The organism is Streptomyces sp. NPDC001339, assembly GCF_042895955.1.
GTDB lineage: Bacteria > Actinomycetota > Actinomycetes > Streptomycetales > Streptomycetaceae > Streptomyces.
In genome coordinates this window covers 173,014-228,440 of record NZ_JBIAWT010000010.1, presented here as the reverse complement: position 1 = coordinate 228,440, position 55,427 = coordinate 173,014, and the positions used below count along the sequence as shown (strand labels likewise).

At 70.3% G+C, this 55,427-nt stretch carries 55 protein-coding genes (2 of these 55 only partly in view); 20 read left to right on the top strand and 35 right to left on the bottom strand.

The genetic code is table 11. The annotated features are described in order from the left end of the window. Positions 1–23 carry the final stretch of a sodium/proline symporter PutP gene (gene putP, locus ACFY12_RS27845; RefSeq protein ID WP_390718651.1) on the top strand. Its footprint begins 1,495 nt before the window's first position, so only the last 23 of its 1,518 coding nucleotides appear in the window; its start codon lies beyond the left edge, outside the window; its stop codon occupies positions 21–23. A 30-nt stretch (positions 24–53) separates the two neighbouring features. On the opposite strand, the gene ACFY12_RS27840 is transcribed toward putP, so the two are convergent. Continuing rightward, positions 54–290: a hypothetical protein gene (locus ACFY12_RS27840; protein ID WP_390718650.1), complete on the bottom strand. Its 237-nt coding sequence runs from the start codon at positions 288–290 to the stop codon at positions 54–56. A gap of 238 nt (positions 291–528) precedes the next feature. On the opposite strand from ACFY12_RS27840, the gene ACFY12_RS27835 reads away from it, so the two are divergent. Beyond that, the gene (locus ACFY12_RS27835) at positions 529–1,239 is read left to right on the top strand and encodes a haloacid dehalogenase type II (RefSeq protein WP_390718649.1); all 711 of its coding nucleotides are present in this window, start codon (positions 529–531) and stop codon (positions 1,237–1,239) included. Positions 1,240–1,317: 78 nt separating this feature from the next. On the opposite strand, the gene ACFY12_RS27830 is transcribed toward ACFY12_RS27835, so the two are convergent. After that, positions 1,318–1,686 carry a hypothetical protein gene (locus tag ACFY12_RS27830; protein ID WP_390718648.1) on the bottom strand — a complete coding sequence of 123 codons (369 nt, stop codon included), beginning with the start codon at positions 1,684–1,686 and terminating at the stop codon, positions 1,318–1,320. 288 nt (positions 1,687–1,974) lie between these two features. Here ACFY12_RS27830 and ACFY12_RS27825 point away from each other — a divergent pair, with 288 nt between their 5' ends. After that, positions 1,975–2,472, top strand: coding sequence for a hypothetical protein (locus ACFY12_RS27825; protein WP_390718647.1), 498 nt, complete (start codon positions 1,975–1,977; stop codon positions 2,470–2,472). Between the two features lie 93 nt (positions 2,473–2,565). Here ACFY12_RS27825 and ACFY12_RS27820 read toward each other — a convergent pair whose 3' ends face one another. Continuing rightward, a complete protein-coding gene (locus tag ACFY12_RS27820; RefSeq protein ID WP_390718646.1) occupies positions 2,566–3,942 on the bottom strand; it encodes an alkaline phosphatase in 1,377 nt (458 codons plus the stop codon). A 401-nt stretch (positions 3,943–4,343) separates the two neighbouring features. Between ACFY12_RS27820 and ACFY12_RS27815 the strand changes: the two genes are divergently transcribed. Then, on the top strand, positions 4,344–4,952 hold the full coding sequence (locus tag ACFY12_RS27815; protein WP_390718645.1) for an AAA family ATPase: 609 nt from the start codon (positions 4,344–4,346) through the stop codon (positions 4,950–4,952). Positions 4,953–4,979: 27 nt separating this feature from the next. Here ACFY12_RS27815 and ACFY12_RS27810 read toward each other — a convergent pair whose 3' ends face one another. Both ACFY12_RS27810 and ACFY12_RS27805 read right to left on the bottom strand, forming a co-directional pair. Next, entirely contained in the window at positions 4,980–6,551 is a 1,572-nt protein-coding gene (locus tag ACFY12_RS27810) for a cellulase family glycosylhydrolase (protein ID WP_390718644.1), read from the bottom strand. 169 nt (positions 6,552–6,720) lie between these two features. Further along, positions 6,721–7,605, bottom strand: a complete 885-nt coding sequence (locus ACFY12_RS27805) for a LysR family transcriptional regulator (protein ID WP_390718725.1) — start codon at positions 7,603–7,605, stop codon at positions 6,721–6,723. A gap of 139 nt (positions 7,606–7,744) precedes the next feature. Between ACFY12_RS27805 and ACFY12_RS27800 the strand changes: the two genes are divergently transcribed. After that, positions 7,745–8,647 carry an alpha/beta fold hydrolase gene (locus ACFY12_RS27800; RefSeq protein WP_390718643.1) on the top strand — a complete coding sequence of 301 codons (903 nt, stop codon included), beginning with the start codon at positions 7,745–7,747 and terminating at the stop codon, positions 8,645–8,647. 130 nt (positions 8,648–8,777) lie between these two features. Here the strand turns inward: ACFY12_RS27800 and cpt are convergent, their stop codons facing one another. Next, entirely contained in the window at positions 8,778–9,299 is a 522-nt protein-coding gene (gene cpt / locus ACFY12_RS27795) for a chloramphenicol phosphotransferase CPT (protein ID WP_390718724.1), read from the bottom strand. 166 nt (positions 9,300–9,465) lie between these two features. Here cpt and ACFY12_RS27790 point away from each other — a divergent pair, with 166 nt between their 5' ends. Further along, a complete protein-coding gene (locus ACFY12_RS27790; protein ID WP_390718642.1) occupies positions 9,466–9,762 on the top strand; it encodes a GDSL-type esterase/lipase family protein in 297 nt (98 codons plus the stop codon). 58 nt (positions 9,763–9,820) lie between these two features. Here ACFY12_RS27790 and ACFY12_RS27785 read toward each other — a convergent pair whose 3' ends face one another. The 6 genes from ACFY12_RS27785 to ACFY12_RS27760 all read right to left on the bottom strand — a co-directional run bounded on the left by ACFY12_RS27785 (position 9,821) and on the right by ACFY12_RS27760 (position 15,798). Continuing rightward, positions 9,821–11,176: a tyrosine-type recombinase/integrase gene (locus tag ACFY12_RS27785; protein ID WP_390718641.1), complete on the bottom strand. Its 1,356-nt coding sequence runs from the start codon at positions 11,174–11,176 to the stop codon at positions 9,821–9,823. 104 nt (positions 11,177–11,280) lie between these two features. Next, positions 11,281–11,607: a helix-turn-helix domain-containing protein gene (locus ACFY12_RS27780; protein ID WP_390718640.1), complete on the bottom strand. Its 327-nt coding sequence runs from the start codon at positions 11,605–11,607 to the stop codon at positions 11,281–11,283. Continuing rightward, entirely contained in the window at positions 11,607–12,725 is a 1,119-nt protein-coding gene (locus ACFY12_RS27775; RefSeq protein WP_390718639.1) for a tyrosine-type recombinase/integrase, read from the bottom strand. Before ACFY12_RS27775 ends, ACFY12_RS27780 begins: the two co-directional genes overlap by 1 nt. Before the next feature lie 225 nt (positions 12,726–12,950). Further along, positions 12,951–13,658, bottom strand: coding sequence for a hypothetical protein (locus tag ACFY12_RS27770; protein ID WP_390718638.1), 708 nt, complete (start codon positions 13,656–13,658; stop codon positions 12,951–12,953). A gap of 250 nt (positions 13,659–13,908) precedes the next feature. Then, entirely contained in the window at positions 13,909–14,676 is a 768-nt protein-coding gene (locus ACFY12_RS27765) for a dienelactone hydrolase family protein (RefSeq protein ID WP_390718637.1), read from the bottom strand. Between the two features lie 243 nt (positions 14,677–14,919). After that, complete coding sequence (locus ACFY12_RS27760; protein WP_390718636.1) at positions 14,920–15,798, bottom strand: Tn3 family transposase; 879 nt, start codon at positions 15,796–15,798, stop codon at positions 14,920–14,922. A gap of 306 nt (positions 15,799–16,104) precedes the next feature. Here ACFY12_RS27760 and ACFY12_RS27755 point away from each other — a divergent pair, with 306 nt between their 5' ends. Then, the gene (locus ACFY12_RS27755) at positions 16,105–16,449 is read left to right on the top strand and encodes a hypothetical protein (RefSeq protein ID WP_390718635.1); all 345 of its coding nucleotides are present in this window, start codon (positions 16,105–16,107) and stop codon (positions 16,447–16,449) included. Positions 16,450–16,727: 278 nt separating this feature from the next. On the opposite strand, the gene ACFY12_RS27750 is transcribed toward ACFY12_RS27755, so the two are convergent. Next, positions 16,728–16,955, bottom strand: a complete 228-nt coding sequence (locus ACFY12_RS27750; protein WP_390718634.1) for a hypothetical protein — start codon at positions 16,953–16,955, stop codon at positions 16,728–16,730. Positions 16,956–17,026: 71 nt separating this feature from the next. Here ACFY12_RS27750 and ACFY12_RS27745 point away from each other — a divergent pair, with 71 nt between their 5' ends. Both ACFY12_RS27745 and ACFY12_RS27740 read left to right on the top strand, forming a co-directional pair. After that, on the top strand, positions 17,027–17,656 hold the full coding sequence (locus tag ACFY12_RS27745) for a TetR/AcrR family transcriptional regulator (RefSeq protein ID WP_390718633.1): 630 nt from the start codon (positions 17,027–17,029) through the stop codon (positions 17,654–17,656). 242 nt (positions 17,657–17,898) lie between these two features. Beyond that, the gene (locus ACFY12_RS27740) at positions 17,899–19,041 is read left to right on the top strand and encodes an LPXTG cell wall anchor domain-containing protein (RefSeq protein ID WP_390718632.1); all 1,143 of its coding nucleotides are present in this window, start codon (positions 17,899–17,901) and stop codon (positions 19,039–19,041) included. Between the two features lie 150 nt (positions 19,042–19,191). Here ACFY12_RS27740 and ACFY12_RS27735 read toward each other — a convergent pair whose 3' ends face one another. The 3 genes from ACFY12_RS27735 to ACFY12_RS27725 form a co-directional block, all read right to left on the bottom strand. Next, positions 19,192–19,944: a VOC family protein gene (locus ACFY12_RS27735; RefSeq protein ID WP_390718631.1), complete on the bottom strand. Its 753-nt coding sequence runs from the start codon at positions 19,942–19,944 to the stop codon at positions 19,192–19,194. Between the two features lie 113 nt (positions 19,945–20,057). Beyond that, the gene (locus ACFY12_RS27730; protein ID WP_390718630.1) at positions 20,058–20,717 is read right to left on the bottom strand and encodes a hypothetical protein; all 660 of its coding nucleotides are present in this window, start codon (positions 20,715–20,717) and stop codon (positions 20,058–20,060) included. A 20-nt stretch (positions 20,718–20,737) separates the two neighbouring features. Continuing rightward, a complete protein-coding gene (locus tag ACFY12_RS27725; RefSeq protein WP_390718629.1) occupies positions 20,738–21,133 on the bottom strand; it encodes a hypothetical protein in 396 nt (131 codons plus the stop codon). 406 nt (positions 21,134–21,539) lie between these two features. Here ACFY12_RS27725 and ACFY12_RS27720 point away from each other — a divergent pair, with 406 nt between their 5' ends. From ACFY12_RS27720 to ACFY12_RS27700, 5 genes are all read left to right on the top strand, one after another. Then, positions 21,540–22,775, top strand: a complete 1,236-nt coding sequence (locus ACFY12_RS27720) for an NAD(P)/FAD-dependent oxidoreductase (RefSeq protein ID WP_390718628.1) — start codon at positions 21,540–21,542, stop codon at positions 22,773–22,775. After that, complete coding sequence (locus tag ACFY12_RS27715; RefSeq protein WP_390718627.1) at positions 22,772–23,266, top strand: flavodoxin family protein; 495 nt, start codon at positions 22,772–22,774, stop codon at positions 23,264–23,266. Before ACFY12_RS27720 ends, ACFY12_RS27715 begins: the two co-directional genes overlap by 4 nt. 402 nt (positions 23,267–23,668) lie before the next feature. Next, complete coding sequence (locus ACFY12_RS27710; RefSeq protein WP_390718626.1) at positions 23,669–25,078, top strand: family 2B encapsulin nanocompartment shell protein; 1,410 nt, start codon at positions 23,669–23,671, stop codon at positions 25,076–25,078. Between the two features lie 13 nt (positions 25,079–25,091). After that, complete coding sequence (locus tag ACFY12_RS27705) at positions 25,092–26,366, top strand: family 2 encapsulin nanocompartment cargo protein terpene cyclase (protein WP_390718625.1); 1,275 nt, start codon at positions 25,092–25,094, stop codon at positions 26,364–26,366. A 43-nt stretch (positions 26,367–26,409) separates the two neighbouring features. After that, a complete protein-coding gene (locus tag ACFY12_RS27700; protein WP_390718624.1) occupies positions 26,410–27,279 on the top strand; it encodes a geranyl diphosphate 2-C-methyltransferase in 870 nt (289 codons plus the stop codon). A gap of 131 nt (positions 27,280–27,410) precedes the next feature. Here ACFY12_RS27700 and ACFY12_RS27695 read toward each other — a convergent pair whose 3' ends face one another. The 10 genes from ACFY12_RS27695 to ACFY12_RS27650 form a co-directional block, all read right to left on the bottom strand. Beyond that, a complete protein-coding gene (locus ACFY12_RS27695) occupies positions 27,411–28,331 on the bottom strand; it encodes a polysaccharide deacetylase family protein (RefSeq protein ID WP_390718623.1) in 921 nt (306 codons plus the stop codon). Positions 28,332–28,508: 177 nt separating this feature from the next. After that, on the bottom strand, positions 28,509–29,810 hold the full coding sequence (locus ACFY12_RS27690) for an ATP-binding protein (RefSeq protein ID WP_390718622.1): 1,302 nt from the start codon (positions 29,808–29,810) through the stop codon (positions 28,509–28,511). Between the two features lie 3 nt (positions 29,811–29,813). Then, on the bottom strand, positions 29,814–30,533 hold the full coding sequence (locus tag ACFY12_RS27685; protein ID WP_390718621.1) for a hypothetical protein: 720 nt from the start codon (positions 30,531–30,533) through the stop codon (positions 29,814–29,816). 236 nt (positions 30,534–30,769) lie between these two features. Next, positions 30,770–31,576, bottom strand: a complete 807-nt coding sequence (locus ACFY12_RS27680) for a S1 family peptidase (RefSeq protein ID WP_390718620.1) — start codon at positions 31,574–31,576, stop codon at positions 30,770–30,772. Positions 31,577–31,599: 23 nt separating this feature from the next. Next, positions 31,600–32,484 (bottom strand): S1 family serine peptidase, encoded by an 885-nt coding sequence (locus ACFY12_RS27675; protein WP_390718619.1) that lies wholly within the window; start codon positions 32,482–32,484, stop codon positions 31,600–31,602. 158 nt (positions 32,485–32,642) lie between these two features. Beyond that, positions 32,643–34,286 carry a DEAD/DEAH box helicase gene (locus tag ACFY12_RS27670; protein WP_390718618.1) on the bottom strand — a complete coding sequence of 548 codons (1,644 nt, stop codon included), beginning with the start codon at positions 34,284–34,286 and terminating at the stop codon, positions 32,643–32,645. Between the two features lie 86 nt (positions 34,287–34,372). Next, positions 34,373–34,576, bottom strand: a complete 204-nt coding sequence (locus ACFY12_RS27665) for a cold-shock protein (RefSeq protein ID WP_390718617.1) — start codon at positions 34,574–34,576, stop codon at positions 34,373–34,375. 244 nt (positions 34,577–34,820) lie between these two features. Beyond that, positions 34,821–34,976, bottom strand: coding sequence for a DUF6131 family protein (locus tag ACFY12_RS27660; RefSeq protein ID WP_390718616.1), 156 nt, complete (start codon positions 34,974–34,976; stop codon positions 34,821–34,823). A gap of 149 nt (positions 34,977–35,125) precedes the next feature. After that, positions 35,126–35,800 (bottom strand): DNA alkylation repair protein, encoded by a 675-nt coding sequence (locus ACFY12_RS27655; RefSeq protein WP_390718723.1) that lies wholly within the window; start codon positions 35,798–35,800, stop codon positions 35,126–35,128. A 443-nt stretch (positions 35,801–36,243) separates the two neighbouring features. Beyond that, entirely contained in the window at positions 36,244–36,786 is a 543-nt protein-coding gene (locus ACFY12_RS27650; protein ID WP_390718615.1) for a DUF488 family protein, read from the bottom strand. Between the two features lie 207 nt (positions 36,787–36,993). Between ACFY12_RS27650 and ACFY12_RS27645 the strand changes: the two genes are divergently transcribed. The 3 genes from ACFY12_RS27645 to ligD (ACFY12_RS27635) are packed head-to-tail and all read left to right on the top strand — an operon-like array spanning position 36,994 to position 39,562. After that, entirely contained in the window at positions 36,994–37,632 is a 639-nt protein-coding gene (locus ACFY12_RS27645) for a DNA polymerase ligase N-terminal domain-containing protein (RefSeq protein WP_390718614.1), read from the top strand. Further along, entirely contained in the window at positions 37,629–38,648 is a 1,020-nt protein-coding gene (gene ligD, locus ACFY12_RS27640) for a non-homologous end-joining DNA ligase (protein WP_390718613.1), read from the top strand. Before ACFY12_RS27645 ends, ligD (ACFY12_RS27640) begins: the two co-directional genes overlap by 4 nt. Next, complete coding sequence (gene ligD / locus ACFY12_RS27635; protein WP_390718612.1) at positions 38,645–39,562, top strand: non-homologous end-joining DNA ligase; 918 nt, start codon at positions 38,645–38,647, stop codon at positions 39,560–39,562. The genes ligD (ACFY12_RS27640) and ligD (ACFY12_RS27635) overlap by 4 nt, the downstream gene beginning before the upstream one ends. A 4-nt stretch (positions 39,563–39,566) precedes the next feature. Here the strand turns inward: ligD (ACFY12_RS27635) and ACFY12_RS27630 are convergent, their stop codons facing one another. Further along, positions 39,567–39,725, bottom strand: coding sequence for a hypothetical protein (locus ACFY12_RS27630; protein WP_390718611.1), 159 nt, complete (start codon positions 39,723–39,725; stop codon positions 39,567–39,569). A gap of 257 nt (positions 39,726–39,982) precedes the next feature. Here ACFY12_RS27630 and ACFY12_RS27625 point away from each other — a divergent pair, with 257 nt between their 5' ends. Then, positions 39,983–40,768, top strand: coding sequence for a Pr6Pr family membrane protein (locus ACFY12_RS27625; RefSeq protein ID WP_390718610.1), 786 nt, complete (start codon positions 39,983–39,985; stop codon positions 40,766–40,768). Here the strand turns inward: ACFY12_RS27625 and ACFY12_RS27620 are convergent. Further along, positions 40,765–41,736: an alpha/beta fold hydrolase gene (locus tag ACFY12_RS27620; RefSeq protein WP_390718609.1), complete on the bottom strand. Its 972-nt coding sequence runs from the start codon at positions 41,734–41,736 to the stop codon at positions 40,765–40,767. The genes ACFY12_RS27625 and ACFY12_RS27620 overlap by 4 nt on opposite strands. 920 nt (positions 41,737–42,656) lie before the next feature. Between ACFY12_RS27620 and ACFY12_RS27615 the strand changes: the two genes are divergently transcribed. Beyond that, the gene (locus tag ACFY12_RS27615) at positions 42,657–43,460 is read left to right on the top strand and encodes an MgtC/SapB family protein (RefSeq protein ID WP_390718608.1); all 804 of its coding nucleotides are present in this window, start codon (positions 42,657–42,659) and stop codon (positions 43,458–43,460) included. Positions 43,461–43,558: 98 nt separating this feature from the next. Here ACFY12_RS27615 and ACFY12_RS27610 read toward each other — a convergent pair whose 3' ends face one another. From ACFY12_RS27610 to ACFY12_RS27600, 3 genes are read right to left on the bottom strand one after another with little or no spacing between them, the layout of a single operon-like run. Further along, positions 43,559–44,761 (bottom strand): LCP family protein, encoded by a 1,203-nt coding sequence (locus tag ACFY12_RS27610; RefSeq protein ID WP_390718607.1) that lies wholly within the window; start codon positions 44,759–44,761, stop codon positions 43,559–43,561. Positions 44,762–44,816: 55 nt separating this feature from the next. Beyond that, entirely contained in the window at positions 44,817–46,391 is a 1,575-nt protein-coding gene (locus ACFY12_RS27605; RefSeq protein WP_390718606.1) for a sensor histidine kinase, read from the bottom strand. Positions 46,392–46,422: 31 nt separating this feature from the next. Then, positions 46,423–47,103 (bottom strand): response regulator transcription factor, encoded by a 681-nt coding sequence (locus ACFY12_RS27600; protein WP_390718605.1) that lies wholly within the window; start codon positions 47,101–47,103, stop codon positions 46,423–46,425. Positions 47,104–47,383: 280 nt separating this feature from the next. On the opposite strand from ACFY12_RS27600, the gene ACFY12_RS27595 reads away from it, so the two are divergent. Next, positions 47,384–51,112 (top strand): toll/interleukin-1 receptor domain-containing protein, encoded by a 3,729-nt coding sequence (locus tag ACFY12_RS27595; protein ID WP_390718604.1) that lies wholly within the window; start codon positions 47,384–47,386, stop codon positions 51,110–51,112. A 23-nt stretch (positions 51,113–51,135) separates the two neighbouring features. On the opposite strand, the gene ACFY12_RS27590 is transcribed toward ACFY12_RS27595, so the two are convergent. The 4 genes from ACFY12_RS27590 to ACFY12_RS27575 all read right to left on the bottom strand — a co-directional run. Next, positions 51,136–52,041 (bottom strand): DUF4231 domain-containing protein, encoded by a 906-nt coding sequence (locus tag ACFY12_RS27590; protein WP_390718603.1) that lies wholly within the window; start codon positions 52,039–52,041, stop codon positions 51,136–51,138. A gap of 168 nt (positions 52,042–52,209) precedes the next feature. After that, a complete protein-coding gene (locus tag ACFY12_RS27585; RefSeq protein ID WP_390718602.1) occupies positions 52,210–52,668 on the bottom strand; it encodes a hypothetical protein in 459 nt (152 codons plus the stop codon). A 143-nt stretch (positions 52,669–52,811) separates the two neighbouring features. Then, positions 52,812–53,108, bottom strand: a complete 297-nt coding sequence (locus ACFY12_RS27580) for an acyl carrier protein (RefSeq protein ID WP_390718601.1) — start codon at positions 53,106–53,108, stop codon at positions 52,812–52,814. Between the two features lie 447 nt (positions 53,109–53,555). After that, a protein-coding gene (locus tag ACFY12_RS27575; RefSeq protein WP_390718600.1) for a BTAD domain-containing putative transcriptional regulator crosses the window boundary here: on the bottom strand, positions 53,556–55,427 show its 3' portion. 1,041 nt of this gene lie beyond the right edge of the window; the window shows 1,872 of its 2,913 coding nt (coding positions 1,042–2,913); its start codon lies off the right edge, out of view; it ends in the stop codon at positions 53,556–53,558.

Below are 55,427 nucleotides of genomic sequence, written 5' to 3'. Positions count from 1 at the left end.
TGACCACACACGACATGGCCTGACGCACGGGATCGGGGCGGTCCCCCGGCACCTCAGCGATGGAGAACCCCGGCGAAGGGACCGAACAGCTCCAGCACGGGAGCGAAGGATGTCGCCGTCTGTCCCACCTTGCCCTGGGGGCCGAGGTCGTTGAGCTTGGCGAGTTCGTAGTCCACGCTGAACAGCAGCGGACGGTCGGTCTGGGTGGCGTTCGCGGTCGCGGGCGAGACGGTCCCCATGGCTCCGGAGGCCAGGACAAGAGCCGCAAAAGTCCGGTGCATTCTGGTCATGCCGTTCTCAACGACAGGTCACCCGGAAGGCAACGCGCCGACGCGGCACCGACGAAGCGCCGACGCAGCACCGACGGAGCGCCCGGCCGGTTGCACGGGAAAGACTCAGGAAGGCTACAGTCATGGGGCCTTGACCAGGCACCACACCGGCCCGCCGAGGTTCCGAGGCCTGTCAAGTCGGTCTCGGGACAACAGGCAGGCCTGCACGGCACACTGAACCAGGGGGAGGGCGAGCCGCATGGACATCGACGCCGCGGTGTTCGACGTTTTCGGGACCATGACGGACTGGCGGTCCAGCGTGGCCAGTGCGTTGGCCGACAGCGGCGGCCAGGCCGGTCTGCACGCCGACTGGCCCGCCGTTACCGATACTTGGCGCCGCCGCTACCGGCCTGCCTTGATCAAGGTCGTATCGGGAGAGCTGCCCTGGATGCCCCTCGACGACCTGCACCGGCTCACCCTCGACGAGGCACTCGCCGCCCACGGCCTCGAAGCCTTCGGCGAGGCGGACCGGGACGCGCTCGTCGGAGCCTGGCACCGGCTGCACGCCTGGCCGGACGCCGCAGCCGGTCTGGAACGGCTTCACGGCAGCCACGTGATCACCGCAACGCTGTCCAACGGCGGGGTCGGCCTCCTCACCCGCCTCACCAAGCGGGCCGGGCTCCGCTTCGACTGCATCCTCTCGGCCGAGCTGGTCGCGTCGTACAAGCCCGACCCACGGGTCTACCGGTCGGCCGCCGAACTGCTCGGCGTGGAGCCACGGCGACTCCTGATGGTCGCCTGTCACCCGGACGACCTCGAAGCCGCCGCCGGCGCCGGTCTGCGCACCGCCTACATCCCGCGCCCGCTGGAGTGGGGCCCGGAGGCCGACCCGGTTCCGGCACCCGCCGACGTCGATCTCACCGCCACGGACGTCATCGACCTGGCGCGCATTCTCACCGGAACTGACTGAGGCCGAGGCGGTGGAGCGCGCCCGTCCTCGCCGTGGACCGCTGTGGATCGCGGTGCCGACGGCCGGCCGGGAGGAGACTCAGCAGGTGACGACCTTGCCGTAGGAGCCCCTGCCCCAATGCCAGGTCCACTCCTCACCGTGCTGATAGGTCAGGCACCGCGAGTCGGGCCCCCAGTCGATGACCACCTTCAGATGCATGGCCTTGCCGCAGTCGTTCCCCACGGTCACCTTCTTCTCGTGCTTGATGACGTCCCGCCGGACGCAGGCCGGGGCGGTGCCCAGGACACTTGCGTCCTCCGTGGCCTCGCTGGTCCCGATGGCGGCGCGGTCGCCGGGGCCCACCTGGGCGGGCGCGGCCACCGCGGGCCCGGCCGACAGGGCCAGCCCACCGCCGAGCGCCGCCGCGGCGACGGCGAGTGTCAGACGCTTGCGTAGCGCGTTCCTCATGACACAGAGTCCCTTCCTCTGGTGCTCTGGTGTTCCCTGGCGTGCGGGAGGTGTTCCCTGGCGTGTGGGAGGGCGGCGGGCGACGCCGCCCGAGCTGTGCCATCGAGCATGCGGGGCGGACCACCGGGATGGCCATCCCCGCCGCCGAACTGCCGTACTCCTGGGATGTCCCACCCTCTGACCAGTGTGAACAGCCTTGGCCAGGACGCCAATGTGGGACGCCGCACGGCAACTGCGAGTTGCGGATCGAGACCGGCCGGCGGGCACTGCGTCGCGCCGTGCGCGCTCGTGCTGGCGGTCACTCTGATCGAACCCTGCTGGTGGCCGATCAACTCGGCGATCGGGCAATGCCTGACGTGGCTCGCGAACTTCGTGACCTTCGCCTACGTCCGCGCGGTCATCGCCCGTTCGCGCCGGCTCGGGCTCAGCACGGTCCCCGCCGACGACAGCAAGATCACTGGCCTGTCCTCGTTCGCCCGGTGGGTGCCGACCTCGCTGTTCTACGCCATGGCCGTGCTGACCATCGGCACCTGCCTCTACCTCCAGCTCCTCCAGGACGTCTACGTCTACGCGCTGGCCGTCACCTCGACCAACGTCTTCCTCTTCTACGTCATCAAGTGCGGCGTCGGCGGCCCGACGATACGGATGACGACGGTCCGCACCTGCCTGGCCGCCGAACGCGTGGGCAGATGCCGCCAGCCGCTTCCGCACAGCGGCCGTGATCCGCGCTTCCGCGAGCCGCCGGTAATGCGATGGCACGTACCGAAGGGTCCCCCCCCAGACTGATCACCTGAGCTGCACTGAAGACACACAGCTGAAGAGGGGAGACCGGTAGCGGCGTGGTGGCCGGTGGGCTCCCCCCCTTCTTCCTGCTGCCGGTCAGTGCAGACGCAGCGCCTTGCGGATCGTCGTGAACAGGTCGGTCTGGTTCGTCACGCCCAGCACCCGGTACGCCTGTGGGCCCTGGGCCGCGATCCGGACCTGGGTGCCGGTGTGCTCCTGGGGCTGGCCCGGTGTGTTCGTCGAGTAGTTGACCTTCAGCTGCTGGCCCTCGTTCGTGACCAGGGTGGAGGACAGGCCGGGCGGGGTGGCCTCCAGCGGGACGATCTGGCTGGAGTGGCCGTGGTCGGCGGTGGTCACCACGAGCGTGTCGGGGTGCTTGGCCGCGTACTCCCGGGCCACCTTGACCGCGCGGTCGAACGCCGCGGTCTCGCCGATCTGGCCGCACGGGTCGGCCGCGTGGTCCCGCTTGTCGATCGAAGCGCCCTCGATCTGCAGGAAGAAGCCCTTCTCGGACTGCTTCGCCTGCTGCTTGGCCTCCAGGAGCTGGAGCGCCTTGGTGGCGGAGTCGGCGAGGCTCGGTGTGGAGTGCGGCCGCTCCGGGTTGGCGGTCACGCACCGCTGCGGATCAGTGCCGCCGACCGCGGCCGCCTTGCCGGTCCACTCCACCGGCACATTGCCCGGGGCGAACAGGCCGAGCACCGGCTTGCCGGCGTTCGCCGCCTTGAGCGAGGCCCGGTCGGTGACGACCTGGTAGCCGAGCTTCCGCGCCTGCTCGGTGACCGTCAGCCCCTTGAACTTGCCGTTGGTGACCTTCTGGTCGAAACGCTGCTTGCCGCCGCCGAAGAGCACGTCCACCTTGTGGTTGACGGACTGCTCGGCGATCGAGCCCGGCCCGCCGGCCGCGATCGTGTCGCTGGGGCACTTGGCCATGTCGGCAGGGCCCTGGCACGTGCGGTCGGTGACGTGCGAGGCGAGCGCCGCCGGGGTCGCGTCGGTCACCTCGGCGGTGGTGACGCTGCCGGTGGCGTAACCGTTCTTCTGTGCCAGCTCCAGGACCGTGGGGACGGCCTTGTCGGTGCCGGGCGTCTTGGAGAGGCGGCCGTTCACCGTCTTGGTGCCGGTCGCCCAGCCGCTGGCGCTCGCCGCGGAGTCGGTCACGTAGTCCGGGCTGCCGTCGGCGTGCACCGCGTACGTCGTGTACGTACCGGTCAGCGGGAACTTGTCCATGTTCAGGCGGCCGTTGGCACCCACGGTGTAGTCACGGGCCAGGGTGATCTCCGAGTCGCCCATACCGTCGCCGATCAGCAGGATGACGTTCTTCGCCTTCCCGCCCTTGACCGCGTGCTCGGCCTGCGCCGTGGTGTCGGACGCGCCGGCGCCGGCGGCGGAGGCGGAGGCCACGGCCACGGCGGCCGTGGTGGCGGCGACCACAGCGCCGGCGATCGTGAGGTGGCGGCGGGACGGTATGTGCATGGTGGGAATTCCTCGATTCTCATGTGACCCACGGGGCAGACGAATGGCCCTCGGGGCAGACGAGCGCCAGCCCACCAGCCGTCGGTGAACCGAAGGTGACATCTCGGTGCTGCTGCCGCAGCGAGGACGTGACAGAAGTCGGCGAGGCCGCTGGGGGAGCGGCGAACCCAATGGTCGCGGTGCGCGTCATATACGGGGACGGCATGGCCGCCATGTGCCATGGTCGGTCGGCTGCGCGAGTGGTGGAGCATGGAGAGTGAGTCTGACCAAGGGGGCGGGTAGTGGGCGTGACGGGCGACCGGACCGGAGTGGCGGAGAGGCGTGCCGACTCCCACGGCGGGTGGGCGTTGACGCATCCTCGTGGGCTGGTGGATCTGCGGGGACCGGGCAGAGCTCCCGCCGTGCTGGCATACCCCGCGGGCGCCGTCGTGGTGGTCTCCGGATTGCCGGGCAGCGGTAAGAGCACCCTGTTGCGGCGTTGGGCCGGTGCCGCGTCCATCGTCGATCCTCGGGCGCTCCATGTCGCGTACGAGGCGGTGATGCCGGCCTTTCTGCCCTATGCGCTGTACCGGCCCTGGGTGCGGTTGGCGCACTTTCGCCGGCTTCGCGCCGGGGTACGGGGCGGCGGGCCGTTGCTGGTCCACGACTGCGGCGGCAGGCCGTGGATGCGCCGATGGCTGGCCAGGTGCGCCGGACGCCAGGGACGGGAACTGCACCTGGTCGTGCTCGACGTGGGAGCGACCGAGGCTCTGGCGGGCCAGGAAGCCCGAGGCCGATGGGCGTCACGACGTGCCTTCACCCGGCACCACCGAGGTCTCGACCGTCTGCTGCGCGCATTGTCCGCACAGGGCGCGGCGGACGCGCCTGTCCCTGACGCGGTACCCGAGGCGGCTTCCGTGGTCCTGCTCGACCGCAGGTCGCGAGAGCGGGTGGCGGCAGTGGAATTCGTTCCCGCGCCGGCCCCTCCGCGGTCCCGGCCACACCTGGCCGGGAGCGGACAGCAGCACTGACCCGCCACCCCGTCTGATGACGGGCCGTCAGCGCGCTACGGTGGACGGCGGTTGGCGCATGCCGGCAGTGCGTGGACAGTGACTCGGCGTCCCCTTTGCCGAAACCGCCCCCTTTGTCGAAACCGCCCCGTGTGTCGAAACCGCCCCCTGTGCCGAGACCGTCACCGTGACCCGCCCCGAGGATCCCGGCCGTGTCCACACCCGGACCGTGCCCCGTTCCCCCGCCGGTACAGAACGCGGCCAGGCCACTGCGGGGCCCTCCACCGACACCTGCCACCCCACCGCCGTGGGCGGCGTGGACAGCTCGCTGACGCCGGACCGCCCCGCGGGGCCGGCGGGGTCGTAAGCGAGGCGGAACGTCCGAGCCGCAGGCTCGTAGCGCTGCTCGCGCACCGTGCCGGCGACGGCTGGAGCATAGGGACGCGCGGTCTGTTCCTTGTTGGCCTGAAAGCGGCCGTCCTTGCCGACGGCGCAGTACCCGCAGCCGTAGCACCACACATAGCCCGCCCAGCCGGCGCTGTAACGGTCGAGCGAGGCGAGGGCATCGCCGTAGAAGCGCGGCATGTGGGGCAGCGAGCTGTCCCGGGGGCCCCACTCGCCGACCACGACCGGTATGCGCTGGGCACTCGGGTAGCGGATGACGGCGTTCTCGTAGGTCTCGATCCAGCGCGCCGACGGATCGTAGTCGCCGCCTGCCTCCATCGTGGCGTGGTAGAAGTGCGGTGCGTAGACGACCTTGGGGTCGTGGATGCGGCCGAGGCCGGTGGGCAGCCCCTCGCCGACGATCGGGGTCGGTTCGACGAACAGCCTGCTGCGCCGGTCGACCGTGCGGATCGCGTCCGCGATCCGGTTGTACATCGGCGTCAGCTGCTCGGACTCGATGCGGCGGGCGGCCGCCGGAAGGTCCTCGCCCGCGCGTAGTCGCCCCATGGGCTCGTTGATCAGGTCGTAGCCGAACACGGCGGGGTGGCCGGCGAAGCGCGCGGCGAGTATCCGCCACATACGGGCCTGTGCCCGCTGGAGGTTCCGGTCCTGGTAGAGGTGCTCGAAGGCGGCCTGTACGGCCGGTTCGAAGTACTCCGCGAACCAGTCCTCCGGGTGCGGGGAGAAGGGCAGCCCGTCGGTGCGGGTGGCCCACTCGGGGACGCCGCGATGGCCGAACCGCGGGCCGAAGACGTCCTGGTGGGCGTCGATGACGACCCGGATGCGCCAGCGGTGGGCCCAGTCCAGGATCCGTTCGATCTTCCGGAGGTAGCGCGGGCTGTAGTGGCCGGGACGCGGCTCCAGATCGTCCCAGAAGACCAGCAGCCGCGCGAAGTTGAACCCCTGGCCGTGCAGATCGCGGAAGTGCCGCTCGGTGACGGCGCTGAGCGCATCGGCGCCGCGGTGCGTCTTGTCCTCGACGTTCCAGCCGCGCAGCGTGAGCGCGCGCCCGCGGTCATCGGTGAGCGGCGGTGGAGACAGCGAGGACAACGATCGCGGTGACGTCGACGGTAATGGTGATGGCGGCGCGTCCGCCTGCGCTGCGCCGGGTGAGAGCAGCGCGACGACGGTGGCCAGAGCCGCTCCCGCCCTGCCGACGAATCCCCGAACGCCCATGATTCCCCCAGGTTTTCCGGCGACACCACCTTCCGAACAGATGGCCGCCCGCCCTTCCCCTGAAACCTGGGGCGTCCTCCCGGTGGTCTCCGAGACGTCCTGTCCCGCCGTTTCTTCCCGGCGCCGGTGCCGGTGCCGTGACGGTGCCGGCACCGCGCCCGTGCTCCCGTCAATCCTCTACGGTGCGGCAGACGTCGAGGAGAGGGGTCAGCCGGCGTGCGGGGGTGGCGGGGTGAACGGCCAGGAAGGTTTCGGCGGTCAGGCCGGGCGGGTCGACCGGGCGGAAGACGGTGCGGCCGGTCTGCAGGAATCCGGCCTGGGCGGCGTAGAAGACGGTCCAGCTGGGGCTGCCGGTCGCGATGGCGGCGAGGGTGTCCTGGTCGGTGGTGAAAGCGGGGCCGAGGACGGGCTCGAACCCGGCGTCCTGGCACGCTCCGATGACCAGGTCGACGAGCTGCGGGTTGGCCTCGCGGGAGACGAGGCGCAGCGGGATACCGGCGAGGCCGGCGAGGGGCACCGTGGCGCGGACGGCCAGTGGGTGCGTCGCGGGGAGTGCCACCACGAGCGGGTCCGTCCAGAGCGGTAGGAGATCCAGGCCGGGGCTGTGCGGAAGTCCGCGTACGAAGGCCGCGTCCAGTGTGCCGTCGCGTACCGCCTGCAACCGGACGGTGGACGGGGCGCTCACCAATTCCACGGTGAGCTCCGGGGAATGGTCTGCCAGGGACGTGAGGACGCGTTCGAGGCGTGCTCCGAGGCCGACGCTGGTGCCGATGCGCAGCATCGTGGCCTCCTTGGTCCGGATGTCGGCCATCGCGTGGAGTGCGGCGTGTTCCGAGGCCAGGATGGTGCGGGCGTGCGGCAGGAAGGCCGCACCGGCGGGGGTGAGGGTGACCTGGCGGGTGGTGCGGTGGAACAGGTCCAGCCGGAGTTCGCGTTCCAGGCGCCGGATGTGCTGGCTGACGGTCGGCTGGGCGATGTGCAGTCGCTCGGCGGCCCGGCCGAAGTGCAGTTCCTCGGCGACGGCCACGAAGTAGCGGATCTGGCGCAGCTCCATTCCCACGTTCCGCTCTTCTCCGCTTCTGTTGCATCTTCTGACGCATCGCGTCTGATCCGTTGCGCGTGATTCATCGCGTGAGGCATCACGTGACGAATCACGCTTTGATTCATTGCGCTGTGATTGATTGCGTTCCGCGATGAGTGTACGAGCGAACTGCGTCTTGGTCGGAACGCGTCAGCGCGGTGAACTGGCTCTGCTCAACACCGCGGCCGAACGGAGCGGTGCGGACGAGGACAGGAGCATGACCATGGCGTACGCCACTGTGAACGGGATCCGGATGCACTACACCGACGAGGGGACCGGAATGCCGGTGCTGCTCGTGCACGGCTGGGGCACCAACGGCCAGGTCTGGGACGCCCAGGTCGCCGATCTGGCCGCCGACCACCGGGTGGTGACCATGGACTGGCGGGGCTGCGGCCGCACCGACCATCCGGCCGACGGAAACACCTTCGCCGCCAACACCGCCGACCTGCTGGGGCTGATGGACGTACTGGCTCTGGACCGGGCCCTGTTGGTGGGCAACTCGATGGGTGCGGCCTTCTCCCTGGAGGTGGCTCTCGCCGCGCCGGAGCGGGTGGTCGGCGTGGTGTCGATCGACGGGCCCGGCTACTGGCCGAGCCAGAGCATGACCGACACTCTGCCCTTGCTGCGGAAGGCGCTCTCCGACGATCGCGCCGCGGCTCTGGCCGATTGGGTCCCGCAGTGGTTCGGCCCCGAGGCGGACCCGGACCTGGCGCGCCGGACGGTGCGACAGATCCTTCAATCCGGCCTGTTCATCGACGAGTTGTTCGCTGACATCGCGGTCTACGACCCGCGCGAGTCCGTCGGCCGGCTGGCGGTGCCCGCGGTCTTCGCACACGGCCGGCTCGATTCCCAGATCCCCCTGGAGGTGTCCCGGACGCTGGCCGAGCTGGCTCCGTACGGCGAGTTCCATGTGATCGAACAGGCGGGCCATCTGCCGCATCAGGAACAGCCCGCTGTGGTCAACGGCCTGATCCGCGCCGTGCTCACCCGCCTGGCAGGACTCCGTCAGGGCTGATGGCAGACCTCGGCCGGGTCCGAGCGGACCCGACCTGGGGTGTGCGTCCTGGATGTGCGTGTCCTGGATGTGCGCGTCGGTGGGACCGGGGCAGCGGGGTGGGCGCAGGCGGTGCACATGCCGGCGTCGATCACTCGATCCGAGCGGCGATGGCCCGCGCACATTCCCAGGACTCGGTACGGGTGGTGTCCACCTCCAGGTCGTAGCGCATGCCTTGGTGGACCACCTCCGCCTGCAAGGCCGCCATTCCCCGGACCCGGTCCCCGCGGGCGACCTCGCGGCCTGCGGCGACCGTGCTCTGGCACCTGACACCCACCCAGAGCACGTCCAGTCCGCCGAGAGCCTTCCGCCACCGCTGCTGGGACGTGGCGCCATCGAGGAATACCTCGTCGATGATGACCCGGGCGCCCGCACGGACCGTAGCGGCGACTCCTTCCGTCCAAGCTGCTTGAAGCATCCGGAACTCCGGGCCGACGTTCACCCCGCCGTCTGCGGTGATCTCGATTCCCGCGCCCGAAGCCTGCATGGACGCGGGCATGGCCTCGATCAGCGAATCGACCCCGACGGCAAGCCACGGATCCGGCAGGATCGCCTGCAGGCACCGGACAATCCCGGACTTGCCCGAGCTGGACCCGCCATTCAGCACGATCACCTGGGCTACCTGAGCTACCTGAGTTGTCACCGCACCACAGTGAGGCGCTCCGCACGACACCCGCAACGCATTTTCGGAGAGCCCGCCGTGTTGCCGCCCCGGCGAACCCGTGAGTTCACAGCACTGGCCGCCGCATACCGGCCCCGCCTCTCCGTAAGGTGGCCGGATGACCGGGGACTTGCGCATCTGCTTCATCGGCGACTCTTTCGTCCAGGGAATCGGTGACCCGGAGCACCGGGGGTGGGTCGGCCGGGTGCTGGCAGTGACCCGCGGCGACATCACGGCCTTCAACCTCGGCATCCGACGCGACACTTCCGAGGACGTTCTGCGTCGCTGCTGGCGAGAGGCCCTGCCCCGCACCCTGCCAGGTGCCGACAACCGGCTTGTCATCTCCTTCGGCAGCAACGACACCGTCCAGGAGGACGGCACGGTTCGCACGGACCTGGCACTCGCCGGGGTGTGAAACTGGCGACCTCGCGTAATCAGGAGTCGCGTATTCCTCAGTTGCTGAAGGCTCGTGGTCACCGTGAGTGGTCGCCGGGGGCGTAGTGGCGCCAGGTGCCTCCGGCCTCTTCGGCGAGACGGGTGGTGGTGTCGTCGTCGTAGCCGAGCATCCGGGCGATCACCGGCGCCGGGGCTTGGAGGACGAGGTGGCGGATTGCCGCGGCGCGTCCTCGTTGGGTGGGGAAGCCCAGGTGGCGGAGCCGGAGTTGCAGAGCTTCCGGGGTCATGGGCTGTCCGGCCCGGCGGCCGGGGAAGAGCCATCGGGCGTCGGGGTTGGTTGCGGTCATGGTGTTCGGTCGCTGGCCCAGGTAGTCCAGCAGCATCCCGGCGAACGGGGCTGGGACGGGCGACGGCGGGTCGCCGAGCCGCACGAGGACCTCGCCGTTCTCGCGTTGGACGTCGTCGGCGGTGAGCCGAGCGATCCGTGTGAGGGGCTGCGCATAGAGAAGGACGAGCACTGCGGCGACGCGGTCCTGGAGAGGCACGTCGTCGCGGTTCACGAGCTGTCGCAGCAGCGCAAGCCGTTGGTGCTGGGCGAGCGGGGCAGGATTGCTTGTGGAGCGGTGCGGGACGGCGACCTTCGGCATGTGTTTGGACCGCATCGCCCACCGCAGGAAGGCGTGGGTGAGGCGCCGAGCTGTGTAGCCGCCCGCGTACCAGGCATCGACATCGGCCTGGGTGCAGTCAGCGAGGGTCCGTCCGCGCTCGGCAAGGTGAGCGAGGAAGGCGGTCGCGAGGTGAATCTCCCTCCGGGCCTGCTGGATCTGCTTGCCGGTGAGCGGGCGGCGGTCGGCCAGGGTGTTCAGGCGGCGCTGGACGTGCCAGGCGGCGAAGAGTTCCAGGAGTCTGCGGTGCTCGGTGTCGCCGACGGTCGGCAGCTTCTCGGCGAGCCACCGCTGAAACAGCAGCAGCTGCCGGTCGGCCGGGGGCAGGACCCCGCTCTGCACCAGTAGATCGCGCAGGTAGGCAACCGAGCGCCAGGGGGTGAGCTGGCTCAACCCCTCGTGGGTAAGCGGGACTTCGCCGCGGGCCAGAGCCCGCAGGTTCCTTTGGGTGTAGGGCTGCTTTGTCCAGGTCAGTCCGCCCCAGGGGCGGCGCATCTGCCGCAGAGCATCGAACAGCGGGAGCAGCTCGGCGCGGACGGAGCCGGTGCCGTCGTCGAGGAGATCGCGGAGCCGCCCGGTCAGGACGCATCTGCCGCAGACTCCGCGCCGGTAGCGTCTGCCCTCCTGACCGCATTGTTCGCAGAAGAAGTCGCCGATCCCGCCGGCGCAGTCGGTGCAGAGCAGCCCGCCGTCCGCGGCGAGGCCGGGGGTGAGCCGTTCGACGCCGCACCCGGTGCAGGTCCCGTAGGTCTCCAGGGCCCTGGTCATGCAGCTCTGGCAGATGTAGCCCTCTGGCCAGTGGTTCGCTCCTGGTCGCAGGGCCCGGCCGCATCGAGTGCAGATCAGGTCCTCGGCCCGGACGCGGATGCGGCTCATCCTTCGGGCCGGATGCGGGCGCGCTTGGGGCGGACCGCTGATAGGTCGACGACCGCGTCGCCGGTGGCGACCTTGCGGATGGTGGCGTTCTCCGCCTTGGTGGCGATCAGGTCCGTCGGGGTGCACTCGAAGATGTCGCAGAGCGCGGCCAGCACCGGCAGCGACAGTCGTTCGGGGGTGCCGGTGACCAGGCGGTGGACCTGGGAGAGGGAGAGGTTGATGCCACGCTCGGCGAGCGGCGGGGCGAGCTCGCTGGTGGTGAACATCCCGGAGGCGGCCATCCGCTCGCGCAGCCGCCAGTGGTAGCTGACCTGGCGTTTCATCAGGCCCTCCTCGCGGGCTTGAGCGCAGCCTCGATGGTGGCGTCCAGGGCCCGCCGCAGGGTGCGGGTGCGGAAGTCGGAGGACACGCAGGTGTAGATGGAGGTCGTGCTCGCATGGTCGTGGCCGGCTTGCTGCTGGACAAATAGGGCGTCCCAGCCGTCTTCGATCAGGTGGGTGACGTAGGACCTTCTCAGCGAGTGAAAATCCAGGACCGGATCCAGCCCGAGGTCATCACGGTAGGCGGCGAAGCGGGAGTCCAGCCGTTGCAGGCCGACCCGCCGTCCGCGCTCGGACGGCCACAGAGCGGGCCCGTCCGCGTGGCGCATGGCGGGCCGCACTTCACTCGTCCACTGGTCGAGGATCTCGGCCGACCACTCCCACACGGTCAGCACGCTGCGGCGCTTGGGCGGTGACCCCTTCTTCGCCTTGCCGTGGCGGACGTAGCAGACGCCGTACTCACCGAACTCCGGGCCTTCGGGGTTGCGGCCGAAGTCGGCGGTGTCCAGCATCCTCGTCTCGTTGCGCCGCAGTCCGTAGGCGTACGAGGTCTTGAACAGCATCGCGTCGCGGAAGGCGGGCAGCCAGCCCTTGCGGCCGCGTCCACGCACGCGGCTGACCTGGTCGTCGGCGTGGTCGAAGAACGCCTGCAACTCATCTCGGGTAAAGGCCCGTTTCGGAGACTCGGCCTCGCACTCCTGCATGTGCACGGCCGTGTTCCACGGATGACAGACCTGCACCGGATGGGTGCCGAACCGCCGCTCGCACTCGGTCGCCCAGCCGTAGGCCGGGTCGGTGGAGTAGTCGCAGAACAGTCGTACCGCTTCCTGGTAGCCACGCAGCGTCGAGCGTACGCAGCCACGGACCGCGCGCAGGTCGCCGAACCACTCGTCCGCCAGCGGCGAGGACCAGGACCAGGGAAAGGCGTCCGCGTGCGCGGCGAACGCCCGCACCTTCCGCTCGCGGCCGTTGATGGTCGACAGTGCGAGGTTCCGGGCCAACTGCTGGTTGCGCCAGCCATCCAGCATCGCCTCGAAGACCTGCTCGTCCGGCCGCAGCAGCGGCACCCCATCGGCCAGGTGCAGTCGGGCGGCCCCTGGTGCCGTCCCGTTCTTGCCCACCAAATCGTCACGCTCCGTAGATCGCATTCGCCGCGAGAATCTCGCATCGGATGCGAAGTCCGGGGAGAAATGGCAGGTCAGTCATGCGATCGAGTGAAGCGGCACGACATGGGCCCGACCCGTCAGCTACCGTCCCTGCAGGTGCGTGACGAGCCGCGTGTCCGCTGATCAGCGGCTTCCTGAGCCCAGCTCAGCCAACACAGCGCAACATGACGCCAGTTCGCATCAGATGCGATACGCGCCGCTTCCGAGATACGCGCCAAAGGGGCAACGGGATGATCTTGAAGCACTGATCCGCTCGGATTTACCTGCGGCGACGTGCAGCGGGTTCGCGTTCGGCGACTTTCCGGGCGACCGGGTCGACGCCGGGGCGGGCGTAGCGCTCCAGGGAGAGAGGTCTTCCACGTTGAGGCGCAGCACCTCATCGGCCCGTGCGGCGGACTCGTAGAGCACCTTCCACTGCGTCTTCTCCCGCAGCGCGACGCCGAGGCGCCACAGGGCGGCGATCTGGTTCTCCGCGAGAGCCTTGGTGCGGTCCGGCGGCGCCGGCCGCCGCTCGATGCCGATCGTCGGATCGCACTCGATCCAGCCTTGGCGCTGCCACCAGCCGATCGCCTTGCGCCCGATGGACAGCTCCCGGTTGACGGTGTCGGCGTCCATCTCGTCCGCCCGCGCCGCCGCCAGCTCGGCCAAGACCTCCGGCAGCGCCGGGTCGTCGATCGCGGCGACGGGGAAGACGGGCGGTTTCGCGCGTCGGCGGGCGGGTCCGGTCGGCGGCGGTTCGCCGGCGAGCATCCATCCCCACGTCGTCAGCGAGATCCGGTAGATCCGCGCGGAGGACTTCGCGATGCCCGCGCCGGTGAGGTAGCGCTCGACCGCCGCGGTGTACAACGACGGCGGGGCGGACAGAGGTACGACCCGAGCGCGCGGCAACCGAAGTGCCCCCGCTCCCGAGTTCGGCCACCGATTCGATCGTCACGCCGTCCCGCCCTTCCGGTACTGCCGCAGTAAATGCGTACACCTCGCCCCGGCGGCCGGATTGGCCCGCCGCAGGTCGCGGTGATCACGTAGGGGCTCTGCCGCAGTAAATCCGGTATTTACTGCGGTAGTTGTGAATGCATCTCCGCGATCGAGCAACCGCCCGAATGCGGTTCTGCTGTGCGGACTTGAGGGGAGTGGACTGTCAGTGCCCGGGGCCGGCATGCATACCTGGGGCATGCCCCAGATCCTCCGTCACGGGCAGGCACTCGGCGAGCAGGTCGACGACGTCGCGCCAGGCTCGCTGCGCGTGCCGTGGGTGGTAGCCGACGCCGGGGCGCACGGTGTGGTCGACCGGCGGGTGGTGGAAGGCGTGCAAGGCGCCTCCGTAGACCACGAGGCGCCAGTCGACGCCCGCGGCCTGCATCTCAGCGGTGAACGCGTTCCGTTGCGCCGGCGGCATGATCGGGTCTTCCGACCCGACCCCGGCCCACACCGGGCAGCGAATGCGCGCTGCCTCGCCCGGTCGGCCCGTGGTCAGTGCGTTGACTGTCCCGATCGCGCGCAAGCTGACGCCGCCGCGCCCGAGTTCCAGCCCGACGGCACCCCCCGTGCCATAGCCGACGGCAGCGATCCGGTCGGGGTCGGTCCGCGGTTCGGTGCGCAACACATCGAGCGCCGCATGGCCGATGCCTCGCATCCGCTCGGGATCAGCGAGCAGCGGCAGGCAACGGGCCAGCATCTCCTCGGGGTCGCCCAAATAGCGCCCGCCATGAAGGTCGAAGGCCAGCGCTATGTATCCTAGCTCGGCGAGAGCATCGGCCCGGCGGCGCTCGACGTCGCTGAGCCCCATGCCCTCGGGTCCGAGCAGCACCGCGGGCCGGCGGTCGACACCGGCCGGGAGCGCGAGGTGCCCGATCATCGTCAAACCGTCGGCCGGATACTCGACCGTACGCGTCGTAATCGTCGTCATGAGACTGGACTGTAGTGATCGTCGAGCCCGGTCCGGTCGGTGTTCTGCCGCTGGCGTAACAGCGCGGGTATCCCTCTGAAATACGGCGAGGGCCCACAAGGACCGTCACAAACCCCGCCCCCACGGCAGCGCTATCGGATCACCTGCCCGGGCCACGGTGTTGGAGGCTGGCCCTCGCAGCAGGATTCTGGGGTATACCGGCCCGCTCCCGTGAAGGGCGTCACCAGCTAGTTCCCTCACGGCTCAGGCAGCCTGGCCGAGACCGGCGGCGGTCAGGGCGGTCAGGTCCTGCTCGCGCAGCGGGGTGAAGTCGACGTCGAGTTTCGGGTCGTACGCCTCGGGCTGGATGCCGAGTTCGTGGGTGCTGTACTCGCCGAACCGGTTGATGTGTTCGGTCAGGTACGGCGAGATGTGCGCCAGGTCTTCCGGGTCGATCTCCCATCCCTCTTCCAGCAGCTGGCGGACGAGCTCCGCGATGTCCAGGGCGTTGTGGAAGATCACCGCGTTCGTGAGCAGGGCGTTGAACTTCATCGCCTTTTCCTGCTCGATGGGGTCGTTGTCGGCAATGACACCGCGGTTGCCGAAGCCGATCCACTGGGAGAACCGGTTGAACGACTCGACCTTGTTGGGCGCTGCGGTCACCCGTCGGCGAAGCGGCGCGTCGGAGAGGTAGCGCAGGAGCTGGACGGTGCGGATCACGCGGCCGACCTCGCGGAAGGCGGCGTAGGTGGCGTTCTTCCTCGACCCCGAGCGCAGGCGCTTGAGCAGTGTGGAGGAGGAGATGGTGCCCTCGCGTACGGAGACGGCCACCCGCATCCGCGCCTTGTGCGTCAAGGCCGCGACCAGCGCGATGCGCTTGACGGGGACGAAGCCCCGCAGCTCCGACGCGACCGACGCGTCCGCCTCCCCAGCGAAGTCGGTGACCTTCCCCGCGGCGACTCCGTCCATCCACACGTCGGTGTCGCCGAGCTCGTCCAGCCATTCCAGACGCTTGGTCAGGTTCTTGAAGTGCGACCAGGTCGGGCCCTTGGCGGGCTTCTTCAGCCGGTTGAACAGCGTCGTCCCGTCGCTGTCACGGTCCTCCAGCGGCCGTATGAGCCCCGCCCGCTGAGCAGTGCTCATGCGGTCGTGGATGCCCGTACAGATCGAGACGTTCACCGGCCAGTGGCACGAGTGGCTCGCTCGGCCGCAATCATGACGGGCATCCGCCGGTCGGTTGGGTCCGTACCGGCGGCAGGGAAGGGAGGCCGCTGGTCACAGGGTATTTTGCTGGCCATGTCGTATCAGAACCAGCCTGGCTGGAACGTACCGCCCAACTCTCAGCAGAGCACGCCGCCGTACCCGCCGGGTCCCTACCAGTCGTATCCTGCTCAGCCCTCCTACCCCTCTCATTCCTCCCATCCGGCCTATCCCGTTGGGCAGCTGTCCATGCCGGGATCGGTACGTGCCGCGCGGGTTCTGGCCTTCGTCGCCGCAGGGTTCGCCGTGCTCGGGGCGGTGGTCGCCGGTGCGCTGGCGGGCCCCGCGGCCGCGGGTGCCGCGCTGGGCTCCGCGATGCCGGTGATCGGCGTCTTCACCTGCGCGCTGTGCTTCGCCCGATCCGGTGCGGGGGCGAAGGTCACAGCGATCGCCTTCGCGGCGTTCATGATCCTTTTCGGCATCGGTGCCTTGGGGCGCGGCATACCGGCTGGGATCGTCCAGGCGGGCCTGGGGATCGCCATCGTGGTGTCGCTCTCCCAGCGCCAGTCCGGCGACTGGTTCCGCCGCCCGTAGCACTGACCGCTGCCGGGGCGGCCGGCAGGCGGGCCGGTTGTCGACGGAGCCCGTGTGGCCGGTGTACGAACCGGGCGCACGGCCGGCGCCCGAGGCGACCGCAGTGCTTGCGGCGACCGTATGGCCGCATCCTCAGCGCTCTCTCCGCCCTGCCCTCCGCCAGATCACCACCATCCCCACCGCCACCACGATCAGTGCCGCGAGCACGATGCCTGCCTTGATCGCGCGATCCATCAGCAGATGGTGCAGGAGCCCGGACGCCTCTGCCGCCCGCCCGGTCACCACCGGCCGTCCCGTCGCCGCTCCCGCCCGGATCCGCCCTCCAGTCGTCGCAGCAGGGCCCGGCCTGCTGCCCGTACGACGGGATCCGCGGCACCGCGCATCTCATTCAGCCTGCCCCGCCGTTTCAGGGCGAGCGCAACCGCAAAGATCACCAGGGCCGGCACCACGAGGCCGACGGCTATCAGGCCGAACCTGAGGAGTATCAGATCGAGATACCTCTCCATTGAGAACCCTCCGTTTTTTTATCACGTGCGTGATAAAAAGCAATCTATCACGGCCGTGATAAAAAGAGGGCATGCCGAAGCTCGTGGATCCGGAGGAACGCCGCCGCGTCGTCGTCGACGCCCTGTTCCGCGTCGTCGTCCGCGACGGGATGCAACGCGCCTCACTGCGCGCCGTCGCCGACGAGGCCGGGCTCAACATCGGCTCGCTGCGTCACTATTTCGCCAGCCAGGCGGAGCTCATGGACTTCGCGATGCGCGCGATGATCGACCGCGTCAGTGAACGCCTGGTCCAACGCATCGAGGAGGTGGGCGACTTGAGTGGCCGTACCGGCCCGGAGCGACTCCGCTTGGTCGCCGGTCTCTTGGAGGAACTGCTTCCACTCGACGACCGCCGCCGCGCCGAGGTCACCGTCTTCCTCGACTTCAACGCCGCATCCCGTACCAACCCCGCCTTCCAGCCCCTCGCCCACAAGGCCGCCGCCGGCACACGGAAGCTCATCTTCCGTGCCCTCACCCGTCTCGCCGAAGAACGCGTCCTCCGCCCCGGCCTCGATCTCGGCGTCGAGACGGAACGGCTGGCGGCCCTCGTCGACGGACTCGGTCTCGGCGCAGTCCTGCACCCGGACGCACTGGACGCCCAGTCCTGCGCCGACGTGCTCCACGCCCATCTGCGCGAACTCACCCGATCCGCCGGAGGGTAAGTGGTCTGCTCCGGACGTCCTTGAGGACCTTGGAGCAGGTCTGTGACCTGCGGCGCTTCTGGCGGGGCTGAGTCGGGGGAGCTGTTGGCGGAGCTGTGATCTTCCTCCATAACTGGTCTTGCGGCACAACCATTTGTGCCGTCAGCAGTCATGTATGCGCACGTGCCTGACAGCTCAGGCGACATCTCAGGCAATACCACCTCAGGCAACACCTCAGGCAACACCTCAGGAAGGTCTGCTCGATGAAGTTCCGCCAAGCACTGACGGCCGCCGCGACGATGGCCGCCATCGCGCCCGCCGCCGTACTGGCCGCGCCCGCCGCCGCGTTCGCCACGGAAGCCCCGAGTCCGTCGGCACACACCCATGAGTCGCAGACGGACGGAGCGACCGGGCCGGGCGAGTCGTCCGGGGCGGCGGGCCCGGCCACCGAAACCGACGGGGGCGCGAAGTCCGGTGCGGAGAACGGTGCCAAGCCCGCGCCCGACGCCAAGCCCGATGAGGAATCCGGTACCAAGCCCGACAGGGAAACCGGCAGCAAGGTCGATAAGGAATCCGGCGCCAAGGCCGATAAGGAAACCGGCACCAAGCCTGACAGCACGTCCGAGAGCACGCCCGACGGGTCCGCGTCCGAGGAGAGGCCCCCGGGCGGGGATTGCGCGAGCGCGCCGAAGTACCTTCGGATGGCCATCAAGGGGCTCCAGTCCGAGTTCATCGCCGGGGCCGACTGGAGTCTGTCCTCCATAACGGTCACCAACACTTCCGACAAGGCCATGGAGAAGGTCCGGCCGCAGCCCTACATCTCCTCCGCCGAGATCGTCGACCGTCCGTACGAAGAGCTGGAGGCGCAGTTCCGCAATCCCGCGACGGGCAAGTGGCTGAGCTTCGAAGACGCCACGATTGACAGCGAGTTCACCGGATTCCCCGTTGCCGCGCACAGCACCGTCACGCTGCCGTTGCGCGTCCGCGCCATCGACCCGGCCAAGCCCGGTCACGGTTACGCGATCATGGAGGGGATGTTCGCCAACCAGGACGGTTCGTGCGGCTTCTCCAACCATGAGCAGTACGACTTCAAGATCCTCCCGGCACGCGGCAAGCCCGAGCGGCCCAGTCGGCCTGTCGATCCCCATGAGAGTGCCGAGGTCGGCGGTGGTGCCAAGGGCGGCTCCACGCCGCAGCGTCACCTCACGGCGCAGGGCGGCGCCAAGGTGACTTCGGCCGAGGCTGAGGGGCGGGGCCACCTGGCCGCGACCGGCGCGTCCTCCGCGCTGCCGGCGATCGCCCTGGTGGGCGGCGTGGCGATGGCCGTGGGAGCGGGCGCGGTGATCACCGTACGCCGCCGCAAGACCGCCGCCGGTTCCGGCGAGGGTACGGGAGCCGCAGCGTAAGGCCCTGATTGCCGGGCCCCGGCGGAAGTCAGGGCCCGGCTTCGGTCATCACGACATGTGCGGCCGGGCCCGCCACCGCGCGCGCCGTACCGGTGTCTGTCCCTTGCCTGTCCTTGCCTGTCCCTCAAGCGCGCGCCGAAGCGGGATCCCTCAAACCCCCTGCATCCGCAGCCCGTTGATCACCGTGTCCGGAGGTGTACCTCCCGTCAGCTCCAGTGCGGTGATCCGGTCCGACTCCCCGGGAACGAACCGCACCTCCCCGCCGGAGAGCCGCACCACGGTCCCGGACGCGTCCAGCGGCACCCCCGTCAGCGATTCCACCCAGGCCGCGGCCTTCTCCGGATCCGGCGTCTCGATGACGATGCCGATCAGATCGCGCTCCCCGCGTTCGCCGAGCGCCGACTCCTTCAGGCCGTTCATCACCTCGGGATCGATCCGATATGTGATGAAGAACGGTGCCCAGGCCGGCGCGTCCAGGATCATCACCTCCTGAAACCACACCTTCCCTTCCTGGAATTCGCAGGTGTGCACCTCGACCCGGTGTCCGGCCCGCCGCAGCCGTTCGGCGGTGGCGGCCGTATCCGTCACCTGTACCGCGAAGTTCAGCGCCCCGCCCTCGCCTGCCAGAAGGGGATCGATGTACTGCATCCACGAGGCCGTGGCCCGCCCGAACGGCGAATCGGGGAACACCTCCCGGTCAACGATCGTCAGAATCTCGACATACCGCTCATCCGGCCGCCATCCGCCGTTCTGAAACCCCTCGAACGGCTCGTTGGCGTGCGCCGGCAGCCCGGCCGCGCTGTACTCCCGCGCGGCCTGCTCGACATCGGGTACCACATGCAGCAGATGGTCGAATCGTGGCGACTCCGCCGCCAGAACGGGCAGGTTGGAATCCGTGGACACAGTTACCCTCCCCAAGTAAGTTAGGTAACCCTAACTCACTTGGGGGCTTGTTTGGGGAGGGGGATGAGTCGTCCGTGATACTCATGCTCCGTGATGCTTATGCTCCGTGATGCTCATGCGTGGCGCCGGTGGAGCGCTGCTTCCGCGCGGGTGGCAAAGTCCAGCACGGTGCGGGCGCCGAGGGACCAGGCCCGGGCGGTGGGGCGGTGCAGGGTCTGGACGATCAGAACCGAACCGTGGGGGAGTGGATCGATCGTCAGTCGTCGGGCCACCTGCCAGGTGTGATGCCGGTCCGGTCCGGCTGTGGCGGGTGTCAACGCATCTGCCAGGTCGAGCAGCTGGGCGTCCGAATTCAAGCGGTTCGCGATCACGGAGTCTCCTTCGAAGGCCGCGATCGCCGAACCCCGCGCTGGGGCCGTACTCAGTTGTACGCGTGAGGGAACCTGCGGCTCCAGCGGCACCGCGTAGACGAGGTGCCCCAGTCCTAGGCTGCGGCGGATCCCGGCGCGCCCGCCCATGACCGAAGCACGCAGTTCAAAGGCTCTGGGTGCATGGGCGTCGACGTACACGAAGCAGTGGGTGGGCGCGGGCATACCGCTGAACCGCTCGCGTGGCGGGAGCAGGCTCCCGGCCGGTACGCCGGTGCTCTCGGCCGGAAGGGATTCGGCCAAGGGCGGTTCCGCAAGCCCGAGTTCGTCCCTCAGGGCTGCGGCCATATCGATGGTGATCTTCTCCGGATATGCGCTCCGGCCGGACCAGACGGCGGCGGGCATGGCGGTGTCTCCTTGTTCCGTCAGGAAAGTCCGGCGGCTTCCAGGCGGACCTGCGCTGCCTGTTCCTCCTGCCCCATGGCAGCCAGCAGTTCACTCAGGCGCTCCAGCGCCGCCCGCCGTTCCGCATGGAAGCGCCCGGGCCGGACGCGGGTGAGCTCACGCCAGAGATCGGCGGCTTCCCTGGCCCGTGACAGCGCTTCCGCCTGCCGCCCCTGAGCGGCCAGCTCATCGCGGCTGTCGTCCGACTGCCGGGCCTGACGCAGCAGCGCCTGGCTGCGGTCCTCTGCCGGAGCCGGCGCGGCGGCCTCCTCTCGGGCGACCCTCCGCCTGCGTACGGCCACGCTGAGAGCTCCCACCAGGGCGATCAGTGCGCCAGTGATGACGGCGGAAACCAGCTTGTGCAACAGATCATCCATCGGGTCCTCGTTCACTTGCTGAGTGCTGAGTGCTGAGTGCTGAGTGCTGAGTGCTGAGACCTGGGGTCCGTGCACCTGCGGATACGCGTCCAAGACGACGCGGCGCGCGACTGGCTGTTCGGCGCGCTGCCGGCCAACCATCCCCGGAGTCATTGAAATGTCGATGAAACCCCGATGATGAAGCCCCGGTGAGTGCGGGGTCGGAGGGTTTGGGGTCTTCGGATGCCGGATGCCGGATGCCGGATGCCGGATGCCCGTGTGCCCGTGGTGCCCGTGTGGCCGTCATCACACTCCCCGGCTGTCACAGTCGCCGCTCGGGCGCTGTCCTCAAGGCGTGAGGTCGATCCGATCGGAGGTGGTTGCGTTGGCGCGAGTGGTAGTGGTCGGCGCAGGGTACGCAGGCGTGATGGCAGCGAACCGGCTGGCGGCCGTAGGGCAGCCGGACGTGAGTGTGACGGTGGTGAACCCTCGGCCGGAGTTCGTGGAACGCGTCCGGTTGCACGAGCACGCGGCTGGTGTGACGAAGGCGGTGCGGCCGCTGAGCGGTCTGCTGCACCGTGACGTACGACTGCGGGTAGCGACGGTGGGTGCGATCGCTGAGCGATCGGTGCGGCTCGATGACGGTGGGACACTCGCTTTCGACTATCTGCTGTACGCGGTGGGCAGCACGGCTGCCCGAGGCTTGGCCGGGTCCGAGAATGCGTGGAGCATCGCCGACCTCGATGGCGCCGAGTTGTTGCGTACGCGACTGCGGAAACTGCCCGCGGCGGCACGTGTCCTGGTGATCGGTGGCGGCCTGACCGGCATCGAGAGTGCTGCTGAAATCGCTTACTGTTACCCGTCGTTGAAGGTCGAGTTGGTTTCGGGGTCGTTCGCCGCGTGGCTTCCCGAGTCGAGCCGAGTGGCTCTTGAACGCAAGCTCGCGCGGGCCGGGGTTCTGCTGCGTACCGGGCTGCGGGTCACCGGAGTCCGCCCGGACGGTGTCGAGACGGACGCCGGCCGGCTGCTGCCCAGCGACTGCACGGTGTGGGCGGGCTCGTTCGACGTGCCGGACCTGGCGCGGCGCAGTGGCCTGCCGGTAACCGACGACGGCCGCTTGCGCACCGACGAGACTCTGGTGTGCGTGCGGCATCGACGGATCGTCGGGGCCGGTGATGCTGTTGCGCCACCCGGCGATGTCGGGGATCACCTGCGGATGAGTTGTCAGGCAGCGATGCCCATGGGTGCCCACGGCGCTGACACGGTGCTCGCGTTGATACGGGGCGAACGACCGGCGCCGGTGTCGATCGGCATGGTCGGACAGGGGATCAGCCTCGGCCGGCGTGACGGATTCATCCAGGCCACACACCGGGATGACACCCCTCGAAGGTTCGTGTTGTCCGGACGGGTGGCGGCGACGGTCAAGGAGCGAGTGTGCCGCTTCACCGTCACCGCGATGCGGTTCCCACGCGCCTACCGTTGGCTTCCCGGCTCGAACCGACAGTCGCCGCCCCGCCCGCAGTCCGATGCGCGAGGCGCGTTCCGGGGGGAAGGCGAGCGGGGGGCCCGAACTGACCAGCACCACACCGGCACAGTGGAAGCGAAAACCGACACCGTCGAAGTGAAAACCGACAGTGTGGAAGCGAAAGGAGTGTCAGCATGAAGGCTGTCATCGTGTGCGCCTCCGTGTCTCATGGCAACACGAAGAGGATCGCCGACGTCATGGGCGAGGTCCTGCAGGCCGCTGTGGTCACCCCTGAACAGGTCGACATGGCGGAGCTGTCCACCTGCGACCTTGTGGGATTCGGTTCGGGGATCTTCATGGGCAGGTTTCATCCACAGCTGCGCCAGTTCGTACGGTCGCTCCCGCAGGGAGAACGACCGCTCCCGCAAGGGGAACGACGCAGGGCGTTCGTGTTCTCCACCAGCGGACTGCCCGAGCCGCCGTTCCAGCCCTTCACCCGCCCCCTTGTACGGCTTCTCGAGCAGAAGGGCTTCGAGGTGAGCGACACCTTCTCGTGCCGTGGGTTCGACACCTGGCTCCCGTTCAAGCTCGTCGGCGGTATCAGCAAGAACCGGCCCGACGCCACCGATCTGGAGGCGGCGCGCACGTTCACCGAAGGGCTACGAGCTCGGATCAGTGCGATGCCCTGATCGATGACCGATTCGGCCGATCCGGCCGGTCCACCGCATGGCTCAGGTGGAGGCTATCGGCCACCTCGTACGCAAGGGCCCCGGGCATCAGGACTCGTGGCCCGCGCCGAATTCGTCTGCTCGAATTGCGGCTTATCGCAACACATCGGGCATGACGGCTATCTCTGGGTGGCCAGAGAAGTCGGGTATATCGGCTGTGTCGGCTACGTCCCCCCGTCCACCCAGTGGCGGAAATGCGACGGTCCTATTCCGGCTACCTCGACCAACATCATCTGACGTTGATTCACTTGCGTCACAGGAGCCTCATGGGTCGGCCGGCCCGTCACGAGGCTCCTTCTTGATGCAGGCGTTGATGCAGCCGCGCATACGGAGATGCAGGCGCTCATACGGAAAGGGGCCAGGATGTCGCAGCCGGAGCAGCCCGACCACTCAGCGGGCCGGGCACAGCTCAGTCTTGGGATCGCCGCCGCGCGGAACCTGTCGACCACCACCAAGACCGTGCCGCAGATGCAGGGTCTCAGCTCACGGTGGCTGCTGCGGATGCTGCCCTGGGTGGAGGTGAAGGGCGGCGCGTACCGGGTCAACCGACGGCTGGTGTACGAGGTCGGGGACGGCCGGGTGACGTTCGTCCAGGAGGGAGCCGCGGTCAAGGTCGTCCCCGCCGAGCTGGGCGAACTGCCGCTGTTGCGCGGCTTCGACGACGAGTCGGTGCTGCGGGCCCTGGCCGAGCGGTGCGAGCAGCAGGAGTACGAACCCGGCCAGGTGATAGCCAGGCAGGGCCGGGCCGTCGACCATGTCTACCTGATCGCGCACGGCAGGATCGAGAAGCTCGCGCCCGGCCAGTACGGCGAGGAGACCCGGCGCGGTGTGCTGTCCGACGGCGGGTTCCTCGGCGGCCAGATGGTCGCCGAGGAACCGGGCACATGGGAGTTCACCGCGCGCGCGATGACGGCCTGCACGGTGCTGGCGCTGCCCAGGGCCGCGTACGAAGAGGTCGCGGGCCGGAACGAGGGGCTGCGGTCCCACGTCCGGCGGTGCCAGGCCGAAAAGGCGCGGCCGCAGAACAAGAAGGGCGAGGCGGCCATCACCCTTGCCTCCGGCCACACCGGCGAGCCGGTGATTCCGGGTACGTTCGTCGACTACGAACTCCGGCCCCGCGAGTACGAACTGAGCGTCGCGCAAACGATCCTCCGCGTGCACAGCCGGGTCGCGGACCTCTACAACGACCCGATGGACCAGCTCGAACAGCAGCTGCGGCTGACCATCGAGGCCCTGCGCGAGCGCCAGGAGTCCGAGCTGGTCACCAACCCCGAGTTCGGGCTGCTGCACAACGCCGACCACAGCCAGCGCATCTCCACCCATTCCGGCCCGCCCACCCCGGACGACATGGACGAGCTGCTCAGCATGCGGCGCGGGACGAAGGTGTTCTTCGCCCACCCGCGGGCGATCTCCGCCTTCGGCCGCGAGTGCAACAAACGGGGGCTCGCGTTCGACACCGCGGAGGTCGGCGGGCACCCGGTGCCGGCCTGGCGTGGCGTGCCCATCCTTCCCTGCGGCAAGATCCCGGTCTCCGAGCAGGGCACCTCCGCGATCCTCGCGATGCGGCTGGGCGAGGGCGAGCAGGGCGTCGTCGGCCTGCGGCAGACCGGGATCCCGGACGAGTACGAGCCGGGCCTGAACGTCCGGTTCATGGGCATCAACGACCAGGCGATCATCTCCTACCTGGTCAGCACCTACTACTCGGCGGCCGTTCTCGTGCCCGACGCGCTCGGCGTTCTGGAGAACGTCGAGGTCTTCGGTACGCCGTCATAAGGGGGAGTGGTCCGTGTCATTGCTGTCCCGGATCGTGGCGCCCACGGCCCGTCACGACGTGGCCCGGCTCGTGGCCGCACTGCTCGCCGAGCACTCGGGTGTCCACCCGGAAGGGCCGACAAGGGGGTCTGCTCTGCCGACCGGGCCGTCAAGGCAGTCCGTCCTGCCGACCGAGCCGTCGAAGGGCTCCGTCCTACCGACCAAGCCGTCAAAGGGCTCCGTCCTACCGACCGGGCCGACGGGGCTGGGCACGTCGGCCGCCCGTATCAGGGCCAGGCGCAAGGATGGTGAGGGCGGGGCCGGCGTTCCCGAGCTGTACTGTCCGCCCGCACTCCGCGACGACCCGGCGCTCGCCGAAGAGGTCAACGCCCGCCTGCTGGCGTGGGCCGAGGAGATCGGCCTCTACGTCGGCCGTCTCGACCGCGTTCGCGCGGCGGACTTCGGGCGCCTGATGATGCTGGTGCATCCCGACACCGACGACCCGGACCGGCTCCTGGCCGCCGGCAAGTGCGCCCTGGCGGAGTGGGCCACGGACGACTACTACTGCGACGACGAGACGATGGGATCCGCGCCGGCGCTGCTCGGCGCGCACCTCGGGGTTGCGTACGCGGCCATCGACCCCGCCCACCCTCCGCTCCGCTACGTTCCCGACGTCGAGGAGGCGATGCGGGACGACCCGGTGCGGACCGCCCTGCACTCCGGTTTCGCGCACATGGCCCGGTACGCGGACTGGTCCCAGCTGGCCCGGCTGCGCCACGAGGTCGCGGTGCTGTTCGTGGGCTACGGACAGGAGGGGTCCTGGCGCTCCCAGGGCCGGATGCCCGCCGTCTGGGAGTACCTGGCGCACCGTCAGATCAATAGCTTCGTCCCATGTGTCGCGATGACCGACATGGTGGGCGGCTACGTACTGCCCGCCGCCGAGTACGCCGATCCGCGCGTCCGCCGCGCCGTGACCATGGCGTCCACGGCCGCCACACTCGTCAACGACCTGTACTCGATGGCGAAGGAACACCACTCGGACAGCGTCGAGTTCAACCTGCCGACCGTGATCGCCGCCGAGGAGCGCTGCACACCGCGCGAGGCGGTCGAGCGGAGTGCGGCGATCCATGACGAGCTGGTCCGCACCTTCGAGGCGGAGGCGGCGGCCCTGGCGCTGACCGGCTCACCTCAGCTGCGCCGCTTCCTCGCGGGGGTGTGGGCCTGGCTGGGCGGCAACCGCGCCTGGCACAGCGGCAGCCGGCGCTACACCTCCACCCCTTCCGGCACCCCGTCCGGCACCCCTTCCTGACTTCGCACACTGCACTGAGCCCACTGCAAGGAGCCCCACCCACATGACCACCACCCCTGCCACCACCCCTGCCCCTGCCCCCGTCCTGCGCACCGCGTACCAGAAGTCCGTGGCGGACTACTGGAACGCCGAGAAGGACCCGGTCAACCTGCGCCTGGGCGACGTCGACGGCCTCTACCACCACCACTACGGGATCGGCGACTACGACCCCTCCGTCCTGGACGGTCCCGAGGACACCCGCGACGAGCGCATCATCGCCGAACTCCACCGCCTGGAGTCGGCTCAGGCCGATGTCCTGCTCGACCACCTCGGCCCCATAGCCCCCGGCCACCGCCTGCTGGACGCCGGCTGTGGCCGCGGCGGCACCAGCATCATGGCCAACGCCCGCTTCGGCTGCCAGGTCGACGGTGTCTCCATCTCCGAGGCGCAGGTCGAGTTCGCCAACGGCCAGGCCCGCAAGCGGAGTGTGGACGACAAGGTGCGCTACCACTTCCGCAACATGCTCGACACCGGCCTGCCGACCGGCGCGTTCCAGGGCATCTGGAACAACGAATCCACCATGTACGTGGACCTGTTCGACCTCTTCGCCGAGCACGCCCGCCAGCTGGCCTTCGGCGGCCGTTACGTCGTCATCACCGGCTGCTCCAACGACGTGACGGGCGGCCGCTCCAAGGCCGTCAGCCGCATCGACGAGCACTACACCTGCAACATCCACCCGCGCAGCGCCTACTTCAAGGCCATGGCCGCCAACGGCCTGGTCCCGATGAACGTCGTCGACCTGACGGACGCGACCATCCCCTACTGGGAGCTGCGCGCCAAGTCCTCGCTGGCCACGGGCGTCGAGGACCCGTTCCTGACGGCGTACAAGGAAGGCAGCTTCCACTACCTGCTGATCGCGGCGGACCGGGTCTGACGGACCTCGGCTCTCCTCTTCAGGCCCCGGCCGCGCCTTCCGTCGAGGAAAGCGCGGCCGGGGCCCATGTGAGCGTGCGGGCAGGGTCTGTGCGTCAACTGTCAGCCGACAACCGTCAACGGCGTGGCGGATCAAGTGTCATGACGACCGTCACCGCCTGATGGGACGGGAGCGGGCTGGACCTGGTCGCTGTAATGGCGGGCGATCTCGCCGGCCGTGGTGAACCAGACGCCGTGTGCGTTCCGCCGGATGTGGTCCAGCGCGGCCTTGAAGTGCCTCAGCCGGAACGGCTGTCCGACGATGAAGGTGTGGACGGAGATCCCCAGCACCAGCGGCTGCCGGCGGGACTGCTCCAGCATTTCGTCGAACGAATCCCTGATGATGTCGGCGAAGGCGGCGGCTGTCCCGTGGTGGAGCGCGACCGCCGGGACGTCGTTGACCTCGTGGGGGTACGGCAGGCTCAACAGCGGACCGCCGCGGGTGCTCAGCCATACCGGCTGGTCGTCCATGGGCCAGTCCATGGTGTAGAGGAAGCCGCGTTCGGCGAGGAGGTCCTCGGTGACCGTGCTGGGGTTGGCACCCGGGCTCATCCACCCGGCCGGGCCGGCGCCCTCATGTGCCGCGATCGCCCGGTAGGCCTCGTCGATGACGAGCCGCTCGGCGGCCTCGTCGAGCTCGTTCGGCTGCACCGAGTTGGTACGGCCGTGCGCGACGAATTCGCCGCCCGCGTCCCGGAACGTGCTGATCAGCTCGGGAGCGTGGTCGTAATCCGCCGTGTTGAGCAGAACCGTGGGGCGGATGTCGTGCTGCGCGAGGGCGTCGGCGATGCGGAAGCCGCCCACCCGGTTGCCGTACTCCCGCCAGGCCCAGTTGTACGTGTTGGGATGGGGCAGCCCGGGGGAGTACGAGAGGCCGAGACCGCTTTCCCCGTAGGCGAAGTGCTCGGTGTTGACGGCGACGTACACGGCGAGGCGCGCTCCGCCGGGCCAGGTGAAATGCGGACGGGAGACGATCGGGGAGTAACCGAAGCGCCCGTGTGTGGGCAGGGTCATTGCTGCTCTGCTCCTGGAAGGACTGCGCGATCGGCACGCGCTCACGGATGGCATCGAGATAGTCGATCATGGCACGGCGGCGCGATCGGCGTCACCGTCGCGAATGATCTCGAAGATCGCACCGTGTCCGGAGGTTCTCCGGCCGTTCGGCGACCGCCGGGTGGCTGCCAGGGCAGGTCAGTTGTCGGTGCTGCTCCGGGCGGGCGGGAGCCGGAGTTCGGCGAGGGCTCCGCCGTCGGGGGCGTTGGAGAAGTGGAGGGTGGCGCCGAGGACGTGGGCCTGGCCGGTGGCGATGGTCAGGCCCAGACCGTGGCCGGTGCGCCTGCCGATGTCCGACCCGCCCGACTGGCTCCGGAAGCGCTGGGGGCCCTGGTCGAGGAGGTAGGCGGGGTAGCCGTCGCCGTGGTCCCGCACGGTGATGACAGGGGCGTCGACGGTGACCACGACGGGCGGGTGGCCGTGTTTGTGGGCGTTGGTGACGAGGTTGCCCAGGACACGTTCGAGCCTGCGCCGGTCGGTCTCCACCCGGGCGTCCCGTACGACGCGGACCTCGGTCGCCGTGCCCGTGGCCCGCACCGCGCGCTCGGCCAGTGGGCCCAGCTGGTGGATGTCGAGGTCGGCGCTCTCGACCTGCGCGTCGAGCCGGGAGATCTCCAGCAGGTCCTCGGTCAGCCCGCGCAGGGTCTGGACGCGGTCGCGCACCATCTCGGTCGGGCGGCCGGGGGGCAGCAGCTCGGCCGCGGAGTGCAGCCCGGCGAGCGGGGTGCGCAGTTCGTGGGAGACGTCGGCGGTGAAGCGCTGTTCGCTGTGCAGTCTGGTCTGCAGGCTGGCGGCCATCGCGTCCAGCGCGGTCGCCACGGCGGCGGCCTCGTCCTGGGCCCGGCCGGGGCGCCTGGCACGCGGGTCGTTCACGCGGGCGTCGAGATCGCCGGTGCTGATGCGCCGGGCGACGCGGGCGGTGTGGTGCAGCCGGCGGGTGATGCGGGAGACGGAGACCAGTCCGGTCCCCAGGGTGACGACGATCGCCGCGGCGGAGGAGCCGATGATGGCCCCGTCCAGGCCGCGGAGGGACGCCGCCTGTTCGCTGTAGTCCAGCCGTACCGCGAGCACCTTGCCGCCGGCGACGGGCGTGGTGGCCCACATCACGGGGCGGCCCCGGCTCGTGGCGAGCTGGGTCCCGCGCTCGTGCCCCCGCACGGTCATCTCGCGGAGCGGAGCGGGGAGGTCCGGCGGGTTCACCGCGACGTTGCGGTCGAGGGGGTCCCCGGCGACGTACGCGGACATGCTGCGGTCCAGTTCCGACAGCGCGGCGTGGCGTGCACGGTCCTGGGTCTGCCGGTCGACCAGGACGTGTACCAGGATGCCGATCACCGTGGCGAGCAGGCAGCACATGACGGTGATGAAGACGGCGGTCTTCCAGTAGAGCGTCGCCGTCCAGGCGGGCAGCCACTGCGGCGGACGCAGCCGGAGAGTGCGCACGGCTCACCCGCCCGACGGGGTTGCCGAGGCCGGGGTGCGCCGACCGTAGCCCACGTCCTCGATCGTCATGACCTGGTGCCGCGCATCCCACGCGTAGACCGTGCGGCTCTCGTAGCCGGGGGCTTCCCCGAGCTCATGAAAGACCAGCTTGTGGTCGGCGACCTCCACCGACTGCGGATAGCTGGTGGCGTCCAGGATCGAGTTCACCACCCCGTTCTTGATCGTGTAGGCATAGGTGATCAGGAGATGGTCCGCACTGTCGACGCCGACGATCAGCTCGTCCTTCCCGTCGCCGTTCAGGTCGTGGTACTCAGAGGCCCGCACAGGGCAGGAGCGCGCGCCCGGCTTGCCGGCGCAGGCGCGGATCTTGCGCTCCTCGTCCTTCTCGAAGACCTCGATGTCGCGACGCTTGTCCGCGTCGATCTGCGCCAGGAGGACAGAGCGCGCGGACAGCTTCCGGATGTCCCCGGACGGTACTCGCGGCAGCGCGGTCAGCGGCTGGGGCGACTCCTCCCCTCCGGGGGGCGGCGAGCTCGGTGGCGCGGGCTTGTGGCCGGGCCACAGCCGTTCCGGACCGGTCACGGCGGCGGCGTGTCCCGCGCCCCGGGGCGCACTGCCCTCCGCACACCCGCCCAGCAGGGCCGCCGTGCCCGCCACCACGGTCGCCAGTGCCACCGCTCGTACGGCGGCACGACGCGAGCGCAGGCCCCGGACGAGGGGCACGGCGCTGTTCCTGGAAGGCGTGGGGGCTGGGACGTACGGGGGCAAACACTTTCTCCGCGTCGCTGTGCGGCTGTTCGGCAAGTCTGCAAACGGTAACCCACCGGTTGGTCAACCAGTGGTGTCATCCGTCACAGCACCGGCCCCCGTTCGATATTCGGTGCCTGGATCTCGATATTCGGTGCCCGGTGGAGGTCGCCCCGTCCATCGGATGCCCGCCGCGGACGCTACGGCTACGGCTATGGCCGGAGCTGCCCGGCGATCTCGTCGGCGAAGGCCGAGACGCGGGTGTAGACGCCGGGCGTGGGCGTGGACGCGTTGCCGGGGGACAGGTGACTGACGATCCCGATCAGCCTGCCGCCGGCGACGAGGGGACCGCCACTGTCGCCTTCGGCGTGGTGGGCGCCGGTGACCTGGTCGTTTGCGCAGGCGTGCATCCGGGGGCGGTAGTCGCCCCATGGGTTGAGCCGCCGGCACGTTCTGTCGGGCAGGACGCGCAGCTCCGCCGAGCGCAGAGCGTGCGTCTCACGGCCCTCGTCGTCCAGCACGCCCCAGCCGAAGACCCGTGCGCCGGTACCCGGGCGGTACAGGAGGGCGTCGGCGCCGGTGGCGATCGGCAGCGGGGTGTACTTCGGCGGCATGGGCCGGTCGAGGGTGAGGACGGCGACGTCGTTCTCCAGGTGGCGGCCGAATCTCGGGTGGATCCAGACCTTGGTCACCTTGCGCAGGGTGCCGTCGTGGTGACGCAGGTCGGTGCGGCCCGCGACGGCCCCCAGATCGGTCGGCGCTTCGTCGACGACGCAGTGGGCGGCGGTGACGACCTTCGTCGGGGCGACCAGGGTGCCGCCGCAGAACTGCCCCGAGCGCGGGTATGTGTCGGTCTGCCGCCACAGGTTGAGCGCGACCGTCCAGGGCGCTCGCGCTGTGCTCGCGCTCTGCCCACCGACGATGGCCTGGGCGGCCGGGGCCGGCAGCACGGCGAGGCCGAGGGAGATGAGTCCGACGAGGGCGGCGAGTGCGGTGCCACGCGCGGTCGGCGCGGGCAAGCGCGCGTGCGTGAGTCGTCCGGTCACCTCGAGTGCCCTTCCTGTCCGGCTGTCTCTCCCGCTGCCTGTCCGGCTGTCTCCCTGTCTGCCTTTCCGGCTGTCTCTCCGGTTATCCGGCCTTGGAGGAGCGCGTAGTAGGAGGCGGTCTTCACTGCGACGCCCGGGTAGAGGCGGTCGGTGCAACTGCCGCCGCCGCTGATGACGCCGACGAGCCGCCCGCCTGCGACGACCGGTCCGCCGCTGTCCCCTTCGCAGGCGTTGACGCCGCCGGCCGGGTAGCCCAGGCACATCGTGTAGCGCTTGTCGTAGCGACGACTGCCGTACGCGGTGACGCAACTCTCGTCGCCCCGGTTCGGGATCAGCGCGGTCTGCAGCGGCGGTACCCGGTCATCGTTCTCGCGACCCGTTGTGGAGCCCCAGCCCAGGACCCTGCTGGGGGTGCCTTCCTCGTACAGCTTCTGCTGCGCGGGGGTGGCGAGCGGCAGAGTCCGGTACCGCATAGGGGCGTTGAGGGTGAGGACGGCGATGTCGTGCGCGTAGGTGGCGCCGTTGCCTTCGGTGTCGGCCTTGGGGTGGATCCACAGTTTCGCGACCTTGCGGACCGTGCCCTTGCCGGTCTGCCGGAGGTCTTCCCGTCCGCCTACTACGCGTACGGTGTCGACGGTGGCCTGCTTCACGCAGTGGGAAGCGGTCAGCACCTTGTTCGGCGCGATGAGCGTTCCCGCGCACTGCGGATTCTTCACGTCGTCCGACGACGTCAGGGCCACTGTCCAGGGGTACTTCGTGATGTCGGCCCGGTCTCCTCCGACGACCGCGGCAGCGGGTGCGGCGGCCGGGACAACCAGCGCCGCCGCACCCGTCAACACCGCGCCTGCCAGGGCAACTTGGCGTAATCTCGCTGCGTTCATCGCTCCTCCGTGGCGATCGGCAATGTCGCCCAGGGAGATGCCGCGCACCACCGCACGGTTGTCTGCGAATCGGCCACGGTGCCCCGCTTCTCGCGGCGCACGTTCGCCCCGTTGCGACGCCTGGCACGCGCCCGAGGCGAACGTTGCCTGAGCGGCGACTAGTTCGCAGAGGTGCGGCGGCCGCCCCGGCGGCCGGAATCGCGACCGCCGGTGTCGACAGCACCACCTGTGGCCTTGCCGGCCCCTGCCCGGCGGGCGGAACCGCGCCTGCTGGTTGCCGAAGTGCCACCAGCCGCTGCTGCCCCGGCCGAGGCCCGGCGGTCCGAACCTCGGCGGTCCGAACTCCGGCGGTCCGAACCCCGGCCTCCTGTCCCGGCGGCAGCAGTTGTTGCCGCTGCGGCCCCGTCGCCATTTCGGCGTCGGCGGCCGGACCGCTTGCCGGGCTGGGCACCGGCCTTCCGGTTGGGGTGGGACGGTGCCGGTGTCGCCGGGTGGGGGACCTCGATGGTGACGGCCACGCCGGAGGGCTCGCGGGCACCGGTGATGGTGGCCAGTTCCGCGTCGCTCGACCTGACGCGGGCCGTCCGGGGACGGATGCCGGCGTGGGACATGAGCTGGTTGACGGCCCGCTTCTGGTCGGGCAGCACCAGCGTGACCACGCTGCCGGAGCCGCCGGCGCGGGCCGTGCGGCCGCCCCGGTGGAGGTAGTCCTTGTGGTCGGTGGGGGGATCGACGTTCACCACGAGGTCGAGGTCGTCGATGTGGATGCCCCGGGCCGCGACATTCGTCGCCACCAGCGCGGTGACCTGGCCGTTCTTGAAGTGTTCCAGAGTGCGGTTGCGCTGCGGCTGGGAGCGGCCGCCGTGCAGCGCCGCCGCCCGGACACCGACGGCCAGGAGCCGCTTGGCGAGCCGGTCGGCCGACCTCTTGGTGTCGAGGAAGAGGATGACCCGGCCGTCACGGGCCGCGATGCGCGTGGTGACGGCCTTCTTGTCGGTCTCGTCCTGGACGTGGAGCACATGGTGCTCCATGGTGGTCACCGCTCCCGCGGACGGGTCCACGGAGTGCACTACGGGATCGGTCAGAAACCGCTGCACCAGGCGGTCGATGTTGCGGTCCAGGGTGGCCGAGAAGAGCATGCGCTGCCCGTCGGGCCGTACGCGCTGGATCACCTTGGTGATCTGCGGCAGGAAGCCCATGTCGGTCATCTGGTCGGCTTCGTCCAGCACGGTGATGCGTATGTCGTCGAGTACGCAGTCCCCGCGTTCCACGAGGTCGTTGAGCCTGCCGGGAGTCGCCACGAGCACGTCGGCGCCGCGTCGGAGTGCAGCGGCCTGCTTGGTGATGGACAGCCCGCCGACCACGGTGGTCAGCCGGAGGTTCACCGCCGTCGCGTAAGGGGTGAGTGCGTCCGCCACCTGCTGGGCGAGTTCCCGGGTGGGCACCAGGACGAGGGCGAGGGGTGCCTTGGGGTCCGCGCGCAGTCCGGCCGTGCGGGCCAGGAGTGCCAGCCCGAACGCCAGGGTCTTGCCGGAACCGGTGCGTCCCCGTCCCAGCAGGTCACGGCCGGCGAGCGAGTTGGGTAGCGTGGCGGCCTGGATGGGGAAGGGGGTGGTCACGCCTTGTGCGGTGAGGGTCTTCAGCAGCCCCGCGGGCATGTCCAGATCGGCGAAGTCCTCGACGGCGGGAAGTGCGGGTGTCGTGCTTTGCGGCAGCCGGAATTCCCTCGGCGGCGACGTGGACGGCGAGGGTGACGAGGGTGACGAGGAGCGCCGGTTCGACTTCTGGGGCCTGCGGGACATGCGGTTATCTGCCTTCCTGGAACAGCGCAAACCGGGGTCCGCACCATGACGGTGCGGACCCCGGTGAGTGGATACGCGTCCGGCGATCAGGCGGGAACGATGTTCTCCGCCTGCGGGCCCTTCTGACCCTGCGTGACGTCGAAGGACACGCGCTGGCCCTCCTGGAGCTCACGGAAGCCCTGGGACTGGATGTTCGAGTAGTGGGCGAAGACGTCGGGGCCGCCGCCGTCCTGCTGGATGAAGCCGAAACCCTTTTCGGCGTTGAACCACTTCACGATTCCCTGTGCCATGACCTTCTCCTTCTGTAGGCAGAGGCCCCATCCGGAGATGCCGGAAACAAATAATGCGCCTGAAGGAGAAACATTCCCGTCAGGCGCACATAGGTTCATGGGTACCACAACTGCAACATCGAAACCGTAGCACAGCTCGTCGGCCCGTGTCGGGGCTCCCCGGAGCCTTTCGGTGATCGCGAGGTTCACCTGGCCGGGGCGGCACCTGCCCGGCCCCGTACAGAAGTGGGCGGAAGATCGCCGGCTACCAGTAGTGCCGCCGGCCGCCAACGGCGTGGCCGATGGCGCCGAGGACCCATAGCGCAGCTCCCACCAGGACCAGGATGATCCCGATGGTCCACAGTATGGCGATCTTGAGCACAAAGCCGATCAAGAGCAGGACTATGCCAAGAACGATCACAACACTCTCCGATCTCGAGAATGCCCCCTACTCACACTGTGATCCGCTCCAGTCCCTGGGCAACACAGGTCACACCCTGTCCCGGTGGTGTGACGGAAGGCAGCGTGACGGTCCGGTCGTGATCGCGCCGAGTGGGATGCCGAGTGGGATCAGGTCTTGTCGTGCTGTCGGCGCACCATCTCGGTGATCCAGATGGGCGCGAACGGAGAGGTGCAGCCCGGGGAGGTCGGGTAGTCCTTGAGCACCTCCAGGCGCTCACCGATGTCGATCGCACGGGTGCGGTGCTCGGCGTGCTCGATCCCGATCTGAGCCAGGCAGTGGTTCATCGCCCATTGCAGGCGATCCGGGGCGTCTTTCATCTCCGCCTCGATGACGTCGAGCAGTCCTGAGAGGTCGAGGCCCTCGGGCTTCTTCGTCACGCGTTCGGTGGTCAGCGCCCAGCCGGCACTCGCGACCACGGGATCCGGATCGGCGGACCAGGCCAAGCGCAGCTCTTCGGCGTGCGGGTTCTTCTTCACCACGTAGTTCACGAGCCAGTCGTGCACCTTGGGTGCGCGCGCCTCGCGCAACATGACGTCCAACTCGTCACGCTCGAACGCCTTCGGGCGGCAGATCAGGATCGCCAGCAGTCTTGCCGCGGTGTCATCCGTCTCCCAGAGCCGGCGCGCGAGTTCCTGCTGGGTTTTCAGCCGCTTCGCGAGCGCGCGCAGCTTGCTGAGGTTCACACCGTGATCGTCACCGTGTCTCTCGTTCACCGCGCGTGTCTTCGGATCCGCCAACTCGGCCAGCTCGGCCATCACCTCGGGCACCGTCGTCTCGGCCATCTCTGCCATCTCGGCCTCCTGTCCATCTGGTCTCAGCGTCCTGTCCATCAGGTGCGAGATTCAAGATTCAGCTGATCGTCTGCCCCGGCCGCGCTTGCGGTCAGGTGTCAGGCGAATCGTCCAGGGCCCACCGTGAGGGGGCCTCTGCCGGCACTTCCAGGCCCCCCATCCGCGCCTGCTCCGCCAGCGCTCTGGGACCGTGCTCCTCGCACGCCAGAAAGTACCCGTACTCAGCCATTGCTCCTCCGTACCGGACCCGCCGGCCTCCTCCGACCGTACGGACCGATGCGGCACCCTGCAGGTGCGACCGTCCAGGGACGGACAGCCTCGTCGAGGAGACCTGCGCGGACAGCTGCCCCACCCGGTCGCCCGCTCCACCTCGGACGCCGGAGCTTGTGCGTCGCCGGATGGCCCCAAGGGCACGTCGACGTCGCGGGCTGGCGTCAGCCGGGAAGGAACTGCTGGCCCGCGTCGTAGATGAGCAGGCGGCGTTCGGGCCACAGCCGTGCCTCCGGGCTGATCAGGTGCGGGCGCAGTGTGCCGTCGTGCATGAGGTGCCACACCTGGACCTGACGGGCGAGGACCAGGAAGTCGGCGATCATTTTGCGGTGGCAGCGCCACCACACGGACTCGGCGCACATCACAGCGGTGCGCTCCGCGGCGGCGTCGGCGAGCAGGTCGTCGATGGCGGTGAGGAACTCCGGGGAGCGCATGTGCGCGGCGTACCCGGCAAAGGCCCGGTTGCGCAGTGCGGTGTCGGGTGTGTCCGGCCGTGCCGTCCGCCGTCCGCCGAGCCGCTTCTCCCAGCGGTAGGCGATACCGGCCTGCGGCAGCCACTGCTCCATGCGGTGGCGTCCGGCGTCAGGGTTGTGCCGGCTGCCTGGCGCCCTGCGTACGTCGACCAGGCGGCGCACCTCGGCACCCTGCAACACGTGCGTCATCTCCGCGGCATCGGCCGTGCCATGGCCGAACGTCAACAGGTGCATGGGGGCATCGTCCCCCTGGTCAGTCGATATCCGTATATCCGCATCCGGATATCCGCGGCGACGCCGGCCGGGGCGCGGCCGTACGCCTCGACCAGGACGGCGGATCGGTCCGGTGCCACAGTGGAAGGGGTGATGTCGTCTTACGGAGAGCACCATGTTCGTTCCGGGGCTCAGCAGCTTCTCCGTCTTCCTGGCAGGGCAGTGACCATGGCATCGGCGAAGGCAGCGAAGGAGACGAAGGCGCTGGCCGAGTACCGCCGCAAACGCGACTTCGCGAAAACCGGGGAACCGAAGGGTGACCGGTCCGGTACCGCTCGTGACCGCCCGTGCTTCGTGGTGCAGATCCACGATGCCAGCACACTCCACTTCGACTTCCGCCTGGAGGCGGACGGGGTACTGAAGTCCTGGTCGGTTCCCAAGGGGCCCTCGGACGATCCGCACGACAAGCGACTGGCGGTGTCGACGGAGGACCACCCCCTGGCGTACCGGGACTTCGAAGGGATCATCGCCGAGGGCGAGTACGGCGCGGGCACCGTCATCATCTGGGACGAGGGCACCTACCGAAACCTCACCACCGATCGTCACGGCAAGGAGGTCGGCCTCGTCGACGCCCTGGAGAAGGGCCACGCGTCGTTCCGGCTCGACGGATCCAAGCTGCACGGCGGCTATGCGCTCACCAGGATCCAAACGGGCCAGGGCCGAGATCGTGCGGCGTGGCTGCTGGTGAAGCACGACGACCGGCGTGCCTCCTCCCACGGCACGCCCGACCCCCGCCGTGCGCGGTCGGTGCGCAGTGGGCGCACGCTGCACCAGCTCGCGGCCGACGCTCCGGGAGGCGGCACGTGAGGGCGGCACTCCTCGACCGCCTGCCCGAGCGGCAACGGCAACGGCTGCGCCGCGCGCCACGCGATCGGCCGCCCGGGCCGCCGATGCTGGCCGTCCTCAGCGACCGCCGCGCTTTCGGCGACGGGTGGCTCTTCGAGCGGAAGCTGGACGGAGTGCGGGTCCTGGCCCGGTGCGCCACGGACGAGGTGTGCCTGACGTCCCGGAGTGGCAAGCCGCTGAACGCCACCTACCCCGAACTCGTCGACGTCCTGGCCGCACAGGACTGCGAGGACTTCACCGTCGACGGTGAGGTCGTCGCGCTGCGGCACGGCCGTACGGACTTCTCCCTCCTCCAGCAACGGATGGGGCTGACGGACCCGGCCGCGGTCCGGGCCAGCCGCGTCGCGGTCCACTACTACCTCTTCGACCTTCTCCGCCTGGACGGCTACGACCTCACCGGGCTGCCGCTGCGCACTCGCAAGGCTCTGCTGCGTGATGCCCTGGAGTTCCGCGCTCCGTTGCGGTTCACGCCGCACCGTAATCGGGGCGGCCAGGACCTGCTGGACCAGGCATGTGCCCGCGACTGGGAGGGACTGATCGCCAAACGCGCCGACGACGCCTACGTCCACAAGCGCTCCACCAGCTGGCTGAAGCTCAAATGCAGCGCAGGGCAGGAGTTCGTCATCGGCGGCTTCACCGAACCGGCCGGCAGCCGCGTGGGGTTCGGGGCCCTGCTGGTGGGCTATTACCAGGAAGGCCGGCTCCGGTATGCGGGGAAGGTCGGCACCGGCTACGACACTGCCACCCTCGTCGACCTGCGCCGCCGCCTCGACGGCCTGGTGCGGTCCCGCTGTCCGTTCGTCGACGAGGTCGGTGAACGGACAGCGCACTGGGTGCGGCCCAGACTGGTCGGCCCGTTCGACTTCACCGAGTGGACCCGGGCCGGCCGGTTGCGTCACCCGCGCTTCCTGGGGCTGCGTGACGACAAGCGTGCCACCGACGTGATCCGCGAACGGACGGCCGGAGGGACGTCATGAGCCGCGCACTGACATTGCGTGCCGGCCGCCGCACCGTGGAGATCAACCGCCCGGACAAGGTGCTCTTCCCCCAGGACGGCCTCACCAAGGCCGACCTGGCCGCGTACTACCGCAGCGCCGCCCGGGCGATGCTGCCGCATCTGCGCGGCCGCCCGCTGATGCTGGAGCGCCATCCCGACGGAATCGACGGCGAGGGCTTCATGCAGAAGGACGTGCCGGACTACTTCCCCGACTGGGTGCACACGGCCGAGCTGCCCAAGGAGGGCGGCAGCGTCACCCACGCGCTCTGCGACGACACCGCCACCCTTCTCTACCTCGTCGACCAGGCATGCATCACACCGCACCGCTGGCTGGCGAAGGCCGACCGCCCCGACTGCCCCGACCGCCTGGTGTTCGATCTGGACCCGCCCGACGACGATTTCGCCCCGGTACGGGAGGCCGCCGGCCTGCTGCACGACCTCCTGGACGAACTGCGCCTGCCCAGCGCCCTGATGACCACCGGATCCCGGGGCCTGCACGTCCTGGTCCCGCTGGACCGTCGCGCGCCCTTCGACGATGTCCGCGCCTTCGCCCGCGATGCCGCCGATCTGCTCGCCGACCGGTATCCCGACCAGCTCACCACCGAACCCCGGAAGAAGGCCAGGCGCCACCGCCTCTACCTCGACGTACAGCGCAACGCCTACGCCCAGACCGCCGTCGCGCCGTATGCCGTGCGCGCGCTGCCGGGCGCCCCCGTAGCCACCCCACTGGCCTGGCCGGAACTGGAGGAACCCGGCCTCGCCGCGCAAAGGTGGACCATCGCGACGATCGACGAGCGCCTGCGCGGCAGCAACCCTTGGCGCGACAGCCTGCGCCGCGGCCGTTCCCTCGCCCCCGCCCGTCATCGCCTGGCGCGCCTGTGCGGCGCCGAGTGAACGCCTACCCCCAGGACTGCGCCACGAGCGCGACCAGCAGCACGGCGATCCCGACCGCCGGCCAGGACACGTAGTCGCCGAGAAGGCCCGAGTGCAGGCGGCGCAACGGCAGGACGAGGCGGTGGTCGAGCCGAGCCGTCCGGCGCCCACCGGACGACCACACGGCTGCCGCTGCCGCTGGACACGGCGGACGCCGCCAGTGTTCTGACGACCCGTGACGAAGTCACCTGGCGGCCGGCCAGGTGATTCTCGACGCCGGTCTCGTCTACCAGCCTTCAGTTCCCAGCCTTCCGTCTCGTCTCCCGGTCTTCTCTCCCAGCCTTCCTCGTCTTCCTCGCGACCGATCCGGTCGGCCCGGAGTTCCGCCGGTCATGCCAGCCCCGGGGAAGCCATCCCGGAGCCGCGCCGTACGGTAGGCCAATGCTCGATCCGACACCTCCCACCACCTCCGTGGCCTCCTCCGAGTCCACGGCACGGCCCTGCCTGCCCGATGAGACGGCCGCCTCCGCACCGGCCGGCTTCGAAGGCCGCCGCCCCGTCGCGGCAGCCTTCCGCGTGCTCGCGGCCCTGACCGGGGTCACCGGCATCGTCCTGGACGTGATCGCCTCCCACGACCTGGGCCGGCTCTTCAGCTACTTCACGATCCAGTCCAACATCCTGCTGGCCGTGGTCTTCGCCTGCTCCGCCCACCGCGCCTGGACCGGGCGTCCCGCCCTCTCCCCGAGGGTCACCGGCGCAGCGCTGCTCTACATCTGCATCACGGGCATCGTCTTCCACTTCGTGCTGTCGAACGACTCCAGCGGCTTCTCCATGACCAGCGACCGCACCCCCCTGGAATCGGTCGCCAGTCAGCTCCTGCACACCGCGACCCCGCTCGCCGCCGTCCTCGACTGGCTCGTCCTCACGGCCCCCGGCGCCTTCCTGTTCCACGACGCCTGGAAGTGGCTCGCCTACCCCATCCTCTACCTCCCCTTCGCCCTCATCCGCGGCGCCCTCCTCGCCCCCGGCACCGACGGCCGCTACCCCTACCCCTTCCTCGACGTCGACCTCCACGGCTACGCCGGCATCGCCACCCACGCCGTCGTCTTCGCCCTGGCCTTCTACCTCCTGGCCCTCGCCCTCGTCGTCCTCGACCGCATACGCCCCCGCCTGCGCGGCCCCCGGAACCGGATGTCGCCCACGGGCTCCGGTCCGCTGGGTGACTAGGGTGATGACCAGGGCGCTTCTGACGGATCCCCGCGACGCCGCGGAGATCCGTCAGAGGCGCCCTCAGGCCCCAGGGCAGGCCACACATCGGAGGCAAGCCGGCCCGGACTGTCCGGCAAGGGAGTGTTGAGGAAGGGACTGTCCAACAAGGTGGACAGGTATGCGGGGCGCTCCTCGATCACGAGGTGCCCGGCCCCGGAGACCACACCCAGCTCAGCACCGAGTGCGCCGCGCACTGCCGGGCCGAGCCGCCACGGCGGGAGGAAGACATCGTGCTCCCCGGTGACGACCCGGAGGGGAACTGACCGCGCGGGCAGGGCGGCAGCGCCGGGCGCCCCGCTGGAGCGCGAGTGCCGGGCGACCAGGGTCATCCAGTTCACCAGTTCCTCACGGGGTGGATGGCCTGGCGCGAGCATGGTGCGCAGAAGCCGGGAGCTGTGCGTCGGCGCGGGCCGCAGGAACCAGGCGGCCGAGGCGGCCAGCACAGTGGGGGTCAGCCTCAGCCTGGTCAGTCCACCAGGGGAAACCAGAACGAGCCGGTCGATCCGGGGCGAGTCGCTGGACAGGGCAATGGCGGCACCGAAGGAGTGGCCCATCACCGCTACCGGCTCGGACGAGACCGTCTCGATCACCTCGCTCAGCCACGCCCCGTACCACGGCAACCCGCCACCGGAGCGAGGCCGCGCGCCGGAGCTGAGACCGGGCTGGCCCGGGACGTCCACGAGCAGGACCCGGTGGCCGGCGGCGACCAGGGCCGTGGCCAGCGGCAGGGACGCGGCGGCGTTGAAGTCGGTGCCCGGGACGAATACGACCGTCGTCGCGCCGGACCCGGCGAGGACCACGTGGGTCCGTGCGCCCTTGGCGGTCACCGTCCGTCGTTCATGCGGCACCGGCCATGCGGTGAGCTGGTCGAGGCACCAGCGCCGGATGAGGTCCCTGCCCGTCGCACTGCGGTAGATCGAGTCCACTCGTCGAGTATCGCGCCTTGTTCCAGGCCGTGACGTGAGAAGGGCTGAAGGCGAGAAAGTCACAAGGACCGTACGGGCTGGCCAAGTTGTGACGCGAGCCTCTGCTGATATGGCCTGCTCCCCTCCTGGCTGTTGCGGTGGCCGGCGGAGCGGCACGTGGTGTCATGCCGGCCCGTGCGCTGGCCTTGACACCGGCGTCAAGGTCTAGCCGCGAGTACGGGTCGAGGACCTGCGGATGGTGCGGGAAATCCGTGGTGAAGGGACCTAAACGGGGCTTTACCTGCTATTAACGTTTCACCTTGACGTCACTCGGACCTATGGCATGCTGGGCAGCGAAGGTGCCGTGCAGGACCGCGCTTCTGCGCGGCTTTTCTGCGCACTCTGCGGCATATACGAGGCGTGGTGCGGTACCGACGCTGTCCGCGCGAGCGAGGAGGTGATCGGGATGACCAGTCGGAGTCCCGAGGGAAGTCCTCGCTACAGCATGCTCTTTCGCTGATCTTTGATCTTTTTTGAGCTGACCCCCAGAGCCGCTCTGAGCTGACCCCAGGGTGCCCCGGGCGCTCGCTGCTGTCGCGTGCGTTTTCCCTTTTCCTCCCCTTGCCTTGTTCGTGCGCCCCGCCTTTCGTCATACGCCATGCGTCACGGGTTATGCGTCATGCGTCGTACGCAAGGACCCTTTCCTCAGGTGAACGGGCTGTCTTGAGGAATTTCGTCTTGCCCCGCCGGGACTTTCGGCTCGCCCGCCTCTTCGCTCGGCTTTCCGTGCAGTGGCCCGGCGCCGCCATGCCGCCATGACAGCCGCCATGACAAGCGAGGAGCAACGGCGCAGTAGAACAGAGCAGTAGAACAGAGAAGAAGCGCAGAACAGGCGAAGAACAGGCGCAGAACAAGCGCAGAAGGAACGAAGAGGGTGGATCATGACCGTGCTCAACGAGTGGCACCTGGCGGCCAACATAGGCGCCGGTCTGGGCTTCGGCGCGATCATCGGGCTGGAGCGCCAGTGGCGGGCCCGGATGGCGGGTCTGCGGACCAATGCGCTCGTCGCGGGCGGATCCGCCCTGTTCGTACTGCTCTCGCAGTACGGCTTCGTGGCGGCGACGAGCACCACGGGCTACGACGGCTCGCGGGTGGCCGCACAGATCGTCTCCGGTATCGGTTTCCTCGGCGCGGGCGTCATCATGCGCGACGGGCTGAGCGTGCGCGGCCTGAACACGGCCGCCACGCTCTGGTGCTCCGCCGCGGTCGGCGCGCTCGCCGGGACCGGGCTGTACGTGGTCGCGGGGCTGGGCACGGCGGGAGTCGTCGGCGCCAACACCCTGCTGCGGCCGCTCGCGCGCGGGCTGGACCGCGGAACGCGGGCCGGGGCCGAGGTGGCCACCGACTACCGCTTCGAGGTGGTCTGCACCGAGCCCGAGGAGGCGCACGTACGCACCCTGGTCGTCCAGGGTGTCACCCGCCCCGGCTTCCTGCTGCGCTCGGTGCGCAGCCAGGACGCGGAGATGCCGGGCAAGGTGATCGTCGCGGCCGAACTCACCACCGAGCGCCGCGACGACAGCCTCCTGGAGGAGGCCGTCAGCCGGCTGTCCCTGGAGCCCGCGGTCTCGGCCGTGAGCTGGACAGTGCTGCACGAGCCCGGTGATGACACGGACAACACGGACGACGGTTACGCGGCGGGGCGGCGCGTCCGGCCGAGGGTGCGCAACCTGTTCACCGGCGGCTGACCGGCGGCTGACCGGCGGCTGTCCGGTGGCTGTCGGGTGGTTGTCCGGCGGCGGTCCGGTGGCGTGCCAGCCCCCTTCGGCATGCCGGGGGGTGGTCGTCAGTCCACACACGGGATCGCTCCGTCGTCGAGCGTGGGAGCCGGAGGCGCGGTAGGCGCGGTAGTCGCGGGGGAGGAAGGTCCGGAAGTCGGCGTGTTCCCGTCGTTCGCGGACGGCGAGTGCTTCTCTCCGCTGCTGCGGCCCTTGCCGAGTCGCTCGGCGACCAGGCGCCGGATCTTGCCCGGATCGACACGGTTGATGTCCTCGCCGTTGTGCCGGCCGAAGCCCTCGATGGGCAGCGTGGAGAACTCCACATTCCCGCCGGAGAGGTTCCTGGCCTGCTTGATGAACGACAGCAGATCCCAGCCCTCGTCGATGACCAGGTCCTTCTTGGCCGTGTCCAGGAGCTTCAGCAGCCGGCCCGGGTCGGTGAAGGTGCCGGCCGAATTCAGCTTGTGGGTGGCGGAGGCCAGGAACGCCTGCTGGCGTCGCGTACGGTCCAGATCGCCGGCCGGCAGACCGTGCCGCTGCCGTACGAAGGCCAGCGACTGCGGGCCGTTCAGCGTCTGCCGGCCCGCCTTGAAGTCCGCGCCCGAATAACGGTCCTTGGCCGGTTTCTTCAGGCACACCTCCACTCCGCCGAGGGAATCGGCGATGTGCAGAAAGCCGACCAGATTCACCTCGGCGAAATGGTCGATGGGGACGCCGAGGAAACTCCGTACGGTCTCGATCTCGGCCCGGCGGCCCGCCTCTCGCCCGTCGTGCTCCAACTGGTGCTTGTCGCGTACCCCCTGCTGGTAAAGGCGGCCCTCCTTACGCGCCTTCGCGAGCCCGTACGCCTTCTTGATCTTGTCCTTGCCGTGGCCCGGGATGTCGACGAAGTCGTCGCGCGGGATGGAGAACGCGGTGGCCCGGCTGCCGTCGCCCGGTACATGCAGCAGGATCAGAGTGTTGGTGTTGTAGCCGCCGATGTCGGAGCTGCCGGCATGCAGCTTGTCCAGGACGTCCGCCGGCAGATCCTCGCCGTTCTGGTCCTTACGGCTGTCCAGCCCCATCAGCAGGATGTTGGTGTCGCCCCCGGCGGACCGGGGCGAGCCATCGTCCAGTGCGTACGAGGAGCCGATCTGCCGGGCCAGGTCGCGGTAGAGGTACCAGCCGCCCGCACCCGCGCACAGCACGAGGGTGAGGGTGCAGAGCAGCAGCTTGCGGCCCAGTCGGCGGGGTGCCTGCTTGCGGTGCTGGTTGCTGCGGCGAGGGTTCATCGGACCAGCGTCGGATGCCGGTGCTGAAGGAATCCTGAGAGTTCTGAAGGGACTTTCAGGAGTGTGGTGCGGGTGGGGAGTGTGGCGCGGCCGAGGGGTGTGGTGTGGGCGTGGGCGGGGCCGGAGTCGTGGGGAAGGTGGCCACCAGACGGGCACCGCCGAGCTCGCTGTCGCCGGCCGTCAGGTCGCCTCCGTGTGCACGGGCGATCTCCCGGGCGATGGCCAGGCCCAGTCCGCTGCCGCCGCGCCCCCGGTCACGGGCCGCGTCCAGCCGTGCGAACCGTGTGAAGACGTGCTCGCGCACGGCCTTGGGAATGCCGGGGCCATCGTCGGCGACCTCCAGTACGGCCTGGTCCGGGGTGCTGCGGGCGGTGATCCGCACTTCGCTGTCCGCGTAGCGCAGGGCGTTGTCGACGAGGTTGGCCAGCAGCCGCTCAAGCTGCGCCGGGTCCGCGCGTACGGGTACCGGCCCGGGCGCCACCACGGTGACCGGCACCCGGGTCCGCGGCCGGCGAGCCGTGTCCTCGGCCGCCAGCAGAGCCAGGTCCACCGGCTCACGGGCAGGCTCCAAGTGGGAGTCCAGCCGGGCGAGCAGCAGCAGGTCGGTGGCGATGCGCTGGAGCCGCTGGGTGTCGGCGAGCGCAGACCGTACGCCGTCGCGCAGCTCCTGATCGCGGGGGACGGTCCCCGTCGTGTGATCGAGAGGGGCGGTCCCCGTCGTGGCTGCCCGCTGTGCATCCGACCGTGTGGACTCCCTCGTGGTGAGCTCCCACGTGGTGAGGACGACCTCCAGTTGGGAGCGCACGGCGGCGATCGGATTCCGCAGCTCGTGCGAGGCGTCGGCGGCGAACTGCCGCTGGCGGGTGACGGCCTGCTCCAGCCGGTCCAGGGTGGTGTTGACCGTACGGGCCAGCAGCGCGATCTCGTCGCCGCCGGCCGGGTCCGGCACCCGGCGGTGCAGCGCGCTCCCGGTGACGGCGGCCAGCTCGGTGCGGATCGCGCTGACCGGCCGCAACGCCAGGCCAGTGACCGCCCAGGCGATGGCCGCGGCCAGGGCGATCAGCGGTGGGGCGCCGGCCAGCAGACCGAGGGCGATGGCGTGGGTGGCGTCGTCCACGTCGGACAGGACGGTCATCGCGTACACGTAGCGGGGTTCGCCGCCGGGCGGCGTGGCGCGGACCACGACCACGTCGCTGCGTTCGCCGTCCTTACCGCTCTTACCGCCCTTACCGCCCTTGCCGTCCGTGTCGCCCGCGGCCGGGTTGCCGGTGACGATGCGGGAGGCGGAGTCCTGGTCCGGCGGCGGGCGGAAGGCGGTCAGCCGGGTGGCGAGGGATCCGGCGGCGGGTTCGGTGGAGCGGCGGCTGGCGGCGACGACTCGGCCCGCGGGATCGGCGACGAATACCAGGTCGACGCCCGAGGACGGGGCGGGCAGCAGATCCGGGAGAGCGCCGGCGTCGGCCTGGGCGGCGACCTTCCGGGCGGCCAGTTCCGTCCGGCCCGTGGTGTTGTCCAGGAGGTTGGCACGCAGAAGCGTGTAGAGCCAGCCGCCGCCGACGGCCAGGACGAGGGCCATGGTGAGGGCGGCGGCCGCGGCACAGCGGGCCCGTACAGTGCGCGGCCGGCGCACTGTGGCCCTGATCCACCCCTTCCCGGTCTTCCTAGCCACCATCGGGTGCCATCCGGTAGCCCGCGCCGTGCACGGTCAGGATCGAGCGGCGCCCGAACGGCGCGTCGATCTTCTTGCGCAGCGAGGACACATACACCTCGACGATATTGGGGTCGGTTTCGGCGGGGGAGTCCCAGACCTCGTCGAGGATGTCCTGCTTGGCCACGGTCCGGCCCTCGCCCGCCATGAGGCAGCGCAGTACGGCCAGTTCGCGTGCGGTCAGCTCGATGTCGGCGGCGCCGCGGCGGCAGCGGCGGCCCTCGGCGTCCAGCGTGAGGTCTCCCGCCTGGAGGGTGCAGGGGCGCTCGGCGGCGCGGCCCCGGCGGCCCAGCGCGCGCAGACGCGCCAGAAGTACGACGAAGGAGAACGGCTTGGTGAGGTAGTCGTCGGCGCCCGCGTCGAGGCCCTCGGCCTCGTCGTACTCGCCGTCCTTGGCGGTGAGCATCAGCACCGGGGTCCAGTTGCCCTGGCGCCGCAGCCGGCCGCAGATCTCGTAGCCGTTCAGGCCGGGCAGCATGACGTCGAGCAGGATCGCGTCGTACGGGCCGGTGAGCGCCAGCTCCAGGCCGTGGTGGCCGTCGCAGGCGGCGTCGACCCAGTGGCCCTCGGCGGCCAGGCCGCGCTTGAGCGAGTCGACGAGACCTTCTTCATCCTCGACCAAGAGTATCCGCATGGGGCCATTGTCCTTCTTGTCCCGTACGTGGCTCCCACCGGCCCGTCTCGTCCCGTGGGTGCCGCCCCACCGGCCCGTCATCGGCCGGTCCGCGCCACGGACGCGCAAGGCGGGCGTGGGCGCGCAGATCGGGCGCGGGCGCGCAGGGCGGGCGCCCCCACTATGCGCGGGCGCCGCTCAGGGGTGCGCCTCGCGTTCCCTTGGGAAAGAACTCTGTGCACCCTGATGCGCTCTCACGGGAGGGGTCATGGTCTTGGTCTCGCGATTACTCCGTTGGGTGGTGAGCACCCGCGCCGCGTGGTTGCTCGCCTGTGGACTGTCGTGGCTGCTGTGCCGGCCGTTCTTCGGGCCCCTGGGCGGGCTCGTCGGGATTCCCGTGGCCACGCTGGTCTTCAGCCCGTTGGCGGAGACGGTGGGGCAGCTCCGGCAGCGGCCGGCGGGTGCCGGGCGGCTGGGGTGGCGGTGGCGTCGGCTGTTGCGGCCGGAGAGCGTGGTGTGGCTGCTGTCGGCGGTGGGCTGCGTCGTGCTGGCCATCCCGTTCGTCCCCGCCCTGCCGGCCCCGTACGGAACGGTTCTGGTGGGGACGGCGGCGGTGCTCGGGTGCGGTTCGAGCGCGGCGCAGGCCCTGGTCTGCCAGGAGGGAACGGGGACGCGGCGCAGGGTGCCGGATCTTCGGCTGCCGCTGCGGGGGGTGGTGCTGTGGGCACTCGCCGCGGCGGGTGTGCTGGGTGGCGCGGCCTGGGCCGTGCAGCGCTGGACGGTGCCGTTCGTCCGCGGGGAGTTCGTGCCCGAGGGGCGGACTGCGGTGGTGGGGGAGCTGCTCGGGTGGCTCGACCGGCAGGTGAGTGCCGGCCTGTTCGGCCCGTCGTTCGCCCAGTGGTACTGGCCGCTGCTGGTGGCCATGGTGGCGTTGGTGATCGGCGGGGGCTGTGCCGCGCTGCGGGAGTGGCCGGCGCGCCGGGCCCGGCTGCGCGACCCGTTCGCCGGAACGCCAGAGGGCGAGGGGCCGCCGCAACTGCGGGACACCGCCCGGGTGTTCCTCAGCTACTCCCGCGCCGACGCGGATTTCGCCACCCGTTATGTGCGCGCGCTGGGGCGGCACGTACGGGAGGTGTGGGTGGACTGGCAGGGGATCAAAGCGTCGGAGAAGTGGCGGCGGAAGATCTTCGACGCGCTGCGCGCCTCGGACGCCGTGATCGTACTCGTCAGCCGGAACTCGCTGCGTTCCGAGTGGTGTTGGCGTGAGTGCGAGGAGGCGATCGAGCTGGGGAAGCGGATCCTTCCGGTGCTGATCTCCCCGGAGCCGACGGGCAGTGCCACCGCCGCGCTGCAGGCGGCGGGCTGGGGTCCGCTGGCCGAGTACCAGCGGCTCACGATGGCGGATGCGGCGGATTTCGACCGGGGAGTGCGGGAGACGCTGGCATTCGTCGCGCAGGAGCATGTGTGGGTCGATCTGCACACCCGGTTCGGTGAGCAGGCGCATGCCTGGCGGGCGAGCGGGTTCAGTGAGGGGCTGCTGCTGCGTCCGCACGAGGTGCGGATCGCCGAGGCGTGGCGGGCGCACACGCCGCACACACCCGGCTTCCGGGCCCGGCGCACCGCGGCGCACGACGAGTTCATCGACCGGAGCCGGAGCGCGGGCCGGCTCCGCGCCCGCCGCTGGGGGCTGGGCGCGGTGGCGGTGGTGTCCGTCCTCGGCGTGCTGACCGGGCTGGTGCTGACCGGCCAGGCGGACGCCGAACGGCAGCGCAGGACCGCCCTGTCCCAGCGGCTGGCCGCCGCGGCGGACGCACAGCCCTACCCCGGGCTCGTACGGACCTCGCTGCTGGGCGCGGCCGCGTACGCGCAGGCGGACACCTACGAGGCGCGCGATGCGATGGCCGCCCAGCTGATGCGGGTCAACCAGGCCGTCGCGGTCCTGGCGACCGGGCTGCGCCGGATCGAGACCACGGCGTTCAGCCGGGACGGCCGGGTCTTCGCGGCGACGTTCGCCGACGGCCGGACCCGGATCTGGGACACCGAGGACTGGCGGCCGCGCGGGAGCGTGCCCGGGCGGCTGCCGGACGACGCACGGCGGGGCCTGAGCGGGGACGGGCGGCGGGTCGTGGTGGGCCGGGGGGACCGGATCGAGGTGCGCGACACCGGATCGCTCCTCGTGGTGGACGCGTTCCCTACCGCCGGGCGTCCGTCCTCCTCGGGTGTGTGGTCCGGTGGTCTCGCCGAGGACGGCGGGCGGGTGGTGGCCGCGGCGGCCGGATCGCCGGCCACCCTCGTCCGGGATGTGACCCACCGCCGGGACCTGGCCCGGTACACCTGCGCCGAACCCGCTCCCAGCCCGCGCGGCACCCGGGTGTGGTGCAACGATCCGGACGCGGGCAGGCTGCGCGAGGCCACCGGCCGCTCGCTGGACGTCCGCGTCACGCGCGATTTCCATGCCGGGGCCGGGGACAGCGTGCTGTACGGCTGGACCGTCGACGACAAACCGGTCATCGATGACCACCATGACCTGAAGGTGACCGGGCCCGGCGGGAACGACGTCTGGGTGCCGGATCGCAGGACGATGCCGTCCGCGGTCTCGGAGGACGGGCGGCGCGCACTGCTGACGCCCACCGGGACGAACCGCGGCGACGACGACGTCTGGGATCTGACGAACCGTCGCAAGCTGGGCCCGGTCTCCTTCGAAGAGCTGCGCAAGGCCGGACTGTACCGGGACTACGGTGCGACGGAGTGGGAGAGCCGGATCCCCGCGATGGTGGCCGGTGCGCCCCGGCACGGGATGCGGCTGGCCGCGCTCGGCGGGGTCCAGCCGATGTCGCACACGGGCGTTGTGCACAGCCCGGACGGCCGCCGCGCCGTGACCTTGAACGACCGGGGCGAGCTGATGGGCTGGCGCCTGGACGGCCACGGCCGCATCGTCTCGCAGCTGCCCGCGCCGCTCGCCACCGTCTCGGCGAACGCGCTGAGCCCCGACGGCCGCACCCTCGCCGTGCTGCACGGCACCGACCAGGGCCAGCTCGGTGCCATGCAGCACGGCACCGAACTGACCCTGGTCGGCAGCGCGGACGGGCGGCGCCGCCGGACCGTCCCGCTCACCGGCACCGGCTGGTCCGTCGCCTACAGCCCCGACGGATCACATATCGCCGTCGCGCAGACGGCCGGCACCGGCGTGGCGACTCCGGTGGGTCCGGAACTGCGGACCTTCGTCGAGATCTTCGCCAGTACGACGGCCCGCCGTACCGCCACCCTCCGTAGCACCGTCCGCCCCAACCCCAAGGAGGCGCCCGGGACTCTGGCGTTCTCCCCCGACGGGCGGCAGCTCTACCTCGCCTTTTCCCAGGAGTCCACGGTGGAACGCTGGCGCCTCGCGGACGGCCGTAGCGTACGGACCTACGGTTCGGTCCGGGAGAACGGCTATCTGGACTCGGTGGTGCTGAGCCCCGACGGGCGGACCCTCGCCGCCGCGGACCGCCAATCGCGGGTCCGGCTCTGGGACACCGCGACGGGCAGACCGCGCCCAGGAGCAAAGGACGGTACGTTGGTGACGTTCTCTCCTGACGGCCGCACCCTCGCGACCGTGGCCGGCTCCAGCACCTCCGTCCAGCTGTGGGACGCGCGGACCGGCGCGCGGCTCGGCCCCGCTTTCGACGTCGGCGAGCCGAGCACGACGGCGGTGCAGAACCTCCGGATCACTCCCGACGGAACGCACCTGCTGGTCATCACGCAACCGCTCGCCGAGTTCAACACCAGCAGCCTGTGGCTGTGGGATCTGCGCCAACGCAAGCGGGTCGGTCCGCGGTTGGCGAAGCTGGACGGCCGGGCCGAGCCCCAGATCACACCGGACGGCACCCGGGCCGTCCTCGCGGGTGCCGGCGTGCTGGTCTCCGTGGACCTCGATCCGGCGCACTGGCAGAGTTCACTGTGCCGGCAGGCGGACCGCCGGCTCACCACGGCCGAATGGAGGGCGGCGGCACCGGGGGAGCGCTACCCGGTTTCGTGCTCCAGGCCGTAGGGCGGAGCGGCAAGGGCCGTGACTCACTGCCCTTGCCACTTCACCATCCATGCCTCGTTCTGGACCGAGATCACGTCCTCGCAGCGTTCGATGATCCGGTCCTCGTCCGCCGGCCCGGCGGGCGGCTGCCTGCGCCAGTGCCGGTACACCCGGTCCAGCTCCTCCGCCGTACGGGAGAACTCCAGCTCCTGGTAGTCGTACTTGGCCGCCGCCGCATGCGCGGTCACCGCCATGGTGACGGTGGCTGCCACCCCCAACCACACGCCGGTCGCGGCGAGTTCGAAGGCCCCGCCGGCCGCTGCCAGTACGGCGGCGGCCGCACTCAGCGTCAGTTCGGCACGTCGTACGGCGGCCAGCCGGCGGCCCATCAGTACGGCGTTCGGCCGGTAGTAGCCGGCGATCTGGCCCCTGACCCGGAGGTCCATGTAGGACGCGAGGTCGTGGACGGCCGGCAGCGGGCGGGAAACCGGCACCAGGTGTGCGCAGTGCCGCGCCAGGTCCGCGCCGTCCGCCCGGAGTCCGTCGATCCGTTCGGCGAGCAGCGCGTCCGGGTCACCGGTGCGGTACGCGCCGCCGCCCGCCAGCCGCGCGTAGAGCTGCGCCTTCATCCCCTCGGACAGGGAGCGCAGCCGGGTCCAGTCCCGGATGCGCTGCGGGGTGGCGCGCTGGGCGACCAGAGAAGCGCTCGCCGCGGCCACCGCGGCGGCGAACGCCAGGGACTTTCCCCAGACCGCACTGACCGCCATCAGCTGCGCGGAAGCCGCCCCCAGCACGGCGAAGGAGACCCCCAGAAGCAGGGCCAGCAGCCGGGCCCTGACGATCGACGCCTTCACCCGGTCCGCTGCCTGCGACCAGACGTTCTGCTGCTCCCACGCCTCCGTCAACACCCCGCGCCCCTCCGACCCGTTGACCTCCCGTGCCCCGCCCACGGCCCCGTCCATTGTGGTGGAACGGCCGGGGGGCGTCACGACCCCCGCCGGGCGGCGTCACGAAGTGCGTCCCGAAGTGCGCCAAGCCTGGGTGAATTGCTCTTGGTCTCTGAGAGGGCCGGGCCCCGGCACCGCGCGCGTGTGGCGCGGCGCCGGGGCCCATTTTCCTCAGCCGCGGAAGACGTTGTTGCACCCCGCGGTCGTGCCGACCCCGGTGGACTGCCCGTCCGGGTGGTGATGGTGGCCTTCGCCGTTGCCCGCGTTGGTCAACAGGCCGTCGAGGATACTGACGTTGCCGAGTACGTCGACGTTCGCCTCGTGCGTCCTGCACGAGGTGCTCTGGCGGATCTCGAGCCTGTGGCCGTGCGACTTGCCCTGCTGGCGGGCGCCGTTCCAGGGCTTCGGGTGAGGGGCCTTGCGGGCCGACTGCTGTTGAGGGGAATCGACGCGGTTCGACTGGGTGCGGCTGTGGTTGCCGCCGTCTCGTCCGCCACCGGCGTTGGCCGTGCCGGTGCCGAGGACGCTGATGCCGACGAGGACGGCTGCCACGGCGGCAGCTTTACGAAGCTTAGGCATGTCATCTCCGAATAGGATGAACAGATTCGATCGGTAATCGATCGATTCCATACAGTTAATGAAGGGTATTGTGAAATACCGCGCATTTGCCGGGTGACGCGCCGATTCCCGCCGGATTCCCTTTCGCGTTCACTGGATTCCCTTTAGGCGTGCGCCCACTTCGTCGATGCGGAGAGGCCATCGATGCGGAGAGGTCATCGGCCGGCCTGCTGCCGGGCCAGAAGGGCGATGGCATGGCCGACGTTGTCGGCGCGCATCAGGTCCTCGGGAGCGATCTCGACGCCGAGGGCGCGTTCGAGCTGGGCTCCGATGGCCATCAGCTCCAGGCTGTCGATGCCGTGGTCGGCTTCGAGGTCGGCGCTGTCGACGATGGCGTCGGGCGTGGTGCCCAGGACGTCCGCGATGGTCGCGCGGACGGTGTCGGCCAGTTCGTGTCCAGTGGCGGCGTCCGGGCCGGCGGCGGGGGCCTGCTGGGCTGCGGTGTTGGCCATGTGGCTCTCCTGGTGTCGGTGGGGGCAGGTGGGGGACTGCCGCCGAGCGCGGCCAGGGCGTCCTGCGTGGCGCGGGCGATCGTGCCCTTCCGATGTGACAGCGAGAAGAGCGTGGGGACGGGGTCGCGGGGCGGGCTCAATGAGCGTGGCACCGCCGGATACGCGGTCGATAAACCGCGCATCAACGGATTGTCAGCGCGTGGCGAGCTGCTCCAGCTGTCAGCGCGTGGCGAGCTGCTCCTGATACGCCGGCGCGGCTTGCGTCCGGGACACGGGATGCTCCGGGCACCCGGAGGAGGCGGGGAGAAGGAGGCCGGAAGAAGGGGGCGAGGAGAAGGGGGCGAGAGAAGGGGGTGAGGAGAAGGGGGGTGAGGAGAAGGGGCAGCAAAAACGGCGCCCGCCGAGGTTTTCGGCGGGCGCCGTGGGAACCGGAGGCCGGCTGCTGGGTCAGCTGTTCAGCCTGGCCGCGATTTCACGGGCCTCGGGCATCCCGAGCCGTTCGAAGAGGGTGTGCGCCTGCCGGTAGTGGAATGCGGCCTGGCTCGCCCGGCCGCGGGCCGCGCAGGCGTGGCCGAGCTGGGCGAGGGCCCTGCCCAGCAGATAGCCACCACCATGCCGCTCGGCGCACTCCCTGGCCTGCTCGGCACATGCCGCGGCCTCCTCGGGCCGGCCCAGGAGGTTGTGGGCCTCGGCGAGCAGGCTCAGGGCCAGGGACTCGCGGAAGCGGGAGCCGGTGGCGCGCCAGAGGTCCAGGCTGCGGGTGAGGCAGTCCAGCGCCTCGTCCGGGCTGCCGAGCCACAAGCAGATCTGGCCCAGCACGCGCAACGCCTGGGCCAGACCCTCGCGGTCGCCGGAGCTCTCGGCGACCGCGACCGCTGCCCGGCCCGATTCCATCGCGGCCTCCGGTGCCCCGTTCGCCAGTTGGGCGAGGCCCAGGAAGCCACGCACATACGCGACACAGCCGGGACTCTGTGCCGCTTCGGCCAACGGCATGGCCTCGGTGAGCTGGTCGAGCGCGGCCGGGAAGTCGTGCAGGCCCAGCGCGCAGCCCCCTTGGACGCCGAGGGTGAGGGCGAGCAGCGTCGAGTGCCCCGCACGGCGGCAGATGTCGGCCGTGACCTGGAAGTGCCGTACGGCCGTGGCGAGTTCGAAGCGCTGGGCGTGGGAGCCGCCCAGCATGTAGTGGGCGACGGCCTCGGCCCCGGGGTCGCCGGAGTCTTCGGCCGCCTCCAGGACGGCCCGGGCCGCCCGGTACAGGCCGTGCGGCTGGTTCGCGTGGCGGCCCAGCGGGTCGGCGGACAGCAGCAGCTCGGCGGCGATGGTCACCGGGAGTCGGGGGTGGCGCGCGGCCTGCTCGGTCAGCGCGAGCACTGCGGAGAGCTCGTCGAGCAGCCATGTCGTGGCACTGTCCTGCGTGGCGAAGTGGCCTCGCGCGGACGGCACCGGGATGAGCGTGACGGGGAAGGCGTCGCCTGCCGTGACGCCACGGTAGGCGTCGCGGGCCAGGGCGAGGTAGGACTCCAGGAGCCGCAGCAGCGCGTCGTCGCACTCGTCGGCGGGTATCTCTTCGGCGGCGGTCTTGCGGGCGTACAGGCGCAGCAGGTCGTGGTACCGGTAGCGGCCGGGCCCGACGGACTCCAGCAGGCTCAGGTCGACCAGAGTCTCGCACAGGTCCTCGGTCTGCCGCTCGGTGCGGTCCAGCAGGACCGCCGCTGCCGCCCGGGTCAGTTCGGGGACCTCGGGCAGGGCGAGCAGCCGGAACGCCCGGAGCTGCTCGGCGTCGAGCAGGTCGGTGCCGAGCCGGAAGGTGGTCTCGACGTCGTCGGTGTCGCCGGACAGCTCGGCCAGGCGCTGCCGCTCGTCCGCGAGTGCCCGCGCGGTCTGCGCGAGGGAGGCGGCGGGTCGGGCCGCCAGCCGGGCCGCGACGATGCGGATCGCCAGCGGCAGCCGCCCGCAGTCGTCGAGCAGCTGCCGGGCGGCCTCCTCCTCGGCCTGTACGCGTCGTTCGCCGATGAGCCGTACCAGCAGCGCCAGCGCCTCGTGCTCGGTCAGCTCCCGCAGGTCGACCAGGGTGGCGCCGGGCAGCCCCGCCAGCCGGGTGCGGCTGGTGACCAGCACGCCGCAGCCGGGTCCCCCGGGCAGCAGGTCACGGACCTGGTCGAGGTCGCGGGCGTTGTCGAGGAGCACGAAGACCCGGCGGTCAGCCATCAGGGAGCGGTAGAGGGCGGCGCGTTCGGCCGGCAGCGCGGGGATGCGGCCGGGGACGACGCCCAGGGCGCGCAGGAAGTCGCCCAGCACCTGAGCCGGGTCGGCGGGCAG

What these genes read in the sequence shown, in the direction of transcription:
- ACFY12_RS27840 (WP_390718650.1), bottom strand. Translation starts at nt 290, where the DNA reads ATGACCAGAATGCACCGGACTTTTGCGGCTCTTGTCCTGGCCTCCGGA.
- ACFY12_RS27835 (WP_390718649.1), top strand. Translation starts at nt 529, where the DNA reads ATGGACATCGACGCCGCGGTGTTCGACGTTTTCGGGACCATGACGGAC.
- ACFY12_RS27830 (WP_390718648.1), bottom strand. Translation starts at nt 1,686, where the DNA reads ATGAGGAACGCGCTACGCAAGCGTCTGACACTCGCCGTCGCCGCGGCG.
- ACFY12_RS27820 (WP_390718646.1), bottom strand. Translation starts at nt 3,942, where the DNA reads ATGCACATACCGTCCCGCCGCCACCTCACGATCGCCGGCGCTGTGGTC.
- ACFY12_RS27810 (WP_390718644.1), bottom strand. Translation starts at nt 6,551, where the DNA reads ATGGGCGTTCGGGGATTCGTCGGCAGGGCGGGAGCGGCTCTGGCCACC.
- ACFY12_RS27805 (WP_390718725.1), bottom strand. Translation starts at nt 7,605, where the DNA reads ATGGAGCTGCGCCAGATCCGCTACTTCGTGGCCGTCGCCGAGGAACTG.
- ACFY12_RS27800 (WP_390718643.1), top strand. Translation starts at nt 7,745, where the DNA reads ATGAGTGTACGAGCGAACTGCGTCTTGGTCGGAACGCGTCAGCGCGGT.
- ACFY12_RS27790 (WP_390718642.1), top strand. Translation starts at nt 9,466, where the DNA reads ATGACCGGGGACTTGCGCATCTGCTTCATCGGCGACTCTTTCGTCCAG.
- ACFY12_RS27785 (WP_390718641.1), bottom strand. Translation starts at nt 11,176, where the DNA reads ATGACCAGGGCCCTGGAGACCTACGGGACCTGCACCGGGTGCGGCGTC.
- ACFY12_RS27780 (WP_390718640.1), bottom strand. Translation starts at nt 11,607, where the DNA reads ATGAAACGCCAGGTCAGCTACCACTGGCGGCTGCGCGAGCGGATGGCC.
- ACFY12_RS27765 (WP_390718637.1), bottom strand. Translation starts at nt 14,676, where the DNA reads ATGACGACGATTACGACGCGTACGGTCGAGTATCCGGCCGACGGTTTG.
- ACFY12_RS27760 (WP_390718636.1), bottom strand. Translation starts at nt 15,798, where the DNA reads ATGAGCACTGCTCAGCGGGCGGGGCTCATACGGCCGCTGGAGGACCGT.
- ACFY12_RS27755 (WP_390718635.1), top strand. Translation starts at nt 16,105, where the DNA reads ATGCCGGGATCGGTACGTGCCGCGCGGGTTCTGGCCTTCGTCGCCGCA.
- ACFY12_RS27750 (WP_390718634.1), bottom strand. Translation starts at nt 16,955, where the DNA reads ATGGAGAGGTATCTCGATCTGATACTCCTCAGGTTCGGCCTGATAGCC.
- ACFY12_RS27745 (WP_390718633.1), top strand. Translation starts at nt 17,027, where the DNA reads ATGCCGAAGCTCGTGGATCCGGAGGAACGCCGCCGCGTCGTCGTCGAC.
- ACFY12_RS27740 (WP_390718632.1), top strand. Translation starts at nt 17,899, where the DNA reads ATGAAGTTCCGCCAAGCACTGACGGCCGCCGCGACGATGGCCGCCATC.
- ACFY12_RS27730 (WP_390718630.1), bottom strand. Translation starts at nt 20,717, where the DNA reads ATGCCCGCCGCCGTCTGGTCCGGCCGGAGCGCATATCCGGAGAAGATC.
- ACFY12_RS27725 (WP_390718629.1), bottom strand. Translation starts at nt 21,133, where the DNA reads ATGGATGATCTGTTGCACAAGCTGGTTTCCGCCGTCATCACTGGCGCA.
- ACFY12_RS27720 (WP_390718628.1), top strand. Translation starts at nt 21,540, where the DNA reads ATGGCAGCGAACCGGCTGGCGGCCGTAGGGCAGCCGGACGTGAGTGTG.
- ACFY12_RS27715 (WP_390718627.1), top strand. Translation starts at nt 22,772, where the DNA reads ATGAAGGCTGTCATCGTGTGCGCCTCCGTGTCTCATGGCAACACGAAG.
- ACFY12_RS27710 (WP_390718626.1), top strand. Translation starts at nt 23,669, where the DNA reads ATGTCGCAGCCGGAGCAGCCCGACCACTCAGCGGGCCGGGCACAGCTC.
- ACFY12_RS27700 (WP_390718624.1), top strand. Translation starts at nt 26,410, where the DNA reads ATGACCACCACCCCTGCCACCACCCCTGCCCCTGCCCCCGTCCTGCGC.
- ACFY12_RS27695 (WP_390718623.1), bottom strand. Translation starts at nt 28,331, where the DNA reads ATGACCCTGCCCACACACGGGCGCTTCGGTTACTCCCCGATCGTCTCC.
- ACFY12_RS27675 (WP_390718619.1), bottom strand. Translation starts at nt 32,484, where the DNA reads ATGAACGCAGCGAGATTACGCCAAGTTGCCCTGGCAGGCGCGGTGTTG.
- ACFY12_RS27670 (WP_390718618.1), bottom strand. Translation starts at nt 34,286, where the DNA reads ATGTCCCGCAGGCCCCAGAAGTCGAACCGGCGCTCCTCGTCACCCTCG.
- ACFY12_RS27665 (WP_390718617.1), bottom strand. Translation starts at nt 34,576, where the DNA reads ATGGCACAGGGAATCGTGAAGTGGTTCAACGCCGAAAAGGGTTTCGGC.
- ACFY12_RS27655 (WP_390718723.1), bottom strand. Translation starts at nt 35,800, where the DNA reads ATGGCCGAGACGACGGTGCCCGAGGTGATGGCCGAGCTGGCCGAGTTG.
- ACFY12_RS27650 (WP_390718615.1), bottom strand. Translation starts at nt 36,786, where the DNA reads ATGCACCTGTTGACGTTCGGCCATGGCACGGCCGATGCCGCGGAGATG.
- ACFY12_RS27645 (WP_390718614.1), top strand. Translation starts at nt 36,994, where the DNA reads ATGGCATCGGCGAAGGCAGCGAAGGAGACGAAGGCGCTGGCCGAGTAC.
- ligD (WP_390718612.1), top strand. Translation starts at nt 38,645, where the DNA reads ATGAGCCGCGCACTGACATTGCGTGCCGGCCGCCGCACCGTGGAGATC.
- ACFY12_RS27625 (WP_390718610.1), top strand. Translation starts at nt 39,983, where the DNA reads ATGCTCGATCCGACACCTCCCACCACCTCCGTGGCCTCCTCCGAGTCC.
- ACFY12_RS27615 (WP_390718608.1), top strand. Translation starts at nt 42,657, where the DNA reads ATGACCGTGCTCAACGAGTGGCACCTGGCGGCCAACATAGGCGCCGGT.
- ACFY12_RS27610 (WP_390718607.1), bottom strand. Translation starts at nt 44,761, where the DNA reads ATGAACCCTCGCCGCAGCAACCAGCACCGCAAGCAGGCACCCCGCCGA.
- ACFY12_RS27600 (WP_390718605.1), bottom strand. Translation starts at nt 47,103, where the DNA reads ATGCGGATACTCTTGGTCGAGGATGAAGAAGGTCTCGTCGACTCGCTC.
- ACFY12_RS27585 (WP_390718602.1), bottom strand. Translation starts at nt 52,668, where the DNA reads ATGGAATCGATCGATTACCGATCGAATCTGTTCATCCTATTCGGAGAT.
- ACFY12_RS27580 (WP_390718601.1), bottom strand. Translation starts at nt 53,108, where the DNA reads ATGGCCAACACCGCAGCCCAGCAGGCCCCCGCCGCCGGCCCGGACGCC.